This is a genomic window from Streptomyces sp. NPDC058685 (assembly GCF_042714725.1).
Taxonomy (GTDB): domain Bacteria; phylum Actinomycetota; class Actinomycetes; order Streptomycetales; family Streptomycetaceae; genus Streptomyces.
Genome location: NZ_JBHXSL010000011.1, coordinates 26,103 through 82,488, shown reverse-complemented (window position 1 = coordinate 82,488; position 56,386 = coordinate 26,103). Strand labels below are relative to the sequence as shown.

The 56,386-nt window shown below is 70.3% G+C and carries 51 protein-coding genes and 2 tRNA genes (1 of these 53 running past the window's edge); 19 read left to right on the top strand and 34 right to left on the bottom strand.

The window, feature by feature from the left end; all coding sequences use genetic code 11:
- Nucleotides 1-132, top strand: partial view of a M23 family metallopeptidase gene (locus ACFWU3_RS13140; RefSeq protein ID WP_384435455.1) — the 3' end only. Its footprint begins 1,116 nt before the window's first position; 132 of the gene's 1,248 nt are visible here — the last part of the coding sequence; its start codon lies beyond the left edge, outside the window; the stop codon is at nt 130-132.
- Nucleotides 133-184: 52 nt separating this feature from the next.
- On the opposite strand, the gene ACFWU3_RS13135 is transcribed toward ACFWU3_RS13140, so the two are convergent.
- Nucleotides 185-1,048, bottom strand: coding sequence for a Cof-type HAD-IIB family hydrolase (locus ACFWU3_RS13135; protein ID WP_384435453.1), 864 nt, complete (start codon nt 1,046-1,048; stop codon nt 185-187).
- Between the two features lie 215 nt (nt 1,049-1,263).
- Here ACFWU3_RS13135 and ACFWU3_RS13130 point away from each other — a divergent pair, with 215 nt between their 5' ends.
- Nucleotides 1,264-2,163 carry an LLM class flavin-dependent oxidoreductase gene (locus ACFWU3_RS13130; protein WP_384435450.1) on the top strand — a complete coding sequence of 300 codons (900 nt, stop codon included), beginning with the start codon at nt 1,264-1,266 and terminating at the stop codon, nt 2,161-2,163.
- Between the two features lie 46 nt (nt 2,164-2,209).
- On the opposite strand, the gene ACFWU3_RS13125 is transcribed toward ACFWU3_RS13130, so the two are convergent.
- From ACFWU3_RS13125 to ACFWU3_RS13105, 5 genes are all read right to left on the bottom strand, one after another.
- On the bottom strand, nt 2,210-2,887 hold the full coding sequence (locus tag ACFWU3_RS13125) for an RNA 2'-phosphotransferase (protein WP_384435447.1): 678 nt from the start codon (nt 2,885-2,887) through the stop codon (nt 2,210-2,212).
- A 126-nt stretch (nt 2,888-3,013) separates the two neighbouring features.
- Complete coding sequence (locus tag ACFWU3_RS13120) at nt 3,014-3,955, bottom strand: MerR family transcriptional regulator (protein ID WP_384435444.1); 942 nt, start codon at nt 3,953-3,955, stop codon at nt 3,014-3,016.
- Between the two features lie 24 nt (nt 3,956-3,979).
- Nucleotides 3,980-4,897 (bottom strand): metal-dependent hydrolase, encoded by a 918-nt coding sequence (locus ACFWU3_RS13115; RefSeq protein WP_384435441.1) that lies wholly within the window; start codon nt 4,895-4,897, stop codon nt 3,980-3,982.
- On the bottom strand, nt 4,894-6,663 hold the full coding sequence (locus ACFWU3_RS13110) for an SDR family oxidoreductase (RefSeq protein WP_384435438.1): 1,770 nt from the start codon (nt 6,661-6,663) through the stop codon (nt 4,894-4,896). Before ACFWU3_RS13110 ends, ACFWU3_RS13115 begins: the two co-directional genes overlap by 4 nt.
- Nucleotides 6,660-7,502 carry a M24 family metallopeptidase gene (locus ACFWU3_RS13105; protein ID WP_384435435.1) on the bottom strand — a complete coding sequence of 281 codons (843 nt, stop codon included), beginning with the start codon at nt 7,500-7,502 and terminating at the stop codon, nt 6,660-6,662. The genes ACFWU3_RS13110 and ACFWU3_RS13105 overlap by 4 nt, the downstream gene beginning before the upstream one ends.
- Before the next feature lie 245 nt (nt 7,503-7,747).
- Here ACFWU3_RS13105 and ACFWU3_RS13100 point away from each other — a divergent pair, with 245 nt between their 5' ends.
- The 6 genes from ACFWU3_RS13100 to ACFWU3_RS13075 all read left to right on the top strand — a co-directional run bounded on the left by ACFWU3_RS13100 (nt 7,748) and on the right by ACFWU3_RS13075 (nt 12,619).
- A complete protein-coding gene (locus ACFWU3_RS13100; RefSeq protein WP_313948946.1) occupies nt 7,748-8,713 on the top strand; it encodes an ABC transporter ATP-binding protein in 966 nt (321 codons plus the stop codon).
- A complete protein-coding gene (locus ACFWU3_RS13095; protein ID WP_384435432.1) occupies nt 8,710-9,612 on the top strand; it encodes an ABC transporter permease in 903 nt (300 codons plus the stop codon). Before ACFWU3_RS13100 ends, ACFWU3_RS13095 begins: the two co-directional genes overlap by 4 nt.
- The gene (locus ACFWU3_RS13090) at nt 9,609-10,520 is read left to right on the top strand and encodes an ABC transporter ATP-binding protein (protein ID WP_384435429.1); all 912 of its coding nucleotides are present in this window, start codon (nt 9,609-9,611) and stop codon (nt 10,518-10,520) included. The genes ACFWU3_RS13095 and ACFWU3_RS13090 overlap by 4 nt, the downstream gene beginning before the upstream one ends.
- A 16-nt stretch (nt 10,521-10,536) precedes the next feature.
- Nucleotides 10,537-11,256, top strand: coding sequence for an ABC transporter permease (locus ACFWU3_RS13085; RefSeq protein ID WP_384435426.1), 720 nt, complete (start codon nt 10,537-10,539; stop codon nt 11,254-11,256).
- Between the two features lie 294 nt (nt 11,257-11,550).
- Nucleotides 11,551-12,243 carry a hypothetical protein gene (locus ACFWU3_RS13080; protein WP_384435423.1) on the top strand — a complete coding sequence of 231 codons (693 nt, stop codon included), beginning with the start codon at nt 11,551-11,553 and terminating at the stop codon, nt 12,241-12,243.
- 289 nt (nt 12,244-12,532) lie between these two features.
- Nucleotides 12,533-12,619: transfer RNA gene (locus ACFWU3_RS13075), tRNA-Ser, on the top strand.
- Nucleotides 12,620-12,739: 120 nt separating this feature from the next.
- Here ACFWU3_RS13075 and ACFWU3_RS13070 read toward each other — a convergent pair.
- The 9 genes from ACFWU3_RS13070 to ACFWU3_RS13030 form a co-directional block, all read right to left on the bottom strand.
- The gene (locus ACFWU3_RS13070; protein ID WP_384435420.1) at nt 12,740-13,552 is read right to left on the bottom strand and encodes an HAD family hydrolase; all 813 of its coding nucleotides are present in this window, start codon (nt 13,550-13,552) and stop codon (nt 12,740-12,742) included.
- Nucleotides 13,549-14,826, bottom strand: coding sequence for a serine--tRNA ligase (serS, locus tag ACFWU3_RS13065; RefSeq protein WP_384435417.1), 1,278 nt, complete (start codon nt 14,824-14,826; stop codon nt 13,549-13,551). Before serS ends, ACFWU3_RS13070 begins: the two co-directional genes overlap by 4 nt.
- Nucleotides 14,827-15,446: 620 nt before the next feature.
- Complete coding sequence (gene pheA, locus ACFWU3_RS13060; protein ID WP_384435414.1) at nt 15,447-16,382, bottom strand: prephenate dehydratase; 936 nt, start codon at nt 16,380-16,382, stop codon at nt 15,447-15,449.
- A 27-nt stretch (nt 16,383-16,409) separates the two neighbouring features.
- On the bottom strand, nt 16,410-17,642 hold the full coding sequence (gene efeB / locus ACFWU3_RS13055) for an iron uptake transporter deferrochelatase/peroxidase subunit (protein WP_384435410.1): 1,233 nt from the start codon (nt 17,640-17,642) through the stop codon (nt 16,410-16,412).
- A gap of 7 nt (nt 17,643-17,649) precedes the next feature.
- A complete protein-coding gene (locus tag ACFWU3_RS13050; protein ID WP_384435407.1) occupies nt 17,650-19,623 on the bottom strand; it encodes a copper resistance protein CopC in 1,974 nt (657 codons plus the stop codon).
- Between the two features lie 24 nt (nt 19,624-19,647).
- Nucleotides 19,648-20,094, bottom strand: coding sequence for a copper chaperone PCu(A)C (locus ACFWU3_RS13045; RefSeq protein ID WP_384435404.1), 447 nt, complete (start codon nt 20,092-20,094; stop codon nt 19,648-19,650).
- Nucleotides 20,091-20,747 (bottom strand): SCO family protein, encoded by a 657-nt coding sequence (locus tag ACFWU3_RS13040; RefSeq protein WP_384435400.1) that lies wholly within the window; start codon nt 20,745-20,747, stop codon nt 20,091-20,093. Before ACFWU3_RS13040 ends, ACFWU3_RS13045 begins: the two co-directional genes overlap by 4 nt.
- A gap of 30 nt (nt 20,748-20,777) precedes the next feature.
- Complete coding sequence (locus tag ACFWU3_RS13035; RefSeq protein WP_384435397.1) at nt 20,778-21,512, bottom strand: YcnI family protein; 735 nt, start codon at nt 21,510-21,512, stop codon at nt 20,778-20,780.
- A gap of 84 nt (nt 21,513-21,596) precedes the next feature.
- Entirely contained in the window at nt 21,597-22,382 is a 786-nt protein-coding gene (locus tag ACFWU3_RS13030; RefSeq protein ID WP_384435394.1) for a hypothetical protein, read from the bottom strand.
- A gap of 192 nt (nt 22,383-22,574) precedes the next feature.
- Here ACFWU3_RS13030 and ACFWU3_RS13025 point away from each other — a divergent pair, with 192 nt between their 5' ends.
- Nucleotides 22,575-23,033, top strand: a complete 459-nt coding sequence (locus ACFWU3_RS13025) for an ATP-binding protein (protein WP_384435391.1) — start codon at nt 22,575-22,577, stop codon at nt 23,031-23,033.
- 113 nt (nt 23,034-23,146) lie between these two features.
- Here ACFWU3_RS13025 and ACFWU3_RS13020 read toward each other — a convergent pair whose 3' ends face one another.
- Both ACFWU3_RS13020 and ACFWU3_RS13015 read right to left on the bottom strand, forming a co-directional pair.
- Nucleotides 23,147-24,634: an aminopeptidase P family protein gene (locus tag ACFWU3_RS13020; RefSeq protein WP_384435388.1), complete on the bottom strand. Its 1,488-nt coding sequence runs from the start codon at nt 24,632-24,634 to the stop codon at nt 23,147-23,149.
- A gap of 89 nt (nt 24,635-24,723) precedes the next feature.
- Entirely contained in the window at nt 24,724-26,265 is a 1,542-nt protein-coding gene (locus ACFWU3_RS13015; RefSeq protein WP_384435385.1) for a PP2C family protein-serine/threonine phosphatase, read from the bottom strand.
- A 487-nt stretch (nt 26,266-26,752) separates the two neighbouring features.
- On the opposite strand from ACFWU3_RS13015, the gene ACFWU3_RS13010 reads away from it, so the two are divergent.
- Both ACFWU3_RS13010 and ACFWU3_RS13005 read left to right on the top strand, forming a co-directional pair.
- On the top strand, nt 26,753-27,436 hold the full coding sequence (locus ACFWU3_RS13010; protein ID WP_384435382.1) for a bifunctional DNA primase/polymerase: 684 nt from the start codon (nt 26,753-26,755) through the stop codon (nt 27,434-27,436).
- Between the two features lie 152 nt (nt 27,437-27,588).
- Nucleotides 27,589-28,161 carry a hypothetical protein gene (locus ACFWU3_RS13005; RefSeq protein WP_384435379.1) on the top strand — a complete coding sequence of 191 codons (573 nt, stop codon included), beginning with the start codon at nt 27,589-27,591 and terminating at the stop codon, nt 28,159-28,161.
- Nucleotides 28,162-28,368: 207 nt separating this feature from the next.
- Here ACFWU3_RS13005 and ACFWU3_RS13000 read toward each other — a convergent pair whose 3' ends face one another.
- The 3 genes from ACFWU3_RS13000 to ACFWU3_RS12990 form a co-directional block, all read right to left on the bottom strand.
- Nucleotides 28,369-29,361: a DUF5926 family protein gene (locus ACFWU3_RS13000; RefSeq protein WP_384435376.1), complete on the bottom strand. Its 993-nt coding sequence runs from the start codon at nt 29,359-29,361 to the stop codon at nt 28,369-28,371.
- A gap of 275 nt (nt 29,362-29,636) precedes the next feature.
- Nucleotides 29,637-30,236: an ATP-binding protein gene (locus ACFWU3_RS12995; protein WP_340474062.1), complete on the bottom strand. Its 600-nt coding sequence runs from the start codon at nt 30,234-30,236 to the stop codon at nt 29,637-29,639.
- 53 nt (nt 30,237-30,289) lie between these two features.
- Nucleotides 30,290-31,099 (bottom strand): glycerophosphodiester phosphodiesterase, encoded by an 810-nt coding sequence (locus tag ACFWU3_RS12990; protein ID WP_384435373.1) that lies wholly within the window; start codon nt 31,097-31,099, stop codon nt 30,290-30,292.
- A gap of 328 nt (nt 31,100-31,427) precedes the next feature.
- On the opposite strand from ACFWU3_RS12990, the gene ACFWU3_RS12985 reads away from it, so the two are divergent.
- Nucleotides 31,428-33,014 carry a S1C family serine protease gene (locus ACFWU3_RS12985; RefSeq protein WP_384435370.1) on the top strand — a complete coding sequence of 529 codons (1,587 nt, stop codon included), beginning with the start codon at nt 31,428-31,430 and terminating at the stop codon, nt 33,012-33,014.
- 177 nt (nt 33,015-33,191) lie between these two features.
- A tRNA-Ser gene (locus ACFWU3_RS12980) sits at nt 33,192-33,278 on the top strand.
- A gap of 101 nt (nt 33,279-33,379) precedes the next feature.
- Here the strand turns inward: ACFWU3_RS12980 and ACFWU3_RS12975 are convergent.
- The 3 genes from ACFWU3_RS12975 to ACFWU3_RS12965 all read right to left on the bottom strand — a co-directional run bounded on the left by ACFWU3_RS12975 (nt 33,380) and on the right by ACFWU3_RS12965 (nt 35,429).
- Nucleotides 33,380-33,694: a hypothetical protein gene (locus ACFWU3_RS12975; protein WP_384435367.1), complete on the bottom strand. Its 315-nt coding sequence runs from the start codon at nt 33,692-33,694 to the stop codon at nt 33,380-33,382.
- Nucleotides 33,695-33,855: 161 nt separating this feature from the next.
- Nucleotides 33,856-34,215: a DUF805 domain-containing protein gene (locus ACFWU3_RS12970; RefSeq protein WP_384435364.1), complete on the bottom strand. Its 360-nt coding sequence runs from the start codon at nt 34,213-34,215 to the stop codon at nt 33,856-33,858.
- A gap of 347 nt (nt 34,216-34,562) precedes the next feature.
- Nucleotides 34,563-35,429, bottom strand: coding sequence for a bifunctional DNA primase/polymerase (locus ACFWU3_RS12965; protein WP_384435361.1), 867 nt, complete (start codon nt 35,427-35,429; stop codon nt 34,563-34,565).
- Nucleotides 35,430-35,741: 312 nt separating this feature from the next.
- On the opposite strand from ACFWU3_RS12965, the gene ACFWU3_RS12960 reads away from it, so the two are divergent.
- On the top strand, nt 35,742-36,047 hold the full coding sequence (locus ACFWU3_RS12960; protein WP_313945397.1) for a hypothetical protein: 306 nt from the start codon (nt 35,742-35,744) through the stop codon (nt 36,045-36,047).
- A gap of 170 nt (nt 36,048-36,217) precedes the next feature.
- On the opposite strand, the gene ACFWU3_RS12955 is transcribed toward ACFWU3_RS12960, so the two are convergent.
- From ACFWU3_RS12955 to lipB, 4 genes are all read right to left on the bottom strand, one after another.
- Entirely contained in the window at nt 36,218-36,922 is a 705-nt protein-coding gene (locus ACFWU3_RS12955; protein WP_384435358.1) for a DUF4191 domain-containing protein, read from the bottom strand.
- Nucleotides 36,923-36,941: 19 nt separating this feature from the next.
- Nucleotides 36,942-37,151 (bottom strand): hypothetical protein, encoded by a 210-nt coding sequence (locus ACFWU3_RS12950; RefSeq protein ID WP_327684647.1) that lies wholly within the window; start codon nt 37,149-37,151, stop codon nt 36,942-36,944.
- Between the two features lie 331 nt (nt 37,152-37,482).
- Nucleotides 37,483-38,448, bottom strand: a complete 966-nt coding sequence (gene lipA, locus ACFWU3_RS12945; RefSeq protein WP_384435354.1) for a lipoyl synthase — start codon at nt 38,446-38,448, stop codon at nt 37,483-37,485.
- Between the two features lie 115 nt (nt 38,449-38,563).
- The gene (gene lipB / locus ACFWU3_RS12940) at nt 38,564-39,382 is read right to left on the bottom strand and encodes a lipoyl(octanoyl) transferase LipB (protein ID WP_313946757.1); all 819 of its coding nucleotides are present in this window, start codon (nt 39,380-39,382) and stop codon (nt 38,564-38,566) included.
- Between the two features lie 239 nt (nt 39,383-39,621).
- On the opposite strand from lipB, the gene ACFWU3_RS12935 reads away from it, so the two are divergent.
- Nucleotides 39,622-41,064, top strand: coding sequence for a regulator (locus tag ACFWU3_RS12935; protein ID WP_384435351.1), 1,443 nt, complete (start codon nt 39,622-39,624; stop codon nt 41,062-41,064).
- A 510-nt stretch (nt 41,065-41,574) separates the two neighbouring features.
- A complete protein-coding gene (locus ACFWU3_RS12930) occupies nt 41,575-45,663 on the top strand; it encodes an Ig domain-containing protein (RefSeq protein ID WP_384435348.1) in 4,089 nt (1,362 codons plus the stop codon).
- A 121-nt stretch (nt 45,664-45,784) separates the two neighbouring features.
- On the opposite strand, the gene ACFWU3_RS12925 is transcribed toward ACFWU3_RS12930, so the two are convergent.
- Both ACFWU3_RS12925 and ACFWU3_RS12920 read right to left on the bottom strand, forming a co-directional pair.
- Nucleotides 45,785-47,185, bottom strand: a complete 1,401-nt coding sequence (locus tag ACFWU3_RS12925; protein WP_384435345.1) for an NAD(P)/FAD-dependent oxidoreductase — start codon at nt 47,183-47,185, stop codon at nt 45,785-45,787.
- A 288-nt stretch (nt 47,186-47,473) separates the two neighbouring features.
- Nucleotides 47,474-48,364 (bottom strand): TIGR01777 family oxidoreductase, encoded by an 891-nt coding sequence (locus ACFWU3_RS12920; protein ID WP_384435342.1) that lies wholly within the window; start codon nt 48,362-48,364, stop codon nt 47,474-47,476.
- Nucleotides 48,365-48,408: 44 nt separating this feature from the next.
- On the opposite strand from ACFWU3_RS12920, the gene ACFWU3_RS12915 reads away from it, so the two are divergent.
- On the top strand, nt 48,409-48,903 hold the full coding sequence (locus ACFWU3_RS12915) for a GNAT family N-acetyltransferase (RefSeq protein WP_384435339.1): 495 nt from the start codon (nt 48,409-48,411) through the stop codon (nt 48,901-48,903).
- Nucleotides 48,904-48,936: 33 nt separating this feature from the next.
- On the opposite strand, the gene ACFWU3_RS12910 is transcribed toward ACFWU3_RS12915, so the two are convergent.
- Nucleotides 48,937-49,458, bottom strand: a complete 522-nt coding sequence (locus tag ACFWU3_RS12910) for a DUF4240 domain-containing protein (RefSeq protein ID WP_384435733.1) — start codon at nt 49,456-49,458, stop codon at nt 48,937-48,939.
- Nucleotides 49,459-49,568: 110 nt separating this feature from the next.
- Here ACFWU3_RS12910 and ACFWU3_RS12905 point away from each other — a divergent pair, with 110 nt between their 5' ends.
- The gene (locus tag ACFWU3_RS12905) at nt 49,569-50,486 is read left to right on the top strand and encodes an SDR family oxidoreductase (RefSeq protein ID WP_384435336.1); all 918 of its coding nucleotides are present in this window, start codon (nt 49,569-49,571) and stop codon (nt 50,484-50,486) included.
- Nucleotides 50,487-50,543: 57 nt separating this feature from the next.
- On the opposite strand, the gene ACFWU3_RS12900 is transcribed toward ACFWU3_RS12905, so the two are convergent.
- From ACFWU3_RS12900 to ACFWU3_RS12885, 4 genes are all read right to left on the bottom strand, one after another.
- Nucleotides 50,544-51,509 (bottom strand): helix-turn-helix transcriptional regulator, encoded by a 966-nt coding sequence (locus ACFWU3_RS12900; protein WP_384435333.1) that lies wholly within the window; start codon nt 51,507-51,509, stop codon nt 50,544-50,546.
- A 19-nt stretch (nt 51,510-51,528) separates the two neighbouring features.
- The gene (locus tag ACFWU3_RS12895) at nt 51,529-52,350 is read right to left on the bottom strand and encodes a MerR family transcriptional regulator (protein ID WP_384435330.1); all 822 of its coding nucleotides are present in this window, start codon (nt 52,348-52,350) and stop codon (nt 51,529-51,531) included.
- A gap of 119 nt (nt 52,351-52,469) precedes the next feature.
- Nucleotides 52,470-55,148, bottom strand: coding sequence for a pyruvate dehydrogenase (acetyl-transferring), homodimeric type (gene aceE, locus ACFWU3_RS12890; protein ID WP_384435327.1), 2,679 nt, complete (start codon nt 55,146-55,148; stop codon nt 52,470-52,472).
- Nucleotides 55,149-55,360: 212 nt separating this feature from the next.
- On the bottom strand, nt 55,361-55,984 hold the full coding sequence (locus tag ACFWU3_RS12885; protein WP_384435324.1) for a GntR family transcriptional regulator: 624 nt from the start codon (nt 55,982-55,984) through the stop codon (nt 55,361-55,363).
- A 121-nt stretch (nt 55,985-56,105) separates the two neighbouring features.
- On the opposite strand from ACFWU3_RS12885, the gene ACFWU3_RS12880 reads away from it, so the two are divergent.
- Nucleotides 56,106-56,386: multiprotein-bridging factor 1 family protein (locus ACFWU3_RS12880; protein ID WP_384435321.1), on the top strand; the 281-nt coding region annotated here is incomplete at its 3' end.

Here is a 56,386-nt window from a genome sequence, read left to right as displayed (position 1 = left end):
TGGATCGGCCAGGCGGGCACCACGGGCAACTCGACCGGGCCGCACCTGCACTTCGAGGTGCGGCTCACGCCTCATCTGGGGTCAGGGGTCGATCCCGTGCCGTGGTTGGCGGAGCGGGGCGTCGGGCTGTGACGCCCCGCGGACCGTCACGCGGAAGACGCCGATGCCCTCGCCCGGAACGTGCTCAGACGCCCTCGGGCGGGAGGTTCTGCAGGATGCGCTCGATGACGACCGCCACCCCGTCCTCGTTGTTCGCCACGGTCCGCCCCGAAGCCGCGGCGATCACGTCCGGATGAGCGTTGCCCATCGCGTACGAGGTCCCCGCCCAGGTGAGCATCTCCACGTCGTTCGGCATGTCACCGAAGGCCACGACCTGGTCGGAGGAGATCCCGCGCTTGGCACAGCACAGCGCGAGGGTGCTGGCCTTGCTCACGCCCAGGCCGCTGATCTCCAGCAGCGCGGACGGGCTGGAACGGGTGAAGGACGCGCGATCGCCCGCGGCCGTACGCGCCAGGGTGAGGAACCCGTCGGGCGTCAGATCGGGGTGGTGGGCGAGCAGCTTGATCACCGGGGCGGCGGAGCCGGGCTCCTCCTCGTGGAGCAGCTTCTCGGCGGTCGCGACGGTCGCACCGGGGTCGAGGAAGAACGGCGGGTACTGAGGCTCGTAGTGGATGCCGACGGTCGTCTCGACCGCGAAGGAGGTCCCGGGGGCGGCGTCCCGCAGCGTGCGGACGACGTCGAGGGCGATGTGCCGCTCCAGGGGCCGGACCTCCAGCACCTTCCCACCCGCGTGCAGATCGACGACGGCGGCGCCATTGGCGCATATGGCCAGGCCGTGACCGTGGACATGGTCACTGACCACGTCCATCCAGCGGGCCGGACGGCCTGTGACGAAGAAGACCTCTACCCCGGCCTCCTCGGCGGCCGCCAGGGCGGCGATGGTGCGTTCCGAGACGGACTTGTCGTCGCGCAGCAGGGTGCCGTCCAGGTCGGTGGCGATCAGCCGGGGGACGACGGGCGGCGGGAAGGAATCGGTAGCTGAGGTCACCGATCCATTCTCCCGTACGCCCGCGCACGTGCGTGCGACAGGGCGCACATCTGAGTACGTCCGTGCGGGACCGGGGGCTTCTGCGGGCGGGAGCCCGCGGGATCTTCCGCGCGGGCAGGGGCGATTCAGGGCGGGCGGCGGGGTGCCCCGGAGCGGGACGGAGCAGTTCCCGGGTCCGGGCGGAGGAGTCGCCCGGGCCACGTACGCTCGAAGGCATGCGTTTGAGCACCGTGATCCTTCCTGTCCGTCCCTGGCACGACGGCGGCCGTGACGAGTGGCTGCGAGCCGAGCAGCTCGGCTTCCACACCGCCTACACCTACGACCACCTGTCGTGGCGCACCTTCCGCGACGGCCCCTGGTACGGCGCGGTCCCGACGTTGACCGCCGCTGCCGCCGCCACCGAGCGGCTGCGCCTCGGCACCCTGGTCACCTCGCCGAACTTCCGGCACCCCGTGACCCTCGCCAAGGAGCTCATCTCCCTGGACGACATCTCGGGCGGTCGGGTCACGCTCGGTATCGGCGCGGGCGGCATGGGCTTCGACGCGACGGCGCTCGGGCAGGAGGCCTGGACCCCGCGGGAGAGGGCGGATCGCTTCGCCGAGTTCGTACCGCTGCTGGACCGGCTGCTGACCGAGGATTCCGTCACCTACGACGGTGCCTTCTACTCGGCGGTCGAGGCCCGCAACATCCCCGGCTGTGTGCAGCGGCCGCGGCTGCCGTTCGCGGTCGCGGCGACCGGGCCGCGCGGGCTGAAGCTCGCGGCGCAGTACGGCCAGGCGTGGGTGACCACGGGCGACCCGAAGATCTTCGAGACGGGCACCCCGGCGCAGTCCCGCGAGGCGATCCGCGGGCAGATCGACAAGCTCGGCAAGGCGTGCGCGGAAGCGGGCCGGGACGTGGCGGACCTGGACAAGATCCTGCTCACCGGTTTCACACCGGACCGCGGGACGCCGATGACCTCGCTCGACGCCTTCGTGGACTTCGCGGGCAAGCACTTCGAGCTGGGCTTCACGGAGATCGCGATCCACGCGCCGATCCCCGACTCGGACTTCGCCGCGGACCAGGCGGTCTTCGAGCGGATCGCGACCGAAGGGCTGGCACAGCTGCGGCGCTGACGCGCGGAGAGTGGCCGGGCCACGTACCCCGGACGCAGCGCACGACCTACGCTCCGGGGAACCGCAGGAACTCGGTCGGGACGGCCTCCGCCAGCCACACGCCGTTCGCGCTGACGCGGAAGACATGGCCCGCGCGGTGCATCGCCCCGGAGTCCACGGACAGGATGACGGGGCGGCCGCGGCGCGCACCGACGCGCGTCGCCGTCTCGCGGTCCGGTGACAGGTGCACATGGTGGCGGCGCATGGGACGCAGGCCCTCGGCGCGGATCGCGTCCAGATGCGCGGCGACCGTGCCGTGGTAGAGGTACGCGGGAGGTTCGGCCGGGGGCAGGTCCAGGTCGACCTCGACCGTGTGGCCCTGGTTGGCGCGGATGCGCGTGCCGTCGATGGTGAAGCGCCGTTTGTCGTTGACGGCGACGACATGATCCAGCTCGGCGCGGGTGAAGGGGAAGTGGTGCGCGGCCGCGGCACGCATCAGCTCGTCCACCGGCACCCAGCCGTTCTCGTCGAGCGTGATGCCGATCCGCTCCGGCTGATGCCGCAGATGCTTCGAGAGGTACTTCGACACCTTCACCGTGCGTCGCTCGTCGGGCTCGGCGCCGCCCCGGTCGTGTTCGGAGCCGTGCCCGGCGCCTGACGGCCCCGGCTCGGCTGCCGGCCGGCCGGCCTCGGAGAGTCGCTTGTCGGATCGTCCGCCGGATCGTTTGTCGGGTCTTTCGTTCATGCGGTCAGCGTGCCCGGCCGGTCACCCTCGCCGCCACCGGAAAAATCCGCTCCGAATGTTTGATCCACAGCCAACTAGCGTTATCCACAGGGGAATTGACGATTCTGTGGACAACTCATGTTCTTTTTACGAGCTTTGGCCAAGTTCCCCGGAGTCACCGGACCTTGATGCCAGAGCGTCCAAGGTCCTTGCCTGAAGCTCCCGTTCGGTCGCCGCGGTGACGAACGCCGCCGCGTTCTCCGCGCCAACCAGCGCCTGGACGGCCCGGATCGTCTCCGCCGGCAGGGCCACGGGCCGTGCCTCGGAGCCGACCGGGAGGGGTCCCTCCGACGTCAGATGCAGTTGCAGATGCTGGGTGGCGAACGTGCGCATGGCTCGCGCCAGTTCGGCATCCACCGTCTGCTGTGCGAGCGGACGGAGCCGTCGCACCAGCGACGCCGCCTCGGCCGCGTCGGCGTCGGTCGGCGGCCGGTGCCCCAGATAGCGGGCGAAGACGTGCTCGGTGGTGAACTCCAGGAAACGCGAGGCGATGTGCTCCACCTGGCCGCGAAGTTCCCTCAGGTGCCCGGAGATTGCGCGGAGCGGAACACCGGCGGCGTGCAACTCGGCCGCCACGGCGAGCTCCTGGGGGCTCGGCACCAAGAACTCGTCGTCCCGCCCCGGCACCGCTTCCAGCACCCCGAGCTCCACCGCCTCGGCGACCGCGGCATCGTCCGGCTTCCCCCCGAACTTGGCGTTCAGCTCGTCCCGGGTGATCCGGGCCGCTTCCTCGTCCGTCCACGGACCCTGCACCTCGGCGACCAGACCGAGCACTCCGCCGAGCCCCCGGCCCGCGTCCCAGGCCTCCAGCAACTCCTTGATGGACGCCAGGGTGTAGCCGCGGTCGAGCAGATCGGCGATCTGCCGCAGCCGCGCCAGATGGGCGGAGCCGTAGACGTTGGACCGGCCGCGCCGTTCGGGCTTGGGCAGCAGTCCGCGGTCCTGGTAGGCGCGGATCGTACGGACCGTGGCGCCACTGCGGTGCGCGAGATCCTCGATCCTGTACTCGGCGACTGACTGCTCGGACACGCCCGCTCCCTCGATGACAACCGCCTACGACAGGGCGGCGCGGCCCACCGCCCCCGCCGCGGCGCGGGCCGCCGGCGAGGTCGCGAGATAGTCGACGGCCCTGCGCAGCGAACCTTCCTGCGAGGGATGGTACGACCGCCGGAAGTAGCGGGGTATCGCGGCGCCCAGCTCGCGCCAGGTGGGCAGCAGCCCCTTGGCGACCGCGCGGTTGTGCTCACGCAGGGAGTAGCGCAGACGGCCCGCCAGTTCGGGATCGTGACGGATGAGGTACGCCGTGCCCCAGGCCCAGAGCCACAGCAACACCGGGGTGGTGACCGCCATGCCTTCGATGCGGCGTGCGTAGCGTGGCAGCCCCGAGCCTCCGCAGTGCTGGTACATGTCGAAGGCGACCGCCCGGTGCTCGACCTCCTCCGCGCCGTGCCAGCGCAGCAGGTCGAGCATGATCTCGTCGGCGCCCGCACGGTCGAGCCCTTCGGCGCGCAGCACCCAGTCGCCCAGCACCGCGGTGAACTGCTCGATCGCCGCGATGATCGAGAGCCGGAACCGCAGCCATTCCCGGGGCGGCACCGGGGCGTTGAACGGCGGTGTCTCGCCGAGGAGCTTCTCGAAGAGGAAGTCGACGTGCCGGGTGAAGTCCTCGGTGGCGAGCCGCTGGGCCGCCAGATGGTCCAGCACATGGGAGTGCTGCACGCTGTGGGTGGCCTCCTGCCCCATGAAGCCCTTGACGTCCTTCAGCAGCACCGGGTCCGACACCAACGGCAGGGCTTCCTTGAACACCTTGACGAACCACCGCTCCCCGGCGGGCAGCAGCAGATGCAGCACATTGATCACATGGGTCGCGACGGGCTCGTCCGGTATCCAGTGCAGCGGGGTCCCGTCCCAGTCGAACGAGACCCGCCGCGGGGTGATGGCGTTGTGACCGGTCTGCTCCTCGGTGTTCACAGCGGCGGCTCCAGCCGGGCGATCGCGCGCAGTGTCCTGGGCGTGAAACGGGACATGAAGCGAAGGCCGCGGGCCTCGGGCGTCACCGGCACCACCGCCTGGTTCCGTACGACGGCGCGCAGGATGGCGTCGGCGACCTTCTCCGGCGGGTAGTTGCGCAGACCGTAGAGCCGGGCGGACTTCTTCTGGCGCCGCTGCTCCTCGGCCTCGTCGACACCGGCGAAGCGCGCGGTGGAGGTGATGTTGGTGTTGACGAAGCCCGGACAGATCGCCGAGACCCCGATCCCCTGACCCGCGAGCTCGGCCCGCAGACATTCGCTGAGCATCAGCACCGCGGCCTTGGAGGTGCTGTACGCGGGCAGCGCCCTGGAGGGCTGATAGGCCGCCGCCGACGCGGTGTTGACGATGTGGCCGCCCTGCCCGCGCTCGGCCATCTGCCGCCCGAAGAGCCGGCAGCCGTGGATGACGCCCCACAGATTGACGTCGAGGACCTTCTTCCAGTCCGCGGACGTGGTCTGGAGGAAGGAGCCGGACAGACCGATCCCCGCGTTGTTGACCAGGACGTCGACCACGCCGTACTCGGTGGCGACCCGGTCGGCGAGCTTCTCCATCGCCTCCTCGTCGCTGACGTCCACCGCCTCCCCCCATGCCTCGGGCGCCCCGATGAGCCGGGACATCTCCGCGGTCCTCGCCGCACCCTCCGCGTCGCGGTCCACGGCCACGACCCGGGCCCCGGCCTCGGCGAACGCGAAGGCGGTCGCCCGTCCGATGCCGCTGGCCGCGCCCGTCACCAGCACGAGCTGCCCGCCGAACCGCTCGGCGTGGGCGCCCCGGGCCGTGGTCACCGGCGCTGCCGTGCCTGCCGGGCTGCCCTCGTGCTGGGTCACGAACTCATCGATCCAAGAGGCCAGTTGATCCGGACGGGTGCGCGGGATCCAGTGCCTGGCGGGCAGCGTCCGGCGCGTCAACTGTGGTGCCCAGGTGCCCAGGTCGTCGTAGAGCCGCTCCGACAGGAAGAAGTCTCCGGTCGGCGTGATGAGCTGAACGGGCGCGTGGGCGTACGCGTCGGGACGCGGTCGGCGCAGCCGGGCACGGACGTTGTCGCGGTACAGCCAGGCGCCGTGGGCGGCGTCCTGGGGGAGCGAGGGCGTCGGGTAGTCGGCGGCTGACGACTTCTCCATGCGCCGGAGGATCTTCGGCCACTGCCTGCCGAGCGGTCCGCGCCAGGCGAGCTCGGGGAGCACCGGCGTGTGCAGCATGTACACGTACCAGGACTTGGCGCCCTGGCCGAGGAGCTGTCCGACCCTGCGCGGGGTGGGCCGGCTCATCCGCTGTTTGATCCAGTGCCCGAAGTGGTCGAGCGACGGGCCGGACATGGAGGTGAAGGAAGCGATGCGCCCCTCCGTGCGCTCCAGCGTGACGAACTCCCAGCCCTGCACGGAGCCCCAGTCGTGTCCGACGAGATGTACCGGCCGGCCGGGGCTCACCGCGTCGGCGACGGCGAGGAAGTCGTCCGTCAGCTTCTCCAGCGTGAAGCCGCCGCGCAGCGGGGTGGGCGCGGTCGAGCGGCCGTGCCCCCGCACGTCGTACAGCACCACATGGAAGCGGTCGGCCAGCCGTCCGGCGACCTCGGACCACACTTCCTTGCTGTCCGGGTAACCGTGCACGAGGAGGACCGTCGGCCGGTCGGCGTCGCCCAGTTCGGCGACGCACAGCTCGATTCCTCCCGTACGCACCCTGCGCTCCCGCGCCCCTTCGAGACTCACGCGTCCTCCGCCCAGCGCCGCACGTGCGGCAGATCGTCGTCCAGCCAGAACGCGCTCTGCTCGGGGTCCCTGGAGTCGGTGACCACCAGGATCTCCTCGAACTTCGCGCCCGTGCCCCGGAATCCGAGGTGCGGTTCGACCGCCCAGAGCCCCGGCCGGGGCGGGTGGTCGGAGAACCTGTACGGGCTCCACAGCGGTGACCAGCCGTCGCGATGACCGTGCAGCGCGTCGCTCGCGAGCCCCTTCAGCGACTGGGTGCCGAAGCCGAAGAGGTTCGGTGACCAGCGCCGGTCCTTCACCCGGTCGATCTTGTGGGCGATCACGCCGAAGGGATACGCGCGGTGCCGGTTGGCGTACCCCTGGCGGACCATGAGGCGCTCCACGTCCTCGTAGATCTCGCGCAGCGATCGCCGCTCCCGCACTTCGCGCAGGATCAGCTCGCGGTGTGCCCGCAGATCGGCGAGCAGCTTGCTGTGCAGCGGGCTCGGGCCCAGACAGCCCGAATAGCCGATGTCCGCGGTGAAGCCCCTGTGCACCGGAGCCATGTCGAGAATGAAGGGCATGCCCGCTTCGAGCACGCGGTTCGTGGGGAAGAACTGCAGGGGCACGCGGAAGCCGACGAAGGCCGTGCGGTCGCCGAACCAGGCGAACGGCAGATGGAACCAGTCCCGCACCCCGCGCTCCCGCAGCCACTCCCGCTGCATGCGCGCGGCCTCGCGCTCGGTCACGCCCGGCTTGAGCTGCGCCGCCACCGCTTCCGCGCAGTCGTAGGCGAGCCGCTGCACGTCTCTGAACCCCCGCAGCTCCGCGGTGAGTTCGCCTGCCACTGCTGAGGTCATGCCACTGTCCGTCCCGTGTCGGATGCAGTACGTGCCCGTAACTTGACACTGATGAATGTGACAATGCCCGGCGGCTACGTCAAGACCCGTGCCGAAGCCTGTGGAAAACGCCGCCGCGCCCCCGACCGCCGCGCGGCACTGTGGTCGCATGCCCCTACGGGTCCGTACCTCTGGAGTCGGACACGGATACAGCCGTCAGGGTTGACGCTCCCTGTGTCGTGCACCACTACCTTCGAACTGTGACTGTGATCGCGACCGAAAGCCTGAGCAAGCGGTTCCCCCGGGTGACCGCTCTTGACCGGCTCTCCTTGGACATCGGACCCGGTGTGACCGGTCTGGTGGGCGCCAACGGAGCCGGCAAGTCCACGTTGATCAAGATCCTGCTGGGTCTGTCCCCCGCCACGGAAGGCCGGGCCGCGGTGCTCGGCCTCGACGTCGCCACCAGCGGCGGCGCCATCCGTGAGCAGGTGGGCTACATGCCCGAGCACGACTGCCTGCCGCCCGACGTCTCGGCCACCGAGTTCGTCGTCCACATGGCGCGCATGTCCGGGCTGCCGGCGACGGCCGCCCGCGAGCGCACCGCGGACACCCTGCGGCATGTCGGCCTCTACGAGGAGCGGTACCGCCCCATCGGCGGCTACTCGACCGGCATGAAACAGCGGGTGAAACTCGCGCAGGCCCTGGTCCACGACCCCAAGCTGGTCCTCCTGGACGAGCCGACCAACGGCCTCGACCCGGTGGGCCGCGACGAGATGCTCGGCCTCATCCGGCGCGTCTACACCGACTTCGGGATCTCGGTCCTGGTCACCTCGCACCTCCTCGGTGAACTCGAGCGCACCTGTGACCACGTCGTCGTCATCGACGGCGGCGCGCTCCTGCGGTCCAGCTCCACCAGCGACTTCACCCAGACGACCACGACCCTCGCGGTCGAGGTCACCGACACGGACAAGCATCCCGACGGGACCGCGACGCTCCGTGAGGCACTGGCGGCCGCCGGGATCACGCTGCACGCGGGCGTGGAAGAGGGTCTGCCGGGAGCCGGCCACATCCTGCTGATCGAGGCCACCGGTGAGGAGACGTACGACGTCGTGCGCGACACCGTCGCCGGCCTCGGTCTCGGCCTCGTACGGATGGAACAGCGACGCCACCACATCGCGGAGGTCTTCCGCCCGGAGGCAGCGGCACAGGCGATGGAGGTGCAGGCCCGATGAGCACGGAGTTGTCCGGAACGGTCCCCGAGACCACCCGTATCCACAACATCGGCTACCGGAACTACGAGGGCCAGCGCCTCGGCCGTGCCTACGCACGCCGCTCGCTGTACTCGCAGTCGCTGCGCGGCGCCTACGGCCTCGGCCGTTCGGCGAAGTCCAAGGTGCTGCCGATGATCCTCTTCGCGGTGATGTGCGTGCCCGCCGCGATCATCGTGGCGGTCGCCGTCACCACCAAGATGAACGACCTCCCCCTCGACTACACGCGCTACGCGATCGTCACCCAGGCGGTCATCGGCCTCTATCTGGCCGCGCAGGCACCGCAGTCCGTCTCCCGCGACCTGCGCTTCAAGACGGTGCCGCTGTACTTCTCGCGCCCGATCGAGCGGATCGACTACGTCCTCGCGAAGTACGGGGCGATGGCGTCCGCGCTGTTCGTCCTCACCGCGGCGCCGCTGGTGATCCTCTACGTCGGCTCGCTGCTGGCCAAGATGGATTTCATGGACCAGACGAAGGGCTTCGCACAGGGCATGGTCTCGGTGGCGCTCCTCTCGGTGCTCTTCGGCGGACTCGGCCTGGTGATGGCCGCGCTCACACCGCGCCGCGGCTTCGGCGTCGCCGCCGTCATCGCGACCTTCACGATCACCTACGGCGCCGTCTCCACCGTCCAGGCCATCGCCTGGGAGACCGGCTCGGCCGGGGCGATCAAGTGGCTCGGCCTGTTCTCGCCGGTCACCCTGATCGACGGCGTGCAGACCGCCTTCCTCGGAGCCACCTCCGCCTTCCCGGGTGAAGCGGGACCGGGCGCCGGTGCGGGCGTGGTCTATCTGTTGGTCGTCCTCGCGCTCGTCGCCGGCTGCTACGCCGTCCTGATGCGCCGCTACCGAAAGGTCGGGCTGTGACTACTCTCAACATCGAGCACACCTCGCGGTGGTTCGGCAATGTCGTGGCCGTCAACGACGTCACGATGACCGTCGGCCCCGGCGTCACCGGTCTGCTCGGCCCGAACGGCGCCGGAAAGTCCACTCTCATCAACATGATGGGTGGTTTCCTCGCCCCCTCCACGGGAAGCGTCACGCTCGACGGCCATGCCATCTGGCGCAACGAGTCCGTCTACCGCCAGATCGGCGTCGTACCGGAGCGGGAAGCGATGTACGACTTCCTCACCGGCCGCGAATTCGTCGTCGCCAACGCCGAGTTGCACGGCCTGGGCGCCAAGGAGGCCCAGAAGGCGCTCGCGACGGTCGAGATGGAGTACGCGCAGGACCGCAAGATCTCGACGTACAGCAAGGGCATGCGGCAGCGCGTGAAGATGGCGTCCGCGCTGGTCCACGACCCGTCGGTACTGCTGCTCGACGAGCCCTTCAACGGTATGGACCCGCGCCAGCGCATGCAGCTGATGGATCTGCTGCGGCGCATGGGAGCCGTGGGGCGCACAGTCCTGTTCTCCTCGCACATCCTGGAGGAGGTCGAGCAACTCGCCTCCCACATCGAGGTGATCGTCGCCGGACGGCATGCCGCGTCCGGTGACTTCCGGAAGATCCGCCGGCTGATGACGGACCGGCCGCACCGCTATCTCGTACGGTCCAGCGACGACCGGGCGCTCGCCGCGGCCCTGATCGCCGACCCGTCGACTGCCGGCATCGAGGTCGACCTCGCCGAGGGCGCGCTGCGCATCCAGGCCGTCGACTTCGGCAGGTTCACCGAACTGCTGCCGCGGGTCGCCCGCGAGCACTCCATCCGGCTCCTCACGGTCTCGCCCTCGGACGAGTCCCTCGAGTCGGTCTTCTCCTACCTCGTAGCGGCCTGAAAGGAGCTGTGACGTCATGTACAACCCCACAGTCGCCCGGCTCACCTATCGGGCCGTGCTCGGCAGGCGCCGGGCAGCGATCCTGTTCGTGCTGCCCGCCCTGCTGCTCGTCATCGCGGTGGCGGTACGGACCTTCAACGGCGTCGACGACCAGGTCGCCTCCGACGTCCTCGGCGGCTTCGCCATCGCCACGATGGTGCCGCTGATCGGTGTCATCGCGGGCACCGGAGCGATCGGTCCCGAGATCGACGACGGCTCGATCGTCTATCTGCTGGCCAAGCCCGTGAAGCGGCCGACGATCATCTTCACCAAGCTGATCGTGGCGATCGCCGTGACGATGGCCTTCTCGGCCATCCCCACCCTCATCGCGGGGTTCATCCTCAACGGCAACGGTCAGCAGGTCGCGATCGCCTACACGGTCGCGGCGCTCGTGGCCTCGATCGCCTACAGCGCGCTGTTCCTGCTCCTGGGCACGGTCAGCCGGCACGCGGTCGTCATCGGCCTGGTCTACGCGCTGGTGTGGGAGACGCTGTTCGGCAGCCTGGTGCCGGGCGCCCGCACCCTGAGCGTCCAGCAGTGGGCGCTCGCGCTCGCCGAGAAGATCGGCGGCGAGGGCCTGATCGGCTCGGACGTCGGGCTACCGCTGGCAGCGGTGCTGCTCGCCGGTGTCACGGTCGCGGCCACGTGGTACGCGGGCCAGAAGCTGCGGGTGCTGAAGCTCGCCGGCGAGGAGTGAGAGACAGCGACCCCGGAGACCACACCGGAGACATCGCCAGGTGCGTCGGCCCCCGCCAGGACAGGCGGGGGCCGACGCATTTCGCGTAACTGTACGTTTATCGGCTCGTTGTCCTCGGTGCGTGGAGGCAACTGGAGTGAGTGGCGTCGAGAGTTCGTGAAGTCGGGGATTGCCGTGAGGGCAGGGACTGCGCCCGGAACGGTCATTGAGTGAGTTGCACCGTGAGCCGACCTCCACCCCTGTGCCCGGGGAGAGGGCTGTCCACTGTCAGCTCCCCGAACAGAAGGCATGCTCATGCCACCAGAAGGTGCCCTGCTCGAATCGCGCGCGATGCGCGACAGCGTCCAGGGGTGTGTCGAAGCACTCGACAAGGTCAAGGCGCTCGCTCTGCTCCCTGACAACGTGCACGTATCCACAGAGGGCGTTGCGCGGTACTTCGAAGTATCCACAGAGGTCATCAAGAAGTTGACCCAGAGGCATCGAGAGGAGCTCACCGAGAACGGGATGCGGATCCTTCGGGGCTCTGACCTGGGCGAATATCAGAGGGACAAGTTGTCCCTCTCATCGGCGGCCGATCCGGGAAGTTATCCACAGCGCCGTTCCAGCCTCACCCTCTTCACTCGCCGGACGGTGCTCAACATCGCGATGCTCCTGCGCGACAGTGACATCGCCCGCCGCGTGCGCACCTACCTCCTCGACGCCGAGGAGGGATGGCGAGAGGCCCACGCCTCGCTCGACCGGCGCGTCACCGCCGTCGAGCAGTGCATTGCCGGCGTCGGCACGGCGCTGTGTGAACTCGGTCCGGTCCTCAACCGGATGTCGCAACGGCTCGACTCCCTGGACCAGCGGCTGGATGCCACCAACCGGGTGGTCGGGGCGATGAGCAACCGACTGTGCGAACTGTCCGACGACATGCTGCGCATGGACGCCAGGATGGACGACTTCGCCCGTCAGTTGAGGGATCTGCGCCGTCGCAGGCGCCGCTGACCGAACCGCGGAAACGACCGCGGGGACGCAGTGCCCGCGCCGCCGGTAATTCGGTGGCGCGGGACCGCCCCGGCCCGGCACAGTGGTCGGGCCGGGGCACACCAGTGCGATCGGTACCACCTACCGGGAGAGGAGCGCGACGATGACCGAGAGTACGAGTCCGTCGAGCTCCCGTCAGGGCAGCGCCGGGCAGGCAGTGGAGTAGCCACCGAGACTCCACAGGCCGCCCGCGAGCAGCTGTCCGGGGGCGGCCGCTTCGAGCGCGCATCTGCGCGGGCCGCCCCCTCCCGGAGGATTGGCCGAGTGGTAAGGCAGCGGCTTGCTAAGCCGTCGTCGGGGCGCGAGCCCCGCGCGCGTTCGATCCGCGCATCCTCCGCCGCACGCAGGTCGCCCCGTACGCAGGTCGCGCCCGGCGCCTTCGCCGAGAGCCGTACGCCGCGCCCCGGCCGACGCGGACCTCGGCCGGCACGCCGCAGGCCCGCACGGGCCGAACGCGTCAGCCGAGCCAGCGCTCCAGCACCACGGCGATGCCGTCGGCGTCGTTCGACGAGGTGACCTCGTCCGCCACCGACTTGAGTTCCTCGTGTGCGTTCGCCATCGCCACCCCGTGCGCCGCCCACGCGAACATCGGGATGTCGTTCGGCATGTCGCCGAAGGCGATCGTGTCCGCCGCCTTCAGTCCCAGCCGGCGGGCGGCCAGCGACAGACCCGTCGCCTTGCTCAGCCCCAGCGGCAGCAGTTCGACCACGCCCTGCCCGGCCATCACCACGTCGACCAGTCCGCCGACCGTCGCCCTGGCCACCTTGGTCAGGGCGTCGTCGTCGAGTCCCGGGTGCTGGATGTAGACCTTGTTCAGGGGGGCGGACCACAGCTCGGCAGGGTCCTCGTAGGCCAGCACGGGCAGCGGGCCTTCCTGGACGCGGTAGCCGGGGCCGACCAGCACCTCACCGTCGAGACCGTCACGGCTCGCGGCCAGGGCCAGCGGGCCGACCTCGGCCTCCAGCTTGGCGAGGGCCAGCCCCGCCAGTTGCCGGTCGAGCGTCACGGAGGTCAGCAGCCGGTGCTCACCGGCGTGATAGACCTGCGCGCCCTGGCCACAGACCGCGAGGCCCTCGTAGCCGAGGTCGTCCAGGATGTGCCGGGTCCAGGGCACGGCGCGTCCGGTGACGACGATGTGCGCGGCACCCGCCGCGGTGGCCGCGGCGAGTGCGTCGCGGGTGCGCTGCGAGACGCTGTCGTCCTCGCGCAGGAGAGTGCCGTCGAGGTCCGTGGCGATCAGCCGGTACGGGAGCGGCGGGGCCGAGCTCACTTGGTGATCGGCTCCAGAATCTCCCGGCCGCCGAGGTAGGGGCGCAGCACCGGCGGTACGCGCACGGAACCGTCGGCGAGCTGGTGGTTCTCCAGGATCGCCACGATGGTGCGCGGTACGGCGCACAGCGTGCCGTTCAGCGTCGCGAGCGGCTGCACCTTCTTGCCGTCCCGCATGCGGACCGACAGACGGCGGGCCTGGAAGCCGTCGCAGTTCGACGCGGACGTCAGCTCGCGGTACTTGCCCTGGGTCGGGATCCACGCCTCGCAGTCGAACTTGCGCGAGGCCGAGGCGCCGAGATCGCCGGTGGCGACGTCGATGACCTGGAACGGCAGCTCCAGGCCGGTCAGCCACTGCTTCTCCCAGTCCAGGAGACGCTGGTGCTCGGCCTCCGCGTCCTCGGGGGCGACGTAGGAGAACATCTCGACCTTGTCGAACTGGTGCACCCGGAAGATGCCGCGGGTGTCCTTGCCGTAGGTACCGGCCTCACGGCGGAAGCACGGCGAGAAGCCCGCGTACCGCAGCGGCAGCTTGTCGGCCTCGATGATCTCGTCCATGTGGTACGCCGCCAGGGGCACCTCGGAGGTACCGACGAGATAGAGGTCGTCCTTGTCCAGGTGGTACACGTTCTCCGCGGCCTGGCCGAGGAATCCGGTGCCCTCCATGGCGCGCGGGCGGACCAGCGCGGGGGTCAGCATCGGCACGAAGCCGGCCTCGCTCGCCTGCGCGATCGCCGCGTTGACCAGAGCGAGCTCCAGCAGCGCGCCGATCCCGGTAAGGTAGTAGAAGCGCGAACCCGAGACCTTGGCGCCGCGCTCGACGTCGATGGCGCCCAGTGCCTCGCCGAGCTCCAGGTGGTCCTTGGGCTCGAAGCCCTCGGCGCCGAAGTCGCGGATGGTGCCGTGCGTCTCCAGGACGACGAAGTCCTCCTCGCCGCCGACCGGGACGTCCGGGTGGACGAGGTTCCCGAGCTGGAGCAGGAGGCGCTTGGTCTCCTCGTCGGCTTCGTCCTGCGCGGCGTCCGCCGCCTTGACCTCGGTCTTCAGCTGCTCGGCCCGCTGGAGCAGTTCGGCGCGCTCCTCGGGAGACGCCTTCGGGATCAGCTTGCCGAGAGCCTTCTGCTCGGAGCGCAGCTCGTCGAAGCGGACGCCGGAGGACCTGCGTCGCTCGTCGGCGGAGAGCAGGGCGTCGACGGCGGCGACGTCCTCTCCACGGGCGCGCTGGGAGGCGCGAACACGGTCGGGGTCCTCACGGAGCAGGCGAAGGTCAATCACCCCACCAGGCTACCGGTGCCCACTCACCGCAACGCCATCGATATACCGCGCGTGTCACTTTGTCCGTATTGCCGGAATTGGGCAAGCTCTCAGGCTCTCGGGCAAATCGCCGAGGTCGATCGTCAATACCGGGGTCAACCGTCAATGAACAAGCCGCTATTCGCCGAAACGGGGCATTCGGCGAAGGGGGGAATTGACCCAGTTCCCTTGCGGGATGCGGAACTTGACCTGCTGTTGTCCACAGGGATGCGGCGCTTCACAAAGTTATCCACAGGCTGTGTGGGAGAACTGTGGATCGCGGAAGTGATCATTCCTGGGGCTTCGCGCGAGCCGAGGGATTCCCCTCCCAAACCCACCCCACACACTCATTCGGGTGGGAATTGCTCGCTCCAAAGAGTTGATCAATGAAAGGGAGGTGACGAGCGGATGACATGGGCGACCTGCCGCCCTGTGGATGGAAGTGGGGTGACTGGGCCGATTTGTCGACCATGTCGGATGGTGTTGTCGACTTGTCCCCAGGTCGAGACCCGAGCCTGTGGATAACTTCTGTGGACAACGAAAAATCAGCAGGTAGGACAGTTTCCGGTCAGGCAGCGCCGCAGCGGCTGCGCGGTTTCCGGTCAGGCCCGGCCGTCCTGGCAGCGCGCCAGCCAGTCGGAGGCCGAGGTGAATTCCTCGTCCGTGGTGCCCCGTCGCAGCGCCCGTACGTCCTGTGGTGCGACACCCGCACGGGGATACGAACCGAGGAAACGCACCTTCGGGCAGATCCGCTTGAGGCCCATCAGCGCCTCGCCCACCCGGCGGTCCGAGATATGCCCCTCGGCGTCCACGGCGAAGCAGTAGTTCCCGATGCCCGCGCCCGTCGGCCGTGACTGGATGAGCATCAGGTTGACCCCGCGCACGGCGAATTCCTGCAGCAGTTCGAGCAGGGCGCCGGGGTGGTCGTCGCCCAGCCAGATGACGACCGAGGTCTTGTCCGCGCCGGTCGGCGCCGCGGGCCTCGCGGGCCGCCCCACCAGGACGAACCGGGTCTCCGCGTTCTCCGCGTCGTGGATCTCGGTCACCAGCGGCTCGAGCCCGTAGGTCGCCGCCGCGAACTCCCCGGCGAAGGCGGCGTCGTACCGGCCCTCCTGCACCAGCCGCGCACCGTCCGCGTTGGAGGCCGCCGATTCCCACAGGGCGTCCGGCAGATGGGTCCGCAGCCAGTTGCGCACCTGGGGCTGGGCGACCGGGTGCCCGGTCACCGTCTTCACCGAGGACAGCTTGGTGCCCGGCCGCACCAGCAGCGCGAAGGCGATCGGCAGCAGCACCTCGCGGTAGATCATCAGCGGTTCGCCGGACGCCAGCTCGTCGAGGGTGGCGGTGACGCCGCCCTCCACGGAGTTCTCGATCGGGACGAGGGCCGCTGCGGCGTCCCCGTTCCGTACGGCGTCCAGAGCCGCCGGCACGGACACCATCGGAACGAGCTCGCGGGTGGCCGCTTCCGGGAGCGTACGGAGGGCGGCCTCGGTGAACGTGCCCTCGGGACCCAGATAGGTGTAGCGCGTGGCTGACATACGGTCACCCTAATGGGCGCGCGGGAGTCACGACTCCAGGAGCCGCTGCCCCACGTACTCACCCTCCCGGGGACCTCCGGGCACCGCGAACAGCCCGCTCGCCTCGTGCCGGACGAAGGGAGACAGGGCGTCTCCCCGGTCCAGCTTGCGCTGCACCGGCACGAAGCCGCGCAGCGGATCGGCCTGCCAGCAGATGAAGAGCAGACCCGCGTCCGGTGTCCCGTCCGCCGCGATCCCGTCGTGGAAGGAGAACGGGCGCCGCAGCATCGCCGCCCCGCCGTTCTGTTCGGGTGCGGCGATTCGGGCGTGGGCGTTGTCGGGAACGACGAGCCTGCCGTCCGGGCCCGTCTTGTCGAGCGCGATCTCGGTGGTCTCGGAGCCGCCGGTCAGGGGCGCGCCGTCGGACTTGCGCCGACCGATGACCTGCTCCTGCTTCTTCAGCGTCAGTTGCTCCCAGTCGTCGAGCAGCATCCGGATCCGGCGCACGACCGCGTACGAGCCGCCGGCCATCCACGGGTGCGCGGTCTTCGCGGGGACGAAGATCCGGCGGTCGAAGTCGGGTTCGGACGGCTTGGGGTTACGGGTGCCGTCGACCTGCCCCATGAGGTTGCGGGCGGTCATCGGCCTGTCGGTGGCGCCGGGGGTGCGGTTGAAGCCGTTCATCTGCCAGCGCACGCGGGCCGCCGCACCCGCCGCCTTCTGCACCGCGCGCAGCGCGTGAAAGGCGACCAGGGAGTCGTCGGCGCCGATCTGCACCCACAGATCGCCGTTGGAGCGCTTGGCGTCGAGCTGGTCGGACGAGAAGTTCGGCAGCGGGTCCAGCTCCGCCGGCCGCTGCGCCGCCAGGCCCGTCCGGTCGAAGAAGGTGCGGCCGAAGCCGAATGTCAGCGTCAGCGACGAGGGTCCCGCGTCCAGGGCGACCCCCGTGTCCCCCTCGGCGGCCGGGCGGCCCGCCATCAGCTCGGCGGCCAGCGCCGACCAGCGGCGCATCAGCGCGACGGCCTCGCTCCGGCCCGCACCCGGTGCCAGATCGAAGGCGATCAGATGGCCGCGGGCCTGGAGGGGGGTGGTGATGCCGGACTGGTGCTCGCCGTGGAAGGCGACACCGGTGGAGCCGACCGCGGTCAGCGCCGCGAGGGTGTCGTCGGAGGCGGTGGCGCCGGAGACGACACCGCCCGCGGCGCCGAGCGCCAGTCCGGTGGCACCGGCGGCACCCACGCTACCCAGCAGCCGCCGCCTGGAGATGTTGTTGTCGCTCACGGGTGGATCAGCCGATCTTCACGTTCTTGTCGATGGTGGCCTGGTCGATGTCGGAGGTCCGCACGGTCACCTGGACCTGCCACTCACCGGGCATCGGGATCTGGACCGCGGCCGCGGTCCAGTGTCCCGCAGGGAGCCGTTCGGGCCTGATGGGCAGAGGGCCGATCTGCTTGGCGACCAGCGTGAACGACACCTTCACCTCGGGTACCTCCATCGGCTTGCCGGCCGGGTCGGTGAGCCACAGGTGCATCTCGTTGGCGCCCGGGCTCGCCGGACCGAGCGTGAGCCGGACCGTGCCCTTGCCCTTCTGGCCGCCGGTGTCGAAGGGCAGGGTGATCTCGGCGGGGCCGGGCGCCGGTGCGTCGGCGCCCGGTGCGGAGCTGCCGGTGATCCTGGCCGCCTCCTCCTCCGTACGGCCCGGTTCGGTCGACGTCAGCACGGTGGTCACGGCGAGCAGGGCGACGGCGACGGCCGCCTCGGCCAGGACGGAACGGCGCAGCCCGGACCGCACGGGATCGGCGTCCCTGGCCTTCTTCTTGGCCGCGGTGGCGACGGCGGCCTGCTGGCGGGCGAGCTGGGCGGCCCGTTCGGGGTCCGCCCCTTCGCCCTGTCCGCCCGAGCCGGCCGCGGTCGTGGCGGAGTCGTCGGGAACGGTCACGGCGGCGGGCTCCGCCTCGGCCTGTTCCGTCTCCGCCTCTTCGGTCCGCACCGACTGCTCGGCCTGCTTCGCCTCGGCAAGCTGTGCGGTCCAGCGCCGCGACACCCACGCCACACCGACCATGACGACGACCAGCGCCACCTTGGCGAGCAGCAGTTGCCCGTACGACGTCCCGGTCAGCGCCGACCACGAGCCGACCTGCCGCCAGGACTGGTACAGCCCGGTCACCGTCAGCGTCACGACGCAGATGAAGGCGACGCGGGAGAAACGGTGCACGGCCGATGGTTCGATGGACGGTGCCCGGTACAGCGCGGTCAGCAACGTCGCGAGACCGCCGAGCCAGCCGGCGACGGCCAGCAGATGCAGGACGTCCACCGGCATCGCGACGGTGGGCTGGATTCCGGTCGACGCGTGCTCCGACAACGCCCAGGTGGCAGCGACACCGGCCGCGACGACGGTGCCGCCCATGGCCAGCCCGAAGGTGAGGTCCTTCTTCTCGGCCGCGTCCTCCCGCCTCGCGTACGCGCCGAACAGCACGGCGATGAACAGGGCGGCCGCGCCGAGCAGCAGCAGCCGGGAGACGAGCGCGGCTCCGGTCTTGGTCTCCAGGACGTCCCGCAGCCCGCTCAGATCGAAGGCGTCGGCGAGCTTTCCGGACCCGGTGTACGGGGTGCGCAGCAGCAGCATCGCCAGGGTGGAGGCGGTCAGCGTCACCCACCCGTACGCGACGAGCCGTTGGACCGGCCGGACGGACGCGGCGCGCTGCCAGCAGAGCAGGACGAACGCGGCGCCGCCCGCGAGCAGGACGAATCCCGCGTACGCGGCGTAGCGCGCGATGTCGTAGAGCAGGCCGACCAGCCCGCCGCCCGCTTCGTCGTCGGGAAGGGCGACCTCGGTCTCGGAGGGCGCCCCGATCGAGAAGGTGAAGGCGCCGGAGACGGGATGGCTGTCGGCGGAGACGGCCTGCCAGGCCACGGTGTACGTGCCGTCGGGCAGGCCCGGCAGCAGATCGACGCCGTAACCGACCTTGCCGCCGGTGGACATGTCGCGGATCTTGGCCTTGTCAGCGCGCTTGCCGCTCGGTTCGAGGACCCGGATCGAGTCGTTGCCCATCGCGATCTGCTCGGAGAAGGTGAGCGTCACCTCCGTGGGGGCCGTCGCGACCACCGCCCCGTCCTTCGGATTGCTCCCGGTCAGAGCGGCATGGGCGGCGGCCGGGCTCGCCGCGGTGAGCAGCGCTCCGAGGAGCGTGCCCAGGAACACGGTCGCGGCCAGCAGCAGTCGGACCGGGGATGGGCCGAGGCGCGGGGCGGTGGTTGTCATGGCGTGGTTCAGTCCCCTCGGTGCTCAGTGTTCCGTCGGGTTGTACGTGGGAGCCTTGACGGGGAGTTCAACCGTGATCGGGTCGGACTTCTCGAAGTGCAGTTCCACGGCGACCTTCTCGCCCTGCTTGGGCTGCTTCTTGAGCGCCATGAACATGATGTGGTTGCCACCGCGTTCGAGGTCGAGCTCACCGTCGGCCGGGATGTCGAAGGCCTCCACCTTCCGCATCCGCTGGTCCTTCGTCTCGTGGATCGTGACGTCGTCGGAGATGGCGCTGGTGACGGAGGTGAGCTTGTCGCCCTGGCCGCCGCCGTTGTGCACGGTCAGGAAACCGGCGGCCATGTCGGTCACCGGCTGCGGCATGAACCCGCCGCTGACCTTCAACTCCGGCGTGCCGTCCGAGGAGCAGCCCGCCAGCGCCAGCCCCACGGACAGGGATATGACGCAGGCGAGTGTCCTGCCGCGGCTCACGGCTTCTCCCCGCGGATCAGCTTCGGCAGGTCCTTGGCGTAGTCGTCCGCCGTGGTGTCCTCGCCGTAGAGCACATAGCCCGCGTCCGTCTTCGGGGAGAAGGCGACGACCTGGGCGCCGTGCATCGACACGACCGTGCCGTCCTTCTCCTTCTTCGGCGGGTCGATGCCGATGCCGATCTGACGCGCGCCGGCCTGGATGGCCGCGAACTCGCCGGTCAGCCCGGTGAAGGACGCGTCGCCGGCGCTGGGCAGCCACTTGGCCAGCTCGGCGGGGGTGTCCCGCTCCGGATCGGTGGTGACGAAGACGACCTGGAGCTTGTCCTGGTCGGCCTTGGGCAGCTTCTTCTTGGCGATGGCGATGTTGCTCATCGTCAGCGGGCAGACGTCGGGGCAGTGCGTGTAGCCGAAATAGATCAGCGTCGGCTTGCCCTTGGTGCGCGCGCGCAGGTCGTACTTCTTGCCTGAGGTGTCCGTGAGGACCAGGTTCGGCTTGGCGAACGGCTGGTCGAGCACGGTCGCCGCCTCGGCGTTCTGCTGGGCGGAGACATCGGCGACAGGGCTCTTGGCGGATTCTCCGCCGTCGGAGCAGGCGGACAGGGTGAGCCCGGCGGCCGCAACGAGTGCGGCCGCCAGAGCGGTCTTCTTGCGCATGAGGAAGAGTTCCCGGAAGTGATGGGGGGATCAGGCGGTGCGGCGGCGGCCGGCCAGGACACCGAAGGCGACACCTGCGGCGCCGATCAGGATGCCGACGATGCCGAGGACGCGGGCGAAGGTGTCCGTGTCGTCGGCGGAGGCCGTCTCGGTCTTGGCGTCGTCGGCCGCGGTGCCCTTGGCGCCGGCCTTCGAGGCGGCGGCACCCGCGGCGCCGTGGCCGTCCTCGGCGGCGGCCGACAGCTTCAGGACCGGCGCGGGGGACTCGGGCTCGGCCGCGCCCTCCTTCGCCTCCTCGATCCAGCGCACGACCTCCTTGTTGTCGTACGTCTGGAGCGCCTTGAACACCAGCTGGTCGGTGTCCTCGGGCAGCCGCCCGAGAGAGACCGGGAACTGCTGGAACTCACCCGGAGCGATCTTGCCGCCGGCCGCGGTCCACGTGATCTTGGACGGGGCCTCGGTGATCTGCTTCCCGTGCACCTCGAGCGGCTTGGCCAGCTTGGTCTTGGTGACGACGGCCTTCCAGCCGGGAACGGGCTGCGGCATCACGGACGCCATCGGGTGGTCGGCCGGCAGGTTGACCTCGAGCTTCACGGTCGAGGCGTTGTCACGCTCGTTGGGGACCTTGAAGTTGACCGTGGCGTAGCCGCCCTTGGCGGCCTCGCCCTGCGGCTGGACGCTGACGTGCGCGAAAGCGGTGCCGGACAGCAGCAGCACGCTGGAGGCGGCGACACCGGACACGACGGCGATACGGGAAAGGTTCATGGCTTGGGAACACTCCACTGGTGAGGAGAGGTGATGTGTGCCGTGCGCGGGCACCACGGCACCACTCCCGTCGAGTGGGCCGCGTCAGGCTGCGAGTTCGAGGCGGGCGGGCGGCCCGCGCCTGATCACCGTGTGCTGGAGTGCCTCGCCCGCTGCCGTCGGGGGAGGGCCGGCCGATGCCGCTACGGCGCGCGCACCGGGCAGAGGGGTTCGTACGAGCCCGCCGCGCAACGCCCGTACGAGAGCGAGCGCGGCGCGCAACGGCCGCAGCCAGGCGGCCTCGGCCACGTCCTGGGCGGAGTCGGCCGACAGCCGGATCAGCCGGGCCAGTGCCAGATCTCCGCGGCGCAGCAGCCAGCCGGTCGCGAGAGCCGCCAGCAGATGCCCCAGCAGCATCGGAAGCGAAGGCCACAGCTCCGCCTGCGGCACTGTGGAATGCGTCACAGAGGCGTGCGCGCCGTGCCCCGGCGGGGTGACACCCGCCGCGGTGACGATCCGGTGTGCGTCCGCGGTACTCAGGGACGAGGCGCCGGCCCCGCAGACCAGCTTCGCCGCCGTACGGATCAGGGCGTCGTCCGCCGACGGTGCGAGCCGCAGCTGATGCTGTCCCAGACCGAACAGCGCGTGCAGGGCGAGCTGTCCGACGCTCAGGGCCACGGCGATCGACGGCAGTGTGCGAACACGACCCGCAAAGGGCAGGACCAGCACGAACATGGCCACGAAGCCGACCGCGAGCGACCACGCGGCGACGCCTTCACAGGCGGCGATCGCATGCCCCGTCCCGGACAGCACGACACAGACCGCGGTGAACACCGCGGCCCTCAGCAGCCGCAGACCGGCTCCGGTACGTGCAACGGGTGGGGACGACATGGCCGGGTCATCATCGCACTGCGTCAACGGGCCCCGTACGGCAGGTCCGGAAGATCCGCTTTGGCGGTATACACCGCCGCCCTGATGGCGCGCGTCGGCCGAATGAGCGCAATCACCTCAACCCTGCGCTTACCGAGCGTGCCTTGGGGCAATACGTATCGGTATGTCGAGCCGCGGCCAGGAGGCTGGAGCATGAGCATCTGGTGGTCACTCCACTTGCGGCGCGAAGCCGCGAGCATCCCGCTCGCCCGGCGCCTGCTGCTCGGCACGATGGAGACCGCGGGCGTCGACCCCGACATCTCGTTCGACCTCTCGGTCGCTCTCAGTGAGGCCTGTGCGAACGCCGTCGAGCACGGCGGCGACAAGGGCCTCGGCGAAGCCTCGGCGGACTACTGCGTCACCGCGTATCTGGACGGCGAGACGTGCCGTATCGAAGTCTCCGACTCCGGTCCCGGATTCCCGGTCCACGCCGCGGGCTGTGCGTACACCCTGCCGCAGGCTCCGGCGTTCGCCGAGAGCGGCCGGGGCCTCTGTCTGATCGAGCAGCTCGCCGACCACGTCCACTTCGGCAACCGGCCGGGGCGCGGAGCGGTGGTCAGTTTCGACAAGGTCCTCAAATGGCGGGAGGACGCGCTGCTCAAGGTCTCGTGAGACGTCCTCGTCCGAGGATCCGTCCCGCACGACCGGGGCAGCCACGCCCTCCCGATCCCGAGCGGCCCGGCCCGTTCGGGCGGTCCGACTCAGTGTGTTCCGAGTGCTCCGACTCAGCTCTGCTTGAGTGCCGCCATCCAGGCCTCGACCTCGTCGGCCCGGCGCGGAAGCGCCGCCGACAGATTCCTGTTGCCGTCCTCGGTGACCAGGATGTCGTCCTCGATCCGGACGCCGATGCCGCGGTACTCCTCCGGCACGGTCAGGTCGTCCGCCTGGAAGTAGAGCCCGGGCTCCACGGTCAGGCACATGCCCGGCTCCAGCGTCCCGTCGACATACGCCTCGGTGCGCGCCGCGGCGCAGTCGTGGACGTCCATGCCGAGCATGTGGCCGGTGCCGTGCAGCGTCCAGCGGCGCTGAAGACCCAGCTCCAGCACCCGCTCCACCGGCCCCTCGACCAGACCCCACTCGACGAGCCGCTCGGTGAGCACACGCTGAGCGGCGTCGTGGAAGTCGCGGTACTTGGCACCCGGCTTGACGGCCGCGATACCGGCCTCCTGGGCGTCGTACACCGCGTCGTAGATGGTGCGCTGCAACTCGCTGTAGCGGCCGTTGATCGGCAGCGTGCGGGTGACGTCCGCGGTGTAGAGGGTGTGGGTCTCCACGCCGGCGTCCAGCAGCAGCAGGTCGCCGGAGCGGACCGGGCCGTCGTTGCGCACCCAGTGCAGGGTGGTCGCGTGCGGTCCGGCGGCGCAGATCGAGCCGTAGCCGACGTCGTTGCCCTCGACGCGGGCGCGCAGGAAGAACGTGCCCTCGATGTACCGCTCGCTGGTGGCCTCGGCCTTGTCGAGGACCTTGACGACGTCCTCGAAGCCCCGAGCGGTGGAGTCGCACGCCTTCTGCAGCTCGCCGATCTCGAACGCGTCCTTGACGGCGCGCGCCTCGGAGAGGGTGACCCGCAGCTCCTCGTCGCGCTCCGCGGTGACCTTGTCGGTCAGCGCGGCCTCGACGGCCGCGTCGTGCCCGCGCACGACGCGGACCGGGCCGGTCGCCTCGCGCAGCTTCTCGGGCAGTTCGCGCACGTCCTTGGCGGGGATGCCCAGCAGCTGCTCGGCCTCCGCGAGCGAGTGCCTGCGGCCGACCCACAGTTCGCCCTGGCCGGACAGCCAGAACTCGCCGTTCTCCCGGTCGGAGCGGGGCAGCAGATAGATCGTGGCGCGGTGGCCGCCGCCCTGCGGCTCCAGGACGAGGACGCCGTCCTCGCTCTGGTCACCGGTGAGGTAGGCGTACTCGGTGGACGCGCGGAACGCGTACTCCGTGTCATTGGAGCGGGTCTTCAGATTCCCGGAAGGGATCACCAGACGCTCACCGGGAAAGCGCGCCGAGAGCGCCGCGCGGCGGTCGGCGGTGTGCGCCGCCTGAGCGATGGGCTCCAGGCCGCGCAGCTCGGTGTCCGCCCAGCCGCTCGTCATGTTCTCCGCGAGCTCGTCGGACACGCCCGGGTACAGGCCGTTCTTGCGCTGCTTGATCGGCTGCTCTTCTTCTTCCGCGCCCGCTGCCGCAGCGGCCTCGTCGGAATCCGCCGGGATGAGCTCCTCGGCCACGTCTGCCTCCTCGATACGACACTGGACCGCTGTCCATCGTATGTGCGAGGGGAAGACGTCCTGTCGCCCTGTGGACAACGTGTGAGGAATCAGTCGAAGCGGGCGGCCAGCAGGACGACGTCCTCTCCCGTCCCGTCCCGGTCGAGACCGTCCGGGAGCACCGTGCGCAGTACGTGGTCGGCGATGGCGGCGGGGTCATGGCGGGCCGCCCTGGGGACGCTCGCGGCGGCCGCGTGCAGCCGTGCGAACGCCCGGTCCATCGGGTCGCCGGTCCGTCGCAGCAGTCCGTCGGTGTAGAGCAGCACCGTTTCTCCCGGCTCGGGCGAGATCTCGACGCTGGGCGCCTCCCAGCACGCGAGCATCCCCAGCGGCGCGGACAGGGAGGTCTCAACGAACTCGGTGCGGTGCTCGCTGATGAGCAACGGCGGTGTGTGCCCGGCCCCGGCGAGCACGATCTTCCCGACCGCCGGTTCGGCGTAGGCGAACAGCGCCGTGGCGGTACGGGCGGGTTCGGTCAGCCGCAGCAGCAGTTCGAGGTCGGACAGGACGGCGACGGGGTCCTCGCCCTCCATCACGGCGTACGCCCGCAGGGAGGCGCGCAGCCGGCCCATCGCGGCGAGCGCGCTCGGGCCGGATCCGCTGACGGACCCGACGGCGAGGCCCAGAGCGCCTTCCGGCAGCGGCAGCGCGTCGTACCAGTCGCCCCCGCCCTGCGGGCCCGTGCGGTGGCGGGCGGCGAGCTGGACCCCGGGCACCCGGGGCAGGCGGCTCGGCAGCAGTTCCTCGGCGACGGTCGCCACGGTCTCCCGCGCGTGCTCCAGTTCCAGCAGGCGGGCCAGGTGTTCGGTGGCGTAACGCATGTAGAGGCCGACGAGATGACGCTGACGCTCCACAGGGGTGGCCGGTTCGTCGTACATCCAGACGGCCGCACCGAGGGTGCCGGCGGCCTCGGAGGCGAGGGGCTGGGTGTAACTGGCGGCGTAGCCGAGGCGGACCACGACTTCGCGGTGCAGGGGGTCGAGCGATTCGTCGGCGAGCAGATCGGGCTGGGCGACGGCTTCCGGGGAGGTCGCCGGACCGGGCAGTCCACCGGGGCGACGGCCGTCCAGGATGCGGCCGTACGCGGTCGCGAGGCGCGGGACGGTCTCGATGTGCCCGAGCTCGGCATGACTGAGTCCGAGGCCCTTCGTGAACGCGGGGCCGTGGTCCGCGTCGAAGCAGTCGGCGCGCTGGGGGTCCGCCACCGGTTCGAGGACGACCATGCCCCGGCGCGCTCCGACGAGGGCGGCGCCGGCGCGCAGCAGTTCGTGGAGTGCCGTGTCCAGCGTGCTGGTCCGGGCCAGGCGCTCGGTCAGCTCGTGGAGGGTCGTGAGATCGGAGACCCAGCCGGCCAGCCGGTCCTGGATCACCGCGCCGGGAGGGGTGGGCAGGGAGGGCAGCGAGTGGGCAGTGTGCGTGGGGTTGGGGACTGCCGAATCGATTCCAGCCACTTTCGGCAGGTGAGGGGCGCTCATGGCAGTCGGCCTTCCGACTGGTGCGTTTCGCTCAATAGCATCGCAAACCCCCATGTCATTCTGCGCCGCTATCAATGCATCCACATGTACACGCACAAGGAAGGGGATGTCCAGCATTGGACCAGTGGGATTGGTGGTGTCTAGGTGACCATGAACTTGGCCGAAAAATGCACCCGGTGGCGGCGAATTGGGGTCGACTGAGGGCGATCGGCAGTGGATTCCTCCAGGGCTCAGGCCCCGGAGGGACGCGTCATACCAAACGTGCTGGGTACGTAAACGATGACGGCCAGGGGCAGTTGGCACCGCCCCGGAACCTGGCGACGGGCCCGGGCGTCCTAACAGCCGTGGGCCGCGCCGCATCCCCGGGTGGCGGGGAAAAGTTTTGACGGGACGGCAAGCGCCACGCGCGCGCCACCCCTCGCCATGCGTTTAATGGACTACAGCCCACGTTCGGCCCCCGAGCGGCGATCCTGTCGCAGACGAAGCGGGGAGTCGCCCATGCCACCGGCAAGGGGCGGTGATGCGCCGACTTGTACGCACAGTGAAGAGCTGCACACATGTTGTGATGTGGACCTCGGCGTTCAACGGAAAGGAACGAGCGCTCATGCGCGAGATCCTCGGAAGGCGACGCAGGCTCCTGTTCCGGCGTAAGAGGGGGCCAGTACAGCTTCAAGCGGCGCTCACCTACGCCGCCGAGTGGCAATGGCCCGTCCTCCCCGGTGTGGGACTGAAGGCGGCCGGAAGCCGCGGTGACCGCGGGCGCGGTTGCGCCTGCCCGGACCCCGAGTGCGTCGTACCCGGCGCGCACCCCTTCGACCCCGGCATTCTCGCGGCGACGACCGACGAGCAGATGGTGCGCTGGTGGTGGGCCAACCGGCCGACCGCTCCGATCGTGCTGGCCACAGGAGGGCAGGCGCCGTGCGCCGTGAGCCTTCCCGCGGTGGCCGGGGCGCGTGCGCTCTCGGCGCTCGACCGCATGGACATGCGGCTGGGCCCCGTGGTCGCGACGCCCACCCGGTGGTCGCTCCTCGTGGCCCCCTACACCCTCGAACAGCTCGGGGAACTGCTCTTCGTCAAGGACTGCGTGCCGAGTTCGCTGCGCTTCCACGGCGAGGGCGGATATCTGGTGCTGCCTCCGGCGGAGGTGGGAACCGGCCAGGTGCGCTGGGAACGGGCTCCGCTGCCCGGTTCCGCCGCTCCGTGGCTGCCGGACGTGGAGGCGGTGGTGGACGCGCTGGTCGAGGCGAGCACCAGCGCACCGGACGGCGGCAGCCGGCTGGCTTACTGAACAGGCGCTTCTTCGGGCCGGCTCCGTCACTCGTAAGGGTTGGAGCCGGCCCGAGTTGTCGGGGAATCGGGCGCGCGGCGCATCGCGTGCCCGTATTCCGCGGATATCGTCGCCCCACCGTCAGGAATTCGCTCGGTCGGCAGGTGGGCGCCATGAATCTCCGCATGATCGGGATCGCCTCGGTCGTGGTGGTCGCCGCGCTGTTGCCACTGGCCGCCGTCGCCGGACCGGCCGACGGGCTGCTGTGGCCGGACGCGCCCGCCGCGCGGGGACCCGTCATCGACGCGAAGTCAAGTACGCGCCCGGATCCGCAGACGGCCGAAACAGATCCCACCGAACCGCCCGTCGCGGCCCGCCCGGCGGTGTTGCCCGCCTCCGCGGCACGATGCGGTCCGGAACTCACTTCGCCCGGCGGGGTCGAGGCGCAGACCTGTGTGCTGACGCAGAGCGGCGACGCCTGGGCGCGCACGTACTACCGGAATGCAACGGGTGAGGAATTGCGTTCCGTACTCACTCTGATGGGACCCGGCGGGCGCACTTTGCAGACCAACTGTGCGGTCGAAGCGGGTGACGAACCGGGTGTTTGTGAGACACCGCGGGAGCCTTCTCGGGGTGCATCCGGGGATTATTCGGCAGTTGCCGAGTTCGCGCCTGCCGAGGAATCGGACGATGCGCCACTGCTGCTGAGGTCCGGGAGCAACTCCCCTGACAGCGGGGGAAGTTGACGCGTCCACGCGGAACGGACCGCTCCGCGGAAATGGAAGCGCCCGGTCGCTGGCGACGGGGGATGCACCAGCGACCGGGCTTCTAGAACGGTAACAAGAGATCGGCGGTTCGCAAATTCGATCTCGGGTATTCGGACATCGATTCGGCTGCCCCCGGCGAGAGTTGTGACCGGAGTCACCAGTCGCTTCTCACGGCCGGGAAGGATGTCAGCTGAGGGTCACCTGGCGGTTGGTGAGACCACCGCGGGCGCGGCGCTCCTCGGGGGAAAGCGGAGCGTCGGAGGCCAGCGCCTCGGACAGCCGCTCGGCGAACTCGGCCGCCGGCTTCTCGCACTCCTCGGCGCCCATGCCGGTCGGCAGGTCCCAGACGGGGACCATCAGGCCGTGTGCCCGGAACGAGCCGACCAGACGGGTCCCCTCGCCGAGCGAGGTGGCACCGGATGCGTGCAGCCGGGCCAGCGCGTCCAGCAGCTTCTCCTCCGGGTGCGGCATGACCCAGCGCAGGTGGTTCTTGTCCGGCGTCTCGCACCAGTAGGCGGAGTCGACTCCCGTCAGGCGCACGGTGGGGATCGCCGCGGCGTTCGCGCGCTCCAGTGACGCTGACACCTCGGGCGTGGCGTTCTCCGCCGAGTCAGGGATCCAGAACTCGAAACCGGAATGGACGACCGGCGCGAACGCGGCGTCCGGGTCGAGGAGGTCCTGAAGTCGCGGACCGTCACCGGAAACCCGCTCGCCGGCGACCGGGTTGCCCGGAGGCGAGGTGAGCGCGCGGTTCAGGGTGTCGGCGAGGTCGCGGCTCAGGTCGCCGGAGGACGTGTCGTTCTGCAGGCCGAGGAGGACCGACCCGTCGTCGCGGCGCAGCGCCGGCCACGCCATCGGCAGGACGGTCGCGAGCGTCACGGACGGGACGCCGTCGGGCAGTCCGTCCTTCAGCGTCAGCTCGACCGTCGCGGCGGGCACCAGTTCGCGCAGGGCGACCCAGTCGCATTCACCGGCGAGGCCCTCGAACGGACGCTGGACCAGCTCGGTCACGGCGTGCGAGGCCGCGCGGCCGTGACACGCCTTGTAACGGCGGCCCGAACCGCAGGGACAGGGCTCGCGCGCCCCGACCACCGGTACGGGTTCATTGGCGCCTGCGGCGCGGCCCCGGTCCGTGTGCGGAGGCTTCGACGCCTTGGTCTGGGGGCGCTTCTTGGCCATGGTGCGGCTTCTCCCGATTGCGGCGGTGCTGTGTGTGGGCGCGAGCCTAGCCGTCCGCCGCCCTCACGGTGGCACAGCGCCGCACACTCGCCCCGGCCGTGCTCACTTCGTCGGGAGCGTCGGTCGTGCCCGGGTCACAGGGGACCTGGGTCGTGGTCTCGTCGCCCGGGGGCCGGCCGGGACCGCTGCGTACGCGTCACGCGGCCCCTTCTCGTCCCGGCCCGGGGTGGTCGTACCCCGTCGGCCCGGCGCCGTGGTGCTGGCTCCGCCGGAGGTCAGTCGAGGTCGTCGTACGCCTCGGCGAAGTCGAAGCCCGGGCCTGCGACGCGCGTAGCGAAATCCTCGCGCCGGTGCCCTTCCGTCACGATCACCCACACGGTGACCTCGCCGCCCGCGCTGTCGCGGACACCCCACTCCTGGGCGAGCGCGGTGATGATGTTGAGTCCGCGGCCGCCGCGCGCGGTCACCGACGGTGTGGAGGGCACCGGCCGCGTGGGACCGCCGCCGTCCGTCACCTCGACCGTCAGCCGGCCCGCCTGGTCGACGCGCCACTCGGCGCGGATGTCCCCGTCGCCGATCTCGGTACGCCCCAGCGGTCTGCCGTGCCGGCAGGCATTGCTGAGTAGTTCGGACAGAATCAGAACTGCATCGTCGACGACCGATTCCGACACCCCGCTGCGGCGCAGCTGTTCCTGCATACGGTGTCGTGCTGCTCCCACGCCCGCAGGACCATGGGGAACGGCCATGCTCGACGACGTGGGCACCTCCTGTGCCACCACAAACGCCACCCCCGAGACCTCCTTTGCCCCACGCCACGGTGTGAATGCCCCAATGGACTGGACCGGAAACCGGCCAAGGGCGGGCCAGTGACGCACTCATAACGATCGAATACGAACCGAACGCGCCGGTGCACTCCCTGTAAGGGGCGTTACAGACGGCCCAGCTGGGACAGCACCTGCCGCGGCCGGTTGGTGATGATCGCCTCGACACCCAGCCGGACGCAGAGATCGACATCCTCGGGTTCGTTGACGGTCCACACGTGGACCCGCTGGCCGGCCCGGTGGAGCCGGGCGATGTAACCGGGCTGGTTGCGGACGATCCGTATGCCCGGCCCCGCGATCCGGGCGCCGGAGGGCAGCCGTCCGTCGCGCAGCCGCGGACTGACGAACTGCAGCAGATACACGGTGGGGATGCGCGGCGCCGCCACCGAGACCCGGTGCAGCGAGCGGGCCGAGAAGCTCATGATGCGTACGGGAGAGTCCGCGGGCGTCGGCGGGTCGGCGAGGCCGAAGCGGCCGAGGAGCTGGAGCAGCCGGTCCTCGACCTGCCCGGCCCAGCGGGTGGGGTGCTTGGTCTCGATGGCCAGCTCGACACGGCGGCCCGAGTCGGCGACCAGCTCCAGCAGCCGCTCCAGGGTGAGCACCGAGGTGAGGGAGGGGTCACCCCAGTCCGGGCTCTCGGCGGAGTCCTCGCGGCCCTTCCAGGTCCCGAAGTCCAGCGCGCTGAGGTCGGCGAGCTCCAGGGCGGACACGGCGCCGCGGCCGTTCGACGTCCGGTTGACCCGGCGGTCGTGGACACACACCAGATGGCCGTCGGCGCTGAGGCGTACATCGCATTCGAGGGCGTCCGCACCGTCGTCGATCGCCTTCATATAGGCGGCGAGGGTGTGTTCCGGGGCGTCTTCCGACGCACCTCGGTGGGCAACGACCTGGATGTTGTGCTGCCGTGCTTGGGTCACCGCGTCATGGTGTCACCGAGACGGGGAAGGCGTGCGCAGGGGGCTGATCCCAGGCCCGGAACGCGGCCCGGCGACGGGTCCGTCCGGCGCTCTGGGGATGCGTCCTGATTGTCGGAAGTAAAGGATTGCGGGAATACACACAGGTCCTGCTTACAGTGGCCTGACGGGCTGTGGGAAAAGCTTGCGTCGGACAGTTGCTGACCGGTCCCCGCCGAGACAGCGCCGAACGCCGCCCGCCACCCCCGCCCGATCAGGGCCGGAGTACGAACCGCCGCCAGGCACCGGACGAAGCACGACGACGCACGACGTGGAACCTGAGGAGAGAGCTGTGAGCACCGAGAACGAGGGCAACGAGGGCACTGCGCGGCCGGCCGCCCCGTCGGTACCTCCCGTGCCGGCCGGCCCTCCCGAGTTTTCGGGACCCACCGGAGCCGAGCCCACGCACGCCGCGTATCCCGCCCCGTCCCGCCACGACGGGACTCACCCCACCGAGCCGGCCGCGGCCGCGGCCGAGCGTCCCGGGCACTCCCCCCAGCCCGAGCACGCCACCGCGCCGCTGCCGCATCCCGTGCCCGCCGCGGCGCAGGCCGGATCTCAGCAGCCCGGCAGCGGCTGGCCGCCGCCCCCGCCCAGCCTGCCGTCCTACGGCGGCGGGTCCCACGGAGCACACGCCGCCCACGGAGCACACGCCGCCCATGGTGCCGGCGGGCCCCACGGTGCCGGCGGTGACGGCCCGGTCTGGGGCGCTCCGGCGCACGCGGGCGAGGGACCGAGGCGGAAACGAGCCGGCGGACTGGCCGCGGCGATCCTCGTCGCCGCCCTCGTCGCGGGCGGTGTCGGCGGTGGCATCGGCTACTGGGCGGCCGAGCGCAATGACGACGGAATCAACTCCACGACGGTCTCCGCGGCGGACACCCCGAAGGAGATCCAGCGCGAGCCGGGCACGGTCGCGGCCGTCGCGGCCAAGGCGCTGCCGAGCGTGGTCACGATCGAGGCGAAGGCCGGCGGCAGCGGTGCCGACGGCACGGGCGAGAGCGAGGCCGGCACGGGCACCGGCTTCGTCTACGACAGGGAAGGCCACATCCTCACCAACAACCACGTGGTCGCGACGGCGGCGGACGGGGGCACGCTCTCGGTCATCTTCTCCAACGGCAAGAAGTACGACGCGGAGGTCGTCGGCCGGGCCGAGGGCTACGACGTGGCCGTGATCAAGCTCAAGAACGCGCCGTCTGGTCTGAACCCGCTGGCCCTGGGCGATTCCCAGAGGGTCGCCGTGGGCGACTCGACGATCGCGATCGGCGCCCCCTTCGGACTGTCGAACACGGTCACCACCGGCATCATCAGCGCCAAGAACCGCCCGGTGGCCTCCGGTGACGGCTCCAGCGGCAAGAATTCGTACATGAGCGCCCTCCAGACGGACGCCTCGATCAACCCGGGCAACTCCGGCGGCCCGCTGCTCGACGCACGCGGCGCGGTGATCGGTATCAACTCGGCGATCCAGTCGGCGGGCAGCGGCCTCGGCCAGTCCCAGGCGGGCTCGATCGGACTCGGCTTCGCCATCCCGATCAACCAGGCGAAGAACGTCGCGGAACAGCTGATCAAGACGGGCAAGCCGGTCTACCCGGTCATCGGCGCGACGGTCGACATGTCGGGCAAGGACTCCGGGGCCAAGATCGCCACGGAGGGCGCGGGCGGTACGGCGGCGGTGACCGCGGACGGCCCGGCGGCGAAGGCCGGCCTGAAGTCGGGCGACGTGATCACCAAGTTCAACGGCAAGCCGATCGACAGCGGCCCGACACTGATCAGTGAGATCTGGAATCACAAGCCGGGCGACAAGGTGAAGCTGACGTACGAGCGCGGCGGCAAGGAACAGACGGTCGACGTGGTACTCGGTGAACGCCAGGGCGACAGCTGAGCCACCGGGACGGGCGTCGCCCGGTCCCCGGCGGTCAGAGGGCAGTGGCCGTGCGGTGGTCACACGGCCGCTCTCGCCGGGCGGTGGCCACCGGGGCGGTGATCGAAAGCGTGCTGCGACGCGCCGCGTCGGCCCGGTACTCTGTAGGCCGTTCCGCGGCAGGTGAGGCGGGGCGTGGGTGGGTTGCCCGAGCGGCCTAAGGGAACGGTCTTGAAAACCGTCGTGGCAGCGATGTCACCGTGGGTTCAAATCCCACACCCACCGCGTGCAGTTCCCTGAGATCGGCCCCTGACCAGCAGCATCGGTCGGGGGCTGTTCTTGTGTGTTCGCTCGGCCGGTACAGCACGGCGGGATCGCCGGACCTGTCAGGCATCGTCGAGCCACTCGCTCAGTCGGATCCGCACCTGGAAGCTGCTGTCGGTGTGCCAGACCACCGTGCCGCTGACCTGGGCCCCCAGTGCCGGCAGGGTTCCGCCTGCCGGCATGGAGCCGGTGTCGGCCATGCCGACCGCATGAGGAGAACCGTTAATGCGGATGAAGATGCCGAACGGTTGGCGGCCGACGACCTGACCTGTGACAGGGGTGCCTATGGGGAGCGCGGACACGGTTGCCGGCCACGCCCGCCGGATCTGTTCCGGGAATGGATCGTCGGGTCCCCGTCGCCAGCCGAATTCGGTCATGAGGCGATCCTGCCAGTGGAACGGCGCCCAGAAGTCCGGCGGGGTGGGCGGAACGATCCGAAGGGGGCGGAAACGGCCGAGCGCCGTGGCCGACGGACTCGTCGGGCACGGCGCTCGGGGGCCGGCCGGGAAAGAGCGGTTCCCGGCGGCCGGTGCGGCGATCAGTAGGTTGCCGGAACCAGCTTCGGGTCCGGGCCGTAGCTGTTGTCGTGGCGCTTGCCCTCGCTGGCGAGGAACACCAGCATGACGATGAAGCCGACCAGCGGGACGATGCCGATCAGGATCCACCAGCCGGAGCGGTCCGTGTCGTGGAGGCGGCGGACGGTGACACCCAGCGTCGGAAGCAGCACTGCGACGGTGTAGATGCCGCCGAGGATGGGGCTCGTGCCGGCCACGCCGTCGACGATCGCCAGCACAATGCTGATGATCACGCTGAACAGCGTGAACATCCAGTACTCCTGGCGGCGGGCCCGCCCGTTGAACACCGCGTACTTCTTGAGCACGTCCAGGTACCAGTGCATTACGTCCCCCCAAAGGACTGTGGTGGGCCCGTCCTCATGGATCAGGCCAGGGGCAGAACCTATGGGCTTGAAGTGAGCGGGTCAAACTGTTACCAAGAGCGGTTTCGTCGGCTGACTGCCCGTCCGTTCGACCGCGGAGAAAAGGCCAGGTGAAAGGGGGGAGGCCCCATCGCGACGGGGGATACGCGACGGGGCCTCGACAGGGCTGGTGCCCGGACCGCCGACGGTCACGCATGGGGATTCGTGTGGCGTGGGCCACATCGGGAGCAGGGTCGGGCGGCGTGAGGGGTGCCCCCCTCGTGAGGCACCCCTCACGCCTCCCCGTTCCCCCGTTTCCCTCCCCCCGTTCAGCGGCCGCGGCCGGTGGTGAGCCGGTCCGCCGAGGCGATCGTCGCGCGGGCTTCGCGTTCGCTCAGGCCCGCGTGGACCGCCGCTTCGGTGAGGGCGTCGGCGAGGTCTTCCCCGATGCCGTTCTCGTACGCCCGGCATGCCGCCCAGAACAGACGGGTGTTGCGCTGCCCTTCGTGTGCGGCCAGGACGAACTGGACCAGGCCCTGGCCGTGCGGCGGGCGTGATCGCGTGGCGTGCCGGGAGCGCGCGGGGGGTGCGACGAGCCGGAGCAGGGCGCGGGGGCACGGCGCGGGCGAGAGGTCGGCGGTGCCGGGGGCCAGCCGGTACGCACCGTGGGCGGAGACCGAGCCGGGGCCGACCAGATAGCCGCCCGCGCCGCGCACGTCGATGCCGGGGGCGAGCCGGCTCGCGGAGTTCGGTACGACCACGTCCGGCGGACCCGTCAGCCACAGATGGCGGCCACCGCTCGGGGTGAGCACGGTGACCGTCTCCGGAATGGTGAACAGATGCCGCAGCGCCAGGTGCTGGAGTGCGGAGACCGAGTCGGTCGGAGCCTTTGTGTCGAGGTCGATGCCGATCAGATGGTGTGGGGGGCGGCCGCACGCGATGCCGTAGCCGGTGGCCCAGGGTGCGGCCCCGAAGAGTGCGCGCACGCCCGCCGGGTCGGTGGTGGCGTCATGGACGCCGTGGCCGGGGAGGCCGCACTCGCCGCGGCACAGGACCGGCTCGGCCTCGCCGTGGTGTGGGGAACGCAGGGCCGGAAGCTTCGTGGGGGACAGGGGGATGACGGGGAGCCCTCGCTCCGCGGCGGAGAGGGCGTGGGCGAGGGCCAGGGTCGCGTTCTGCCGGTCGGTGATGGCCATGGCTCTATTTTCGTACAAGCGTTCGAAGAAGGGAAGGGGGAGAGATTGGCCGAAAATATGCCGTAACGCTTCCCCCCTTGCGCCTACTGGGTTTTGTCACCTTCGCGTCGCTGAGCTGCGGTTCTGCGATGGAGAAGGGGGTTTATCGACATGTCCTCACGCTTGCGGGGGAATCGCTCCGGGATGGGTGGTTCGCCGGGGATTCGGTGGGCAACTCTGAGATCGCGACGTCGTGACCACGATCCGGAGCGGTCGGCCAACTGCTCTGGAACCAGCCGTACTTCCGCAGTCCCGGTTCCTGGAGGAAATGACATGGCAAGCATCCGTACCGCCCGCGTCCTCGCCGCTGTCGCAGCCCTGCCCCTCACGGCCGCCCTGTTCTCGGGCGTCGCCACGGCCGACAACGGGGCGTTCGCGGACGACGGATCGAACGCGACGGTGGCATCGATCGTCGGCAGCGGCGTCGGTGGCGGCAACTGGGGCAATTCGACCACCAGTCAGCAGGTGGCGAGCGGCGCCGGCGCATCCAATCACAGCAACATCGCCAGCGTGAACGGCTCCGCGTTCACAGCCATCGATCAGTCGAAGACCGTTGTGAACTTCACGAACCTGTGGTGACGACCGGCCCGTCGGGGGGTTCGATCCGGGGGTGAACCACCGCCTGGGGGCGCGGCCGGGGCGTGGGGGGGCGCGCGCGGTGGGGGGGGGGGGGGGGGTGTGGGGTTGCGGGGGGGGGGGGTACAATGGCCCGGCCCCCCCCTTCTGGTTGTTCGTCGCGCGTGTGCGCGTCAGCGCATCTTGCCGCGCGGCATCCGCATGCCCTTCGGCATCGGCCCCTTCGGCAGCGGCATGTTGCTCATCAGGTCGCCCAGCGCCCGCAGCCGGTCGTTGGCGGCCGTGACCTGCGGTCCGGTCAGTACGCGGGGGAGCTTCAGCATGGTGGTGCGCAGCTTCTTCAGCGGCACCTGGCCGTCGCCGTCGCCGACCACGATGTCGTGCACCGGCACGTCCACCACGATGCGCGCCATGCGCTTCTTCTCGGCCGCGAGCAGCGACTTCAGCCGGTTCGGGTTGCCCTCGGCCACCAGCACGATGCCGGCCTTGCCGACGGCCCGGTGGACGACGTCCTGACTGCGGTTCATCGCGACCGCGGGCGTCGTCGTCCAGCCGCGGCCCACGTTCTGCAGGACGGCGGCCGCCGCACCCGGCTGGCCCTCCATCTGTCCGAACGCCGCCCTCTCGGCCCGGCGCCCGAAGATGATCGCCATCGCGAGGAAGGCGAGCAGGAAGCCCAGGATTCCGAGATAGATGGGATGACCGATCAGGTAACCGATCGCGAGGAGGACGCCGAAGGTGACGATTCCCACACCCGCGAGGATCAGACCGATCTTCGGGTCGGCCTTCCGGGTCATCTTGTACGTCAGGGCGATCTGCTTGAGCCGCCCGGGGTTCTCAGCGGCATCGCCGCTGTCAGAGTTTGCCTTCCTCGCCATACCGGGAAGTTTACGTGGCTCAGGAAGTGCGTCCGGCCACGGCCTCCAGTACGTGCTGGGCCTCGACGCGGTCCTTGGCCCGGCGGCGGTCCTCCAGGACCGATGTCCAGGCGTTGCGACGGGCGGTGCGCTGCCCGCTGCCGAGGAGCAGTGACTCCATGGCGCGCAGGGCGTCGGTGACGGACGGGATGGCGGTTGCGCGTACGGGGCGTACTGGCGCGGCCTGCATGGTGACGGTCCCCCTCGGGGTGGGTGACGACGGAGTGCGGGTGGACTCGGTGCGGATGCGGTGGGCGACTCGCCCTGACCGGATGCGGGGAGCTGTCCGGGGAGCGCCGAGTGCGGTGCGTAAAGCCAGAGTCACTGATTGGTGTTACCAGCGCATGACTGACGGGTCAAACACCGATGAAACCTTTACGCCCCGCCCGCGGACACTGACGCGGCCCGTACGCCGCCCCGACCTGCGGGGAGCGTACGAGCCGCGTCGAACTCGCCATTACTCGGCGGTAGTCACTTGTGCCCGATTTCACACAGTCCGGCCGTCACCGGAGGCCGGTCCGTCAGCCCGTCTTTCCGGCCGCGACGGCGGTCCGGCGCTCCATGGCCTGCCCGAACAGCCGGCCCGCGCGGTACGACGAACGCACCAGCGGACCCGACATGACACCGGAGAAACCGATCTCGTCGGCCTCGTCCTTCAGCTCCACGAACTCGTGCGGCTTCACCCAGCGCTCGACCGGGTGGTGACGCACGGAGGGGCGGAGGTACTGCGTGATGGTGATCAGCTCGCAGCCGGCCTCGTGCAGGTGCCGCAGTGCCTCGCTGACCTCCTCACGGGTCTCGCCCATGCCCAGGATGAGGTTCGACTTGGTGACCAGCCCCGCCTCGCGGGCGCGGGTGATCACCTCCAGGGAGCGCTCGTAACGGAAACCGGGGCGGATCCGCTTGAAGATCCGCGGCACGGTCTCGACGTTGTGCGCGAGCACCTCGGGGCGCGAGGAGAAGACCTCGGCCAGCTGCTCGGGCACCGCGTTGAAGTCGGGGATGAGCAGCTCGACCTTGGTGTGGCCGCCCTCGCGCTCCGCGGTCATCGTGTGGATCTGGCGCACGGTCTCCGCGTACAGCCAGGCACCGCCGTCCTCCAGGTCGTCGCGGGCGACGCCGGTGATGGTGGCGTAGTTCAGGTCCATCGTGACGACGGACTCGCCCACCCGGCGCGGCTCGTCACGGTCGAGCGCCTGCGGCTTGCCCGTGTCGATCTGGCAGAAGTCACAGCGCCGGGTGCACTGGTCACCACCGATGAGGAAGGTGGCCTCGCGGTCCTCCCAGCATTCGTAGATGTTGGGACAGCCCGCCTCCTGGCACACGGTGTGCAGTCCCTCGCTCTTGACGAGTTTCTGCATCTGCGTGTACTCGGGGCCCATCTTCGCCCGGGTCTTGATCCACTCGGGCTTGCGCTCGATGGGGGTCTGGCTGTTCCGGACCTCCAGGCGCAGCATCTTGCGTCCGTCGGGTGCGACAGCGGACACGTCGGCGCCCCTTTCTGCGATCGCGCGGCATTCGATTCTGCGGCGCACACCAGGGTACGCCCGTCAATTGTTCGGCCCTACGTCCGGCCAACCCGCGGACCCAGGGGTGCATTCCCTAAACGGCGGCTTCCACGGTCACATCCGGGGCGGCGTCCACGATCCTCGGCCGCAGCTCCGCGTTCTCCAGCACGGCTCGCAGGTGCTTCTCCACCACGGGGAGCACCTCCTCCATGGTCACATCCCGGCCGAGCTCATTGGCCAGGGAGGTGACTCCGGCGTCCCGGATGCCGCACGGCACGATCCGGTCGAACCAGGTGTTGTCCGGGTTCACATTGAGCGCGAAGCCGTGCATGGAGACGCCCTTGGCGATACGGATGCCGATGGCGGCGAGCTTGCGGTCCTCGCGGCGCTGGCCGGCGTTGGACGGGGCGTACTCGGGCCCGTTCAGCCGAGGATCGAACTCCTCGTCCTCGAGCCGCGGGTCGAAGTCGAGCGACAGACCGCCGAGCGAGGGGCGCTGCTCCACCGGGTCGCCCAGCACCCACACACCGCTGCGGCCCTCGACGCGGCTGGTCTCCACACCGAACTCCGCGCACGCGCGGATCAGCGCGTCCTCCAGACGGCGCACATGCGCGACGACGTCGACGGGACGCGGCAGCTTCAGGATCGGGTAGCCCACCAGCTGGCCGGGGCCGTGCCAGGTGATCTTGCCGCCGCGGTCGACGTCGACCACGGGCGTGCCGTCCAGGGGGCGCTCGCTGTCGGCCGTACGCCGTCCCGCCGTGTACACGGGCGGGTGCTCCAGCAGCAGACAGGTGTCCGGGATCTCGTCCTGGAACCGGGCGGCATGGACCTCGCGCTGCTTCTGCCATGCCTCCTGGTACTCGACGGCGTCCTCGCCGAACCCCAGCCGGACGAACCGCAGCTCACTCACGGCAGTGCCTCCCTAGAACCTTCAGCGTGCACGTATTCGCGCCCCAGCCACTGTACGGCGGCTCGCGGAAACGCGGTCCGGGGGTGCCCGCCGTCAGCGCCTGTCAGCGTCGACGCCAATCCTCACACGATCGGATGAATGTGGGGCGAAGGTGGCGGTCCGGGCGCGATGGGCCGCTAAATTCACGCCGTTCCATGAGGGCTGGCGACCGGCCCGGAAGGCAGGAGACCGCACAGCTGATGACGGAACGACCATCGCAGCGCATCCCCAACCGCCAGCTCGCCGCGCTCATCGCAGAAGCCGGATTCTCCAACGCAGGACTTGCCCGCAGGGTTGACCAGCTGGGACTCGAGCACGGCTTGGACCTGCGCTACGACAAGACGTCCGTGACGCGCTGGCTCCGCGGTCAGCAGCCGCGCGGGACGACGCCCGCGCTCATCGCCGAGGTGTTCACCCGCCGCCTCGGGCGCCGGCTGTCCGCCCAGGACCTGGGCCTGGACGCCTGTGCGCCGGTGTACGCGGGGCTGGAATTCGCGGCGACCCCCGAGGAGGCCGTGGACATCGTCGGCGGTCTGTGGCGCAAGGACTCCGGCAGCCACGCGGAACTGCGGAAGATCGCGTTCACCCCGGCGGGGCTGGTCGTGCCGAGCCGGGACTGGCTCATCGGGCGGGCCGACGAGCGCGTGGGGCGGAGTGACGGGACGGGCGCCAGGGTGCCCGCCCAGGGCGGGACGTCCGCCGTGCCGCGGCAGCGCGGCGCCGTCGACCGGGGGCCCGGCCAGCGGGTGTCCGGCGGCGACATCGCGGCGCTGCGCTCGGTGGGCGAGCTGTTCCGCTCGCTGGACCACGCGTACGGCGGCGGGCACGCCCGCCAGGCGCTGGTGCGCTACCTGGAGCACGAGGCCGAGCCGATGCTGCGCGGCTCGTACGGCGAGACGACCGGGCGGCGTCTGTTCGCCGCGGTCGCCGATCTGACCCGGCTGGCCGGCTGGACCTCGTACGACATCGCGGCGCACGGACTGGCCCAGCGCTACTTCGTCCAGGCGCTGCGGCTCGCCCAGGCGGCGGGGGACCGGGCGTACGGCTCCTATGTGCTGGTCACCATGAGCCGCCAGGCGGTCTATCTCGGCCACGGGCGCGAGGCCGTGCAGCTCACCCGGGTCGCCCAGCAGGGCATGGGGTCGTCGGCGCCGCCGCTGGTGCAGGCGATGCTGCACTCGGTGGAGGCGCGGGGACACGGGGTCCTGGGCGAGGTCCGCGCGTGCACGGCGGCGCTGGTCCGTGCGGAACGGGCGCTGGAGGCGGCGCGGCCGGGGGACGAGGCACCGCACTGGGCGCGGACTTTCGACGAGGCGCAGCTGGCCGACGAGATGGGCCACTGCCACCGGGACCTCCAGCAGTACCGCCCGGCGATCCAGCACGCGGAACGCTCACTCCAGCTCCGCGCCCCGGGCTTCGCGCGCAGCCGCCTGTTCTGCCGGGTGGTGCTGGCGTCGGCCCGGCTGGGCCTGGGCGAACTGGACCAGGCGTGCGCGCTGGGAGCGGAGGCGGCGCTCCAGGCGTCGGAGATGCGGTCGGCTCGGGCGGTGGAGTACGTACGGGACTTCGAACGCCGGCTGGAGCCGTATCGGGACGCGGCGCCGGTACGGGGGTACCGGGACCGGGTCTCGACCCTGGGGTAGCGGCACGGCTGGGGTTGCCGCCTGACCTTGTTTCGTCGGGTGCGCGGGCGGATTCAGCCTCGCCGGCGTTTGAGGCGCGGGGTTCGGGGCGGAGCCCCGGCGGCGGAGCGGGGACGACGACTTCACCGGCCCCGGCCGTACCTCGGTCATTTTCTATCTTTTTGCGCCTTTTGCCACTCGTGAATCAGTAAATATGTATCTGAAAGTAAAGCGCCATGGCGAAATGGCGGCATATTCGAACTTCTGGGCGTTAATGGTTGCGCACGCCAGTGGCCGTCATTTAGAACAAAAGGGCCTACCGGTCCCATACCGCGATTCGCGCACCAAGCACTCTCATTGCTGAGCAACAGGTGCATGGCGTGCCTTCTGCGTGTATGTCGCCGACGCGCGCTGGACGACCGATTCCGGCCGTCCCGATGACCAGCGGCCCTCTGCGGCCCCGGCCGGGCATCGCCCGGCAGCTCTACCTGCACGGCCCGGTTGGGGCCGACTCCACGGAAGCTGCACGCCATGAGCGTAGAAACGTTTCTCTCCTCTTCTTCGAAGCGGTCCGACCCTGCCGCCGCCGCGCAGACGCCGAACAGCTTCACCGTCAGTACGCAATTGATGGAAGATGCCGTGGTCGCCAGTGCGGTGAGCATGCGCGACGGCCGCAACCAGCAGGCGCTCTTCGCCAATCCCTTCAACAAGGGGAGTGAGGAAGCGCTCATCATCGACGACGAGGGCCACCTCACCTACCTCGCGCGCACGGCCGCCTCCGAAACCGGCTGGAAGCAGCAGCAGGTCGTGGTTGCCGACGAGCCGGCGCTGTGCGACGAAGTCGTGACCGTGGTCCACCCCGACGGAACCGTCTGGGCGGCGTGCGTCCCTACATGGGCCGCCGACGACTGGCTCTTTCTGCGTCTGGTCCAAAAGGGCCGGACCGACAAGGGCGAGCCCATCTGCGCCTGGGTGCGTGAGGCCGGCGTGCTGAAGGACCTGCCGCGCAGCGAACTCGGCCTGGCCGTGAGCTACTCACCCGATGCCGGACCCACGCTGATATCCGGTCACATCGAAACATCCGGCACGGACAGGCAGTTGGTCATCGGCATCGTCTCAGCCGCCTTCCTGACCCCGGGCTCCGACGGGATCAACGGCTGGACGGCGGTCACACGCACCGTGCCCAACGTGCCCCCCGACACCATCTCCATCGCCGGCGGAGGGTTCGTCAGCACCCGTTCGACAAAGGACAAGCCCTTCCACGTCGTCTACCTGCGCGACATCCGCGGCTCGGCGGAACGCACCATCCGCGTGAGCTTCTCCGGCACGCAGGGGCAGCAGCCGGACACCTCGATCTACGGCAAGTTCTGCGGCACCTGGAACGCCCCGGCGCTCCCGCAGATGAACCAGCAAAGTGATGTGGGTGTGGCGTGGCTCGACCCCAACGGGTCGCTGCACTTCACCTACTGGACCCCCAACAGCCGCGTCGAAGCGGGCTCGCTCCCCGTCCAGCTGGTACGCGCGCAGATCTGGCAGGACGCCGACAACTCCCTGCATGTCTTCGGCCTCGACAGCCGTAACACGCTGCAGGTGATCCATCAGCAGGCCTATGTCCAGGACGGTGACGCGCTGCGTCTGCGGTGGACCGAGGCCCGCGCGACCTCCGGCGCTGCCACCACCGTCTCCGTGGGCCTGCATGCCAAAGTCGCGGCCTATCACCTGGACCCGTACCCGGACTACCGGCCCAACGAGCTCATCACCATGGAGGGAATGCTTCCGTCCGAGTCCTTCTGCATCTGTACGCAGGACCTGGTCAACGGTGAGTGGGCCATGGACCGGGTGCGGCTGGCATCCACCGAACACCCGCACCTGGTCAGCCACTACGTCGCCGACGTCACGCTGGTCGACGGGACGGGGTTCGCCGTACCCAACCAGCCCGTCGACGTCTCCGCCGACACCCTCGTCGAGGTGCAGATCGACAGCCGTTCGTACCTCGTAGGGCCCGGACGCAGTGCCCGGTCCATGACCGGGCCCACGGGGAAGGCCTCCATCTCCGTCGCGGCTCGCGGACTCACGCCCGCCGTCATCGTGCTCAATGCCGAGGGTGTCGCGAACGGCACCTCGATCGACTTCTCCGCCCCCGTCAGCGACTACCTGGCCGGCAAGGGCACCCTCCCCTCGCAACGCGGCCTACTGAACGCGGACGAGCTGCGCAACGCCCAGGTCACGAACGCCCGAGGGGAGCAACAGCCGCTCGTGGCCGACTGGAACAAGATCAAGGACAAGTACCAGCTCGAACCGCAGACCGTCGTCGAGCACTGCAAGGCTGTCTACGGCATGGCCACGGGAGACCAGAAGCTGCCCCGCATGTCCGTAGCGGGCTTCCGGGCACCGCAGGAGGTCAAGGGCTACGTCATTCAGTTCTGGGATCCCTCCAGGCCGGCGTTCCAGATCTTCCGCACCCAGGAGCAGATCGACGATTACCACGCCTACCGCGACAGCCACCCGTCCTACGGTGGCTGGTGGGACGACGTCACGAGCTGGGTGAGTGACGTGTGGGAGGGAATCAAGACCGGCGCCACGCAGATCGCCGAGATCTTCGTCGATGCCGTCGTGAAGCTCGCCATCTGGGTCGGCGACGCCATCGTCTCCCTCGGGGAATTCATCGTGGAGACGGTGGAGCAGGCCGCGCGCGCAGTGGAAGCGGTGTTCCAGGCGATCGCCGACGCGGTCCAGCGAGCCATCGACTGGCTGAAGTCCTTGTTCGCTCTGAAGGACATCTGGGACACCGCGCAAGCACTCGAGAAAGCGTTCAAGTCCCTCGGTCCGATCGCCGTCTCGACGATCGACTATCTCCGCCCGCAGGCGCGCGGATGGTTCGCGGACAAGGAGGCCCGGTTCGACGCGCTGCTCGACTCCCTGCTGGCGGAGTACAAGGGCGCCCGCATGGACGACTTCCAGAACAAGGTCCCACCGGCCACGGCGCCCACCGGCACACCTCTTGAGAAGGACAAACTGAGTACACCGCAGGCCACGTGGATGTACAACAAGACGTTCTCGTCCGCGAATCCGGGACTCAAGGAGCTCTGGGACCCGCCGATGCGGCCGCAGGACGAGGACACTCTCGCGGATATCAATGATCTGCTCAGCTCCCTCCTCGGCTCGCCCAGTCTGGAAAGCCTCATCGAGCAGGGCAAACTGCTCTACGACGCGATCGACAAGTTCTGCGAAGTCGACTCCGGCAGTGGCGCCGGCAGGTCCGCCTTCGAGGAGGTCGTCGAAGCGGTCCGCTCACTGGTCAAAAAGGCCATCCACGCACTGTCGGACCTTGCCGACAAGTTCCTCGAGGTCTCGTCGAAACTCAGCGCGAAATTCTGGGACCTCCTCGACCTGCCCATCCCGACTGTCGTCGGTGCCCTCTTGAACACCCTGTACAAGTGGGTGGGCAAGATGGCGACCGGAACGGAGCCCACAGGCGACCTGACGCTCGGAAAGCTGGTCTGCCTCATCGCCGGGTTCTTCTACACGGTCGTCCACAAACTGATCCACGGCGTCGACAACCCGCCGTTCCCCAACGGCGACTTCCCCGAGATCCCGCTGCCCCCCTGGGATCCGCGCTACGACGCCGCGAGTACCCCCGCGGAGGACGACTGGGAATTCAACGCCCAGATGGTCAGGCTTCAGGCCGGATTCGGGATCGTCTGCATGGTCGGGCAAGGGCTGACCGTAGGCGTGAGCGACTACTACATGCCTGTGTACGCGGCACCCGACAACCCTGTGCCACCGGATTCGGTCATCTCCACCGTCGCGATGATCAACGCCGCGACCGATGTGTTCACTCTGGCGTCACTCGTCTACACGATTCCTCCCATCATGGGCGACTACAAGTGGGAGAACAAGGAAGGGGCCGCCGCCTGGGGAGTCCAGACAGCCCGGCTTGCCGTGGACTTGGGTCTGACCGTGGTCGGTCATCTCATCGAGAAGATCGGGTACCGGTCGACGCTGCTCAAGAACCTCGGGACGGTGCTCAACAAGGCCCACCACATCTTCGAGGGCTCGATCGCTCACCTCCTGGTGGGTTCGGTCAGCCTCGGCTGCGGTGTTGCGGCCGTCCAGAAACATCCTCCCGCCAACGAGCAGCTGGCGCAGTGCGCGCTTGCCAGCGCGGTACTCCAGAACACACCGGACATCGTCCAGTTCTTCCGAGCCGTCGTCCGGTGGTTCTTCGGGGCCGAACCGCAGGTCAACTACGCCTACGGGGTGTTGGCCGTGGTGGACGGGGTCGCGGTGGCGGCGGCCAACGGACTGATCGGCATACCTGCCGCTATGGCGGGGGAGCATCCGCCCACTCTGGATACGACGAAGACGCCGCCTTCGCAGTCCAAAGGCACGCCCTTCGTGTGGCAGCCCACCGGTTCCGGGGGGACCGAGGCGTACAACAAGCCGGCCGTCTGGGAATTCTCCGGCCTGCCGCCGTCGCTCGCCGGCGACGCGAAGACCGGCAAGATCACCGGCACGCTGCCCGATACGGCGCGTGACTACGACGTCACCGTCACGATCAAGGACAGCTTCTCTCCACCGCTGGGAGCGAGCCACACCTTCACGCTCAAGGTCACGTAGCCCGCGTTGCTTCCCGCCGCCGAGATGGTCCCCATGCGCCGACCGGGGACCATCTCGCCGTGTTTCGCGGCAGATCCACGTCAGTGATCGTGACACCCAGCAACACCGTGCGGGACAGCTGCTACGCCGCCGAGCGGAGCGGCGCCCGTTCCGGCGCGCGTACGCCCATGTCCCGCAGCACCGCCTCCGCCGCCCTCCGGCCCGAGTGCAGCGCCCCCTGCACCGTGCTCGTGTCCCGGTGGTCCCCGCACACGTACAGGCCCGCCAGCAGGCGCACCGGGCGGCGGATGTCGTGCGGTGGTGGCATCGCCGGGACCGCCTCCGGGTTGTGGTGGACCGCCAGCAGTGACCAGTCCGCCGTCGGTGTCCCGTACAGCTTCGCCAGATGCGTGCGGACCTGGCGGTCCAGATACGGCGGCGGTGTGCCCAGCACCGTCGAGGAGATCAGCACCCGGCCGCGCGGCGCCCGCGTCGGGTCGACCTCGCTCATCACCGCCGTGTGCGAGACAGGGCCGTCCCGCTCCGCGTCGAGGACCAGCGCCGATCCGGTGGGCGGTGCGCACGGCGCGGTGTGGTGCAGCACCGTCACCGGATGGAACGCCGGCACCCGCAGACCCGGCAGCAGTTCGGCCGCCTCCCGCGCCCCCGTCGCCAGCACCAGCGCGCGGCAGGTGAGTTCGCCGTAGTCCTCGGTGCTGACCCTGTTGATCGACGCGTCCTTGACCCGCACGCCCGTGAGCACCGTGCCCTGCGGCAGTGCGGCGGCCAGTCGCTCCGGCAGCGTCGCCGCGCCGCCCTCCGGGACGCACATCCGCCCCCGGGCGAAGCCCCGCAGCGCCAGGTCGGCGCACCGGCTCGACGTCGTCAGCTCCGGGTCGCCGAGCAGCGCCGACAGCAGCGGGCGCAGAAAGCCCTGGACCGTACGGGCGGGGAGGCCGCGCGCGGCCAGCGACTGGGCCGTGGTCCGTTCCGGACGGGCCGTCAGGCGCTCCACGGACGTACCCGCGAGCCGGGCGAGGGACGCGCCGAGCCGGGCCTCGTCCAGCGGCCTGGGAGCGCCGGCGAGGGCGCGCGCGACTGTGAACGCGCCCCCTATGCCCCGGAGGGCGTGCGGCGGCCCCCACGCCGTGCCCCGAGCCCCCTGAGCCGCCCCGTTCCGTACCGCCCGCAGCGACCCCCGTCCCGCGCTCCCCGGCTCCGACGCCCGGTGGACCGTCTCCCCGGTCCGCTGAAGCCGCCCTCCGCTGTGCACGAGGACACCCGGTGCGAACGGCCGCAGAACCACATCCCCGAGGCCGGCCGTGCGATGCAGCTCGGGATACGAGGTGTTGAGCAACTGGCCCGCGCGGTCGAGCCGGAAGCCGTCGATCTCCTCGGTGGCCATGCGGCCGCCCGGCTTGGCGGCGGCCTCCAGCACAGTGACGCTGAGGCCTGCCGCGATGAGCTGATGAGCCGCCGAGAGACCGGCTGTACCGGCCCCGACAATGATGACGTCCGCATGGTGAGCGGTGCTGATGAGCACGTGCCCCTCCCCGAGGTCGGCGCGGCTGGTGGGAGGCTCATGCCCCCATCAGGCTCCCGGGATACCCGAGTTCGGTCGAGAGTAGGCAGCCGTGGCCGAAGCGCGGCTCGCGCACGCGGCGGGGCACCGTAGCGCGGGGGGCGCGCGTCTGCCGAGGTCGCGCGCCGGGTCCCGCGCCCGGACGCCGGGGGTGTGACGGGCCGTCACCGCAGCCCCGCGCCCGGACACCGGCGCGCGACGGGCCGTCACCGCAGGGCCGCGCCCGGACTCCGGCCGCGCGACGGGCCGTCACCGCAGGGCCGCGCCGACCGCCTCGTCGATGCCGGGAAACGCGAACGTGAACCCCGAGTCCAGCAGCCGTCGCGGCAGCACCCGCTGGCTGCCCAGCACGTCACCCGCCATGTCGCCGAGCGCGATCTTCAGCGCGGCCGACGGCACCGCGAAGACCGTCGGCCGGTGCAGCGCACGCCCCATGGCAGCGGTCACCTCCCGGTTGGTGACCGGCTGCGGGGACGTGAGGTTCACCGGACCCGACAGGGACTCCGTGTCCAGGATGTGCCGGAGCGCCGCGACCTCGTCGTGCAGCGCAATGAAGCTCCAGTACTGCCGGCCGTCACCGAGCCGCCCACCGAGACCCGCCTTGAACAGCGGGAACATCCGTCCCCACGCCCCGCCCTTGCGGGAGACCACCAGCCCGGTCCGGGCGAAGGCGGTCCGTACGCCGGCCTCGGCCGCCGGGGCCGCCGCCTCTTCCCACTCCACGCACAGATTCGGCAGAAAACCGTCCCCCGGTGGGGCCTCCTCGTCCACCGCGCGGTCCCCCGTGTCGCCGTAGAAGCCGACCGCGCTGCCGCAGACGAGCACCCGCGGCGGGGTGTCCAGCGACGCGAGGGCCTCCGCGACCGCGGCCGTGCCCAGCACCCGGCTGTCGTGGATCTCCTTGCGGTACGCGTCCGTCCAGCGCCGCGCCCCTACCCCGGCTCCGGCGAGGTGCACCACGGCCTCGCAGCCCACCAGTCCCGCCGCGTCGACGTACTGCCGGTGCGGGTCCCATTCGACCTCGTCCCCGCTCCGCGCGGGCCGCCGCACGAGGCGCACCACCTCGTGCCCGTCCGAGCGCAGTGAGCGCACAAGTGCCGTACCGATGAGTCCGGTGGAGCCGGTGACCGCGATCCGCATGGCCTCATCCTGCCCCGGCCGACCCCCGTGACACAGTTGCCTCCATGCCCGAGTCGCACATACGCCCCGCACTGCGTACCGACGAGGAGGCTCTCGGCCGGCTCGACCGGGACACCTGGTCGACGCTGCACGCCGTGACACCGAGACCGTTGCCTCCGTACGCACCGTTCTTCGACGCCCAGCACCCGCCCGGCGACTTCCTCGTCGCCGAGGACGCCGACGGCACGCTCATCGGCTTCATCCGCCTCGTCCCGCCCACGCCCCTCGCGTGCAACCAGCACGTGCGCCAGATACAGGGCCTCGCGGTGGCGACCCGGGCCCGCGGCCGGGGGACCGGGCGGGCCCTGGTGCGGGCGGCGTGCGAGCTGGCACGCCGGCAGGGCGCGGTGCGCATCACCCTGCGGGTGCTCGGGCACAACAAGCCGGCCCGGGCGCTGTACGAGGCCGAGGGGTTCGCGGTCGAGGGCGTGCTGCCGGGGGAGTTCTGGCTGGACGGCCGCTACGCCGACGACGTCATGATGGGCCGCTCCCTCGGCTGAGGACGCCCGGCGAGCGCTGCCCGCGGGCGGTTCTCACAGGTCGCCGAAGCGCTCCCACAGCTTGGGGAAGCGCTGGGCCAGCGCGGAGTCGTCGTCGAAGTCGAAGGGCGTGCCCGCGGGCTCCGCGGTCTGTGGCGGGATCCCCAGGTCCGGTGCGACGACACCGGTGAGCTGCTCGTACGCCTCGTCCGCCGCGTACCCGAGCTCCTCACCGTCCCCGTCGATGTCCTCGTCGAACTCGTCCAGCAGTTCGGCCAGCTCGTCCGGGTCGTGCACCGCGCCTTCGAAGACCTCCCGGCCCTGGCCGATGAGCCAGCAGCGGAAGTAGTCGAACGCGTCGTCGCTGGCGCCGCCGAGCAGCACGGCAGCAGCCCCCCACAGGTCCCAGGTGTAGGCGCGGTTGTAGCGGGCCTCGAAGTGCCGGGCGAAATCCAGCACGGAGTCGGGGTCGAGTTGCAGCAGCCGCTCGACCAGCAGATCGGCATGGTCCTCGGGGTCACCCTCGGCGCCTTCGCGGGTGCTGTCGACGATCTCCCAGAACTCCGTCTCGTCCATCACGGGTCCAGCATCGTGGTTGGCGGGGGGCTGCGCACGCGGAGCCACGAAATGCCGACTCTTTTGAATGGCGGACAGAAGGTGTCGGGTATTCGTGCGACGGTCGGTTCATGACGACGCAGAAGACACTTGCCGGGAAAATCGCCCTGGTCGCGGGGGCCACACGGGGCGCGGGGCGCGCCATCGCCGAACAGCTCGGCGCCGCCGGGGCGACCGTGTACGTGACCGGCCGGACCACGCGTACGCAGGTCAGCGAGGTCGGCCGGGCCGGCGAGACCATCGAGCAGACCGCGGACCTGGTGTCCTCCGCCGGCGGTACGGGCATCGCGGTGCAGACCGATCACCTCGAGGCGGATCAGGTACGGGCTCTGACCGAGCGCATCGACCGCGACCACGGGCGTCTCGACATCCTGGTGAACGACGTCTGGGGCGGGAACTTCCTGCTCGACTTCAACACGAGGATGTGGGACGTCGACCTGGACCGCGGGCTGCGGATGCTGGACCTCGGCACTCGCAGCCACATCATCACCAGCAGCATCGCGCTGCCCCTGCTGGTGCGTGAGCCCGGCGGCCTGGTCGTCGAGGTGACCGACGGCACGGCCGAGACGAACAAGGGTTTCCGCGAGAACTTCTTCTACGACCTGGCGAAGAACACGCCGATCCGGATGGCCTTCATCCTCGGCGAGGAGCTGAAGAGCGTCGGGTGCTCGGCCGTGGCGGTCACGCCCGGCTTCCTCCGCTCCGAGGAGATGCTCGACATCTTCGGCCTCACCGAGGAGACCTGGCGGGACGGGATCGACAAGCAGGAACACTGGGCGCTGTCGGAGTCGCCGCTGTACCTCGGCCGCGGGGTGGCGGCGCTGGCAGGGGACCCGGAGCGGGCCCGCTGGAACGGGATGTCGCTGGACAGCGGGAGGCTGGCGAGGGAGTACGGCTTCACCGACGCGGACGGGAGCCGGCCGGACGTGTGGGGCTACATGCTGGCGGAACAGGCGGGCGGAACGCCGTCGATCGACGACTACCGGTAGACGACCGCCGGCCGGAGACCTGGGGCCACCGGCGGTCCGCCCGTCGGCAGGGGCGGTCTACCGGTAGAGCCGGGCCGTCCGCTCCGCCGTCTCCGCGAACTGTTCCCGCAGCTCCGGTGGCTCCAGGATCTCCACCTCCGGGCCCAGCGCGAACAGCTGGCCGAAGGCCACCTGGTAGCTCTCCACCGGCAGGGTGAGGGTCAGCCGGCCCTCCGCGTCCGGAGGGCCGGCCGAGGACAGGGCCTCATCGGCCGCCGCGCGGTCGGTGAGGTGCGGGAGGCGCGCGGCGCCGCGTTCCGTCACCCGGAGCACCACCTCCGCCCGCAGGATGGAGCGCGCGAACTGCGCCGCGCGCTTCTCCCAGAACCCGGGCAGATCGAATTCCTCGTCGCGTTCGAAGAACGAGCCGCCCCGCTCCACCGAGGAGAACCGGTCGATCCGGTACACCCGGAACGTGGCCTCCGCACGGGCGCAGAGGTACCAGACACCCGCCTTCAGCACGAGGCCGTACGGTTCCAACTCCCGCTCCACCTCCGCGTCCTGACGGCGGTAGGCCGCCCGGACGCGGCGGTCCTCCCAGACCGCCTCCGCGATCGCCGGGAGCAGCTCCGGTGTCCGCGGCTCCTGGTACCAGCCGGGGGCGTCGAGATGGAAGCGCTGCGCCGCGCTCTCGGAGGCGTTGCTCACCGAGGGCAGCAGCGCCGCGGACACCTTCAGCCGGGCCGCGGACGCCGCGTCCTCCAGTCCCATGTCCCTGAGCGCGCCCGGCAGCCCGGAGAGGAACAGGGCCTCGGCCTCGCTGCGGCCGAGGCCCGTCAGCCGGGTGCGGTAGCCGCCGATCAGCCGGTACCCGCCGGCCCGCCCGCGGTCCGCGTAGACCGGGACCCCGGCCTCCGAGAGCGCGAGTGCGTCTCGGGTGATGGTCCGCTCCGAGACCTCCAGTTCCTCGGCCAGCTCGGCGCCGGTCATGGAGGGTCTGGCCTGGAGGAGCAGCACCATCTTGATCAGCCGGGCAGCACGCATGCCCCCATCATGGCCCAGCTCAGGCGAGGGGCTCCTGGAGTTCCGTCACCCACTTGTCGAAGTCGCCGGGCGGGCATTCCAGGGACACTTCGCGGGCGTAGCCGGCCGAGATGTGGCCCCCCGACTCGATCCAGCGGGCCAGTGTCTGCGCGGTCGGCAGGACGCCCTGCATCGAGCCGCGGTGCACGATGGTCGCCGCCCGTTCGACGGCCGGCAGCTCCACGATCGCGAAGTCCAGGTCCGGCCGGTGGGCCTCGGAGACGGTGACGCCCGCGTGCACGACCACGGCGCCGTTCCCCTCCGGCGCGTCCTCGTAGTAGGCGATACCGGGTCCGGTCGGCGTCACGCCGGACGCCTCCACGCGGCGGAACAGTTCCTCGTACAGGGGAGAGATGACGGGCCCGATGTCCTCGGGTCCGTAGCTCGCTGCGGTGGCGGTCAGCTCGGCCACCCGCACGGCGGGGACGCTCTTCACGATGACGTCGTCGGTGGGCATGAAACCCTCGCTCTCGATCGACCGGAGCCTCGCCTCGACCTGCGCCAGCCGTGCGGCCGCCGCGGCCATCGCCTCCTCCAGCTCCGCCCGTCGCAGCACGAGCATCCCGCGCAGTTCCTCCGTGCCCACCTTGTCCTCCAGGATCTCCTGCACCTGTTGCAGGGTGAAGCCGAGATCCTTGAGGGCGATGACACGGTTGAGGCGGGCGAGCTGGGCGGCCGTGTAGTAGCGGTAGCCGCTGTACGGGTCGGTGTGGGCGGGACGCAGCAGCCCGATCGCGTCGTAGTGACGCAGCATGCGGGCCGACACACGGCCGTGCCTGGCGAAGTCTCCGATGGTGAACATGACGCCTCCCACTGCACGCCTTCACACGGTGTCAGGGTCAAGCATCGCCCGTGCGGACAGAGGAGGACCCCGGCGGGGGTGGCTCCGCCGGGGTCCTCGCACGCACACGCCTCAGAGGGCTACAGGCCGTAGCGCTCCCGCGCCTCCTTCACGGCGGAGGCCGGTACCTCGCCGCGCTTGGCGAGCTGGGCCAGAGCCGCGACGGTGATCGACTGCGCGTCCACGCCGAAGTGCCGGCGGGCCGCCTCGCGGGTGTCCGAGAGACCGAAGCCGTCCGTGCCGAGCGAGGACCAGTCCTGCTCGACCCACTGGCTGATCTGGTCCGGGACCTGACGCATCCAGTCGCTGACCGCGAGGACCGGGCCCGGAGCGCCCTCCAGCGCCTGGGCGACGTACGGGGTGCGCTGCTCGCCGCGGAGCAGGGCCTCGTCGGCCTCCAGCGCGTCCCGGCGCAGCTCGCCCCACGATGTCGCGGACCACACGTCGGCCGTGACGCCCCAGTCGGCGGCGAGCAGTTCCTGCGCCTCCAGGGCCCAGTGGATCGCCGTGCCGGAGGCCAGCAGCTGGAGCCGCGGCGCGTCCGCGGAGGCCGGCACGCCTTCCTTGAAGCGGTACAGACCGCGCAGGATGCCTTCCTCGACGCCCTCGGGCATCGCGGGCTGCACCTTGGGCTCGTTGTAGACCGTCAGGTAGTAGAAGACGTTCTCGTTCTGGTCGGCATCCCGCCCGTACATCCGGCGCAGACCGTCCTTGACGATCACCGAGATCTCGTACGCGAACGCCGGGTCGTAGTTGAGCGACGCCGGGTTGGTGGACGCGATCAGATGCGAGTGGCCGTCCGCGTGCTGGAGGCCCTCACCGGTCAGCGTCGTACGTCCGGCGGTGGCGCCCACGATGAAGCCCTTGCCGAGCTGGTCGGCGAGCTGCCACATCTGGTCGGCCGTGCGCTGCCAGCCGAACATCGAGTAGAAGATGTAGAACGGGATCATCGGCTCGCCGTGCGTCGCGTACGACGTGGAGGCGGCGATGAAGTCGGCCATGGACCCGGCCTCGGTGATCCCCTCGTTGAGGATCTGGCCGTCCTTGGCCTCCTTGTAGTACATCAGCTGGTCGCGGTCGACCGGCTCGTACGTCTGCCCCATCGGCGAGTAGATGCCGGCCGAGGGGAAGAGCGACTCCATACCGAAGGTGCGGGCCTCGTCGGGGACGATCGGGACCCAGCGCCTGCCGGTCTCCTTGTCCCGCATGAGGTCCTTCACCAGCCGGACGAAGGCCATGGTGGTGGCCATCTCCTGCTTGCCGGAACCCTTTTCGAGCGCCTTGAAGCCGCGCTCCTCGGGGGCGGGCAGTGCCACGGCCCGCACCCGGCGGGCCGGGGCGGGGCCGCCGAGGGCCGCGCGGCGCTCCTGGAGGTAGCGGACCTCGGGGGAGTCGGCGCCGGGGTGGCCGTAGGGCACCAGGCCGTCGGCGAACGCGCTGTCCGGGATGGGGAGACCGAGCAGGTCCCGCATGCCCTTGAACTCGTCCGTCGTCAGCTTCTTCATCTGGTGGTTGGCGTTCTTGGACTCGAAGCCCTTGCCGAGCGTGTAGCCCTTGACCGTCTGCGCCAGGATCACGGTCGGCGCACCCTTGTGCTCGACGGCCGCGCGGTACGCCGCGTACACCTTGCGGGCCTCGTGGCCGCCGCGGGAGGTGAAGAAGAGTTCGGCGATCTTGTCGTCGGTGACCAGCTTCGCCAGCTCGACGAGCGCGGGCTCGGCGCCGAAGAAGTGCTCGCGGATGTAGGCCGCGTCCCGGGTGGCGTACGTCTGGAACTGGGCGTCCGGCACCTCGCGCAGACGGCGCACGAGCGCGCCGGTGGTGTCGAGGGCGAACAGCTCGTCCCAGGCGGAGCCCCACAGCGACTTGATGACGTTCCAGCCGGCGCCGCGGAACTGGGCCTCCAGCTCCTGCACGATCTTGAAGTTGGCGCGGACCGGTCCGTCGAGGCGCTGGAGGTTGCAGTTGATGACGAAGGTCAGGTTGTCGAGCCGCTCACGGGACGCGAGCGCGAGGGCCGCGGTCGACTCGGGCTCGTCCATCTCGCCGTCGCCGAGGAACGCCCACACGTGCGAGTTCGCCGTGTCCTTGATCCCGCGGTTGTGCAGATAGCGGTTGAAGCGCGCCTGGTAGATCGCGGAGAGCGGGCCGAGGCCCATGGAGACGGTGGGGAACTCCCACAGCCACGGCAGGCGCCGCGGGTGCGGGTACGACGGCAGACCGTTGCCGCCGGACTCCTGGCGGAAGAGGTCGAGCTGCTGCTCGGACAGCCGGCCGTCGAGGAAGGCGCGGGCGTAGATGCCGGGGGAGGCGTGGCCCTGGATGTAGAGCTGGTCGCCGCTGCCGTCACCTTCCTTGCCGCGGAAGAAGTGGTTGAAGCCGGTCTCGTAGAGCCAGGCCGCGGAGGCGAAGGTGGCGATGTGGCCGCCGACGCCGTGGCGGGAGCCCCGGGTCACCATGGCGGCCGCGTTCCAGCGGTTCCAGGCGGTGATCCGGGCTTCCAGCTCCTCGTCGCCGTCGAAGGCGGGCTCGGCGGAGGTGGGGATGGTGTTGACGTAGTCCGTCTCCAGCAGCCGCGGCACGGGAACCCCGGCCGTCTCGGCGTGCTGGAGGGTGCGGCGCATCAGGTACGCGGCCCGGTGGGGGCCGGCGTGCTCGGTGACGGCGTCGAGGGAGGCCGCCCACTCGGCGGTCTCCTCGGCGTCGCGGTCCGGGAGCTGGTCGAGCTCGCTCGGAAGCTTGCCTACGGGGTCGGACATGATCGCCGCCTTCCGGACAGGAGGGGGGTGGAGAAAGGGGCCTTGTCTGGCAGGACGGGGCCATGGGTCGGTGGACCCGAGGTGAACTGTAAGTCGCTGATCGATGATCGATCAAAGCTTCGGGCCAAATTGGCATCCGGTGCCGCAAAAGTGGGCACGCTGTGCCGCTCAGGGAGGTGATATTTCAGACACTTCGACCGCGTTCGGCTGGGTTACGCGCGCGGTGCGCAGCCCAGCACATGGGCCTTCACGAGCGTCCCGATCTGTGGATCGCGGCGCTTGAAGGCCGCCACGAGCGCCTCGTGCTCCTCGGCGTAGGACTTCTGGACCGTCCCCAGCCAGCGGATCGACAGGGCCGTGAACACCTCGATGCCGAGCCCTTCCCAGGTGTGCAGCAGGACACCGTTGCCCGCCGCCCGCACCAGCTCCCGGTGGAAGGCGACCGTGTGCCGCACCTGCGCGGCCGAGTCGGCGGCCAGGTCCGCGGCGTACAGCCCGGCCACATGCGGTTCCAGGCACGAGCAGTCGTCTGCCAGCCGGTCCGCCGCCAGCTCGGCCGCGATCTGCTCCAGGCCCGCCCGCACGGGGTAGCTCTCCTCCAGGTCCGCGGCGGTGAGATTGCGGACCCGTACGCCCTTGTTCGGCGCGGACTCGATCAGCCGCAGGCTCTCCAGCTCCCGCAGTGCCTCACGGACCGGCGTCTGGGAGACCTCCAGCTCGGTCGCGATCCGCCGCTCGACGATGCGCTCGCCCGGCTTCCAGCGCCCGCTGACGATCCCCTCCACGATGTGCTCGCGGATCTGTTCGCGCAGCGAGTGGACGACGGGCGGGGTCATGGAAACTCCTCATGGGTGGCCGGGGCCGAGGTTACCGGAGAGGAACCTCATCGCCTCCCGTACGGACGCATTGTCAGGGAACGCACGCGCACGGTGACGGATCATCGCTAGCCTTTCCGGCATGACGCAGGCCAAGGATGTGGACCCGTACGTCTCACCAAGGAGCTTCTACGGAGCGGAACTTCGCCGCTTGCGCGAGGAGAACCGGCTGTCGCAGGAGCAGTTGGGGGAGCGGGTCTTCTGCTCGGGCGCGTACATCGGCCAGTTCGAGGCCGCGAAGCGTCGACCGCAGCAGGACATGTCGCGGCTGCTGGACGGGGTGCTGGGGTCGGGGGAGCACCTTCAGCGGCTGTGCCGGCTGGCGCAGGAGTCGAAGCATCCCGAGTACTTCGCCGACGCCGC

Excerpts from the sequence above, each read along its gene's own strand:
- ACFWU3_RS13015 (WP_384435385.1), bottom strand. The coding sequence starts at position 26,265 with ATGCTGGACATCCCCTTCCTTGTGCGTGTACATGTGGATGCATTGATA.
- ACFWU3_RS12900 (WP_384435333.1), bottom strand. The coding sequence starts at position 51,509 with ATGCGTGCTGCCCGGCTGATCAAGATGGTGCTGCTCCTCCAGGCCAGA.
- aceE (WP_384435327.1), bottom strand. The coding sequence starts at position 55,148 with ATGTCCGACCCCGTAGGCAAGCTTCCGAGCGAGCTCGACCAGCTCCCG.
- ACFWU3_RS13000 (WP_384435376.1), bottom strand. The coding sequence starts at position 29,361 with ATGGCCAAGAAGCGCCCCCAGACCAAGGCGTCGAAGCCTCCGCACACG.
- ACFWU3_RS13130 (WP_384435450.1), top strand. The coding sequence starts at position 1,264 with ATGCGTTTGAGCACCGTGATCCTTCCTGTCCGTCCCTGGCACGACGGC.
- ACFWU3_RS12965 (WP_384435361.1), bottom strand. The coding sequence starts at position 35,429 with ATGGCCATCACCGACCGGCAGAACGCGACCCTGGCCCTCGCCCACGCC.
- ACFWU3_RS13125 (WP_384435447.1), bottom strand. The coding sequence starts at position 2,887 with ATGAACGAAAGACCCGACAAACGATCCGGCGGACGATCCGACAAGCGA.
- ACFWU3_RS12905 (WP_384435336.1), top strand. The coding sequence starts at position 49,569 with ATGACGACGCAGAAGACACTTGCCGGGAAAATCGCCCTGGTCGCGGGG.
- ACFWU3_RS12950 (WP_327684647.1), bottom strand. The coding sequence starts at position 37,151 with ATGCAGGCCGCGCCAGTACGCCCCGTACGCGCAACCGCCATCCCGTCC.
- ACFWU3_RS12935 (WP_384435351.1), top strand. The coding sequence starts at position 39,622 with ATGACGGAACGACCATCGCAGCGCATCCCCAACCGCCAGCTCGCCGCG.
- ACFWU3_RS12920 (WP_384435342.1), bottom strand. The coding sequence starts at position 48,364 with ATGCGGATCGCGGTCACCGGCTCCACCGGACTCATCGGTACGGCACTT.
- ACFWU3_RS12960 (WP_313945397.1), top strand. The coding sequence starts at position 35,742 with ATGGCAAGCATCCGTACCGCCCGCGTCCTCGCCGCTGTCGCAGCCCTG.
- pheA (WP_384435414.1), bottom strand. The coding sequence starts at position 16,382 with ATGTCAGCCACGCGCTACACCTATCTGGGTCCCGAGGGCACGTTCACC.
- ACFWU3_RS13040 (WP_384435400.1), bottom strand. The coding sequence starts at position 20,747 with ATGCGCAAGAAGACCGCTCTGGCGGCCGCACTCGTTGCGGCCGCCGGG.
- ACFWU3_RS13025 (WP_384435391.1), top strand. The coding sequence starts at position 22,575 with ATGAGCATCTGGTGGTCACTCCACTTGCGGCGCGAAGCCGCGAGCATC.
- ACFWU3_RS12955 (WP_384435358.1), bottom strand. The coding sequence starts at position 36,922 with ATGGCGAGGAAGGCAAACTCTGACAGCGGCGATGCCGCTGAGAACCCC.
- ACFWU3_RS12915 (WP_384435339.1), top strand. The coding sequence starts at position 48,409 with ATGCCCGAGTCGCACATACGCCCCGCACTGCGTACCGACGAGGAGGCT.
- ACFWU3_RS13035 (WP_384435397.1), bottom strand. The coding sequence starts at position 21,512 with ATGAACCTTTCCCGTATCGCCGTCGTGTCCGGTGTCGCCGCCTCCAGC.
- ACFWU3_RS12975 (WP_384435367.1), bottom strand. The coding sequence starts at position 33,694 with ATGACCGAATTCGGCTGGCGACGGGGACCCGACGATCCATTCCCGGAA.
- ACFWU3_RS13005 (WP_384435379.1), top strand. The coding sequence starts at position 27,589 with ATGAATCTCCGCATGATCGGGATCGCCTCGGTCGTGGTGGTCGCCGCG.
- ACFWU3_RS12930 (WP_384435348.1), top strand. The coding sequence starts at position 41,575 with ATGAGCGTAGAAACGTTTCTCTCCTCTTCTTCGAAGCGGTCCGACCCT.
- ACFWU3_RS13105 (WP_384435435.1), bottom strand. The coding sequence starts at position 7,502 with ATGACCTCAGCAGTGGCAGGCGAACTCACCGCGGAGCTGCGGGGGTTC.
- ACFWU3_RS12895 (WP_384435330.1), bottom strand. The coding sequence starts at position 52,350 with ATGTTCACCATCGGAGACTTCGCCAGGCACGGCCGTGTGTCGGCCCGC.
- ACFWU3_RS12910 (WP_384435733.1), bottom strand. The coding sequence starts at position 49,458 with ATGGACGAGACGGAGTTCTGGGAGATCGTCGACAGCACCCGCGAAGGC.
- ACFWU3_RS13080 (WP_384435423.1), top strand. The coding sequence starts at position 11,551 with ATGCCACCAGAAGGTGCCCTGCTCGAATCGCGCGCGATGCGCGACAGC.
- ACFWU3_RS12885 (WP_384435324.1), bottom strand. The coding sequence starts at position 55,984 with ATGACCCCGCCCGTCGTCCACTCGCTGCGCGAACAGATCCGCGAGCAC.
- ACFWU3_RS13085 (WP_384435426.1), top strand. The coding sequence starts at position 10,537 with ATGTACAACCCCACAGTCGCCCGGCTCACCTATCGGGCCGTGCTCGGC.
- ACFWU3_RS12970 (WP_384435364.1), bottom strand. The coding sequence starts at position 34,215 with ATGCACTGGTACCTGGACGTGCTCAAGAAGTACGCGGTGTTCAACGGG.
- ACFWU3_RS13095 (WP_384435432.1), top strand. The coding sequence starts at position 8,710 with ATGAGCACGGAGTTGTCCGGAACGGTCCCCGAGACCACCCGTATCCAC.
- ACFWU3_RS13010 (WP_384435382.1), top strand. The coding sequence starts at position 26,753 with ATGCGCGAGATCCTCGGAAGGCGACGCAGGCTCCTGTTCCGGCGTAAG.
- ACFWU3_RS13030 (WP_384435394.1), bottom strand. The coding sequence starts at position 22,382 with ATGTCGTCCCCACCCGTTGCACGTACCGGAGCCGGTCTGCGGCTGCTG.
- ACFWU3_RS13050 (WP_384435407.1), bottom strand. The coding sequence starts at position 19,623 with ATGACAACCACCGCCCCGCGCCTCGGCCCATCCCCGGTCCGACTGCTG.